Source organism: Vibrio sp. KMM 9700 (assembly GCF_058545285.1).
Map to the genome: position 1 here is coordinate 692,059 of NZ_CM178590.1, position 57,671 is coordinate 749,729.

General features: G+C 39.5%; 51 protein-coding genes (2 of these 51 only partly in view). 30 read left to right on the forward strand and 21 right to left on the reverse strand.

Annotation, left to right across the window (positions count from 1 at the left end):
- The 4 genes in view from AC2VOY_RS14285 to AC2VOY_RS14300 are tightly spaced (at most 54 nt apart) and all read right to left on the reverse strand, a layout consistent with a single transcriptional unit that may run on beyond the window.
- Positions 1 to 511 carry the 5' portion of an ABC transporter permease gene (locus AC2VOY_RS14285; RefSeq protein WP_491833245.1) on the reverse strand. It extends 440 nt beyond the left edge of the window, so 511 of the gene's 951 nt are visible here — the first part of the coding sequence; the start codon lies at positions 509 to 511; the stop codon falls past the left edge of the window.
- Positions 508 to 1,506 (reverse strand): ABC transporter permease, encoded by a 999-nt coding sequence (locus AC2VOY_RS14290; RefSeq protein WP_491833246.1) that lies wholly within the window; start codon positions 1,504 to 1,506, stop codon positions 508 to 510. Before AC2VOY_RS14290 ends, AC2VOY_RS14285 begins: the two co-directional genes overlap by 4 nt.
- Complete coding sequence (locus tag AC2VOY_RS14295) at positions 1,499 to 2,992, reverse strand: sugar ABC transporter ATP-binding protein (RefSeq protein ID WP_491834145.1); 1,494 nt, start codon at positions 2,990 to 2,992, stop codon at positions 1,499 to 1,501. The genes AC2VOY_RS14290 and AC2VOY_RS14295 overlap by 8 nt, the downstream gene beginning before the upstream one ends.
- Before the next feature lie 54 nt (positions 2,993 to 3,046).
- Complete coding sequence (locus AC2VOY_RS14300; RefSeq protein WP_491833247.1) at positions 3,047 to 4,021, reverse strand: autoinducer 2 ABC transporter substrate-binding protein; 975 nt, start codon at positions 4,019 to 4,021, stop codon at positions 3,047 to 3,049.
- 580 nt (positions 4,022 to 4,601) lie between these two features.
- On the opposite strand from AC2VOY_RS14300, the gene AC2VOY_RS14305 reads away from it, so the two are divergent.
- The 6 genes from AC2VOY_RS14305 to AC2VOY_RS14330 all read left to right on the forward strand — a co-directional run bounded on the left by AC2VOY_RS14305 (position 4,602) and on the right by AC2VOY_RS14330 (position 10,801).
- On the forward strand, positions 4,602 to 5,270 hold the full coding sequence (locus AC2VOY_RS14305) for a GntR family transcriptional regulator (RefSeq protein WP_491833248.1): 669 nt from the start codon (positions 4,602 to 4,604) through the stop codon (positions 5,268 to 5,270).
- Between the two features lie 194 nt (positions 5,271 to 5,464).
- Positions 5,465 to 6,496, forward strand: coding sequence for a TRAP transporter substrate-binding protein (locus AC2VOY_RS14310; protein WP_491833249.1), 1,032 nt, complete (start codon positions 5,465 to 5,467; stop codon positions 6,494 to 6,496).
- 36 nt (positions 6,497 to 6,532) lie between these two features.
- Positions 6,533 to 7,153 (forward strand): TRAP transporter small permease subunit, encoded by a 621-nt coding sequence (locus AC2VOY_RS14315; RefSeq protein WP_491833250.1) that lies wholly within the window; start codon positions 6,533 to 6,535, stop codon positions 7,151 to 7,153.
- Positions 7,150 to 8,439, forward strand: coding sequence for a TRAP transporter large permease (locus AC2VOY_RS14320; protein ID WP_491833251.1), 1,290 nt, complete (start codon positions 7,150 to 7,152; stop codon positions 8,437 to 8,439). The genes AC2VOY_RS14315 and AC2VOY_RS14320 overlap by 4 nt, the downstream gene beginning before the upstream one ends.
- Positions 8,418 to 9,821 carry an amidase gene (locus AC2VOY_RS14325; RefSeq protein ID WP_491833252.1) on the forward strand — a complete coding sequence of 468 codons (1,404 nt, stop codon included), beginning with the start codon at positions 8,418 to 8,420 and terminating at the stop codon, positions 9,819 to 9,821. Before AC2VOY_RS14320 ends, AC2VOY_RS14325 begins: the two co-directional genes overlap by 22 nt.
- 56 nt (positions 9,822 to 9,877) lie before the next feature.
- Positions 9,878 to 10,801: a bile acid:sodium symporter gene (locus tag AC2VOY_RS14330; RefSeq protein ID WP_491833253.1), complete on the forward strand. Its 924-nt coding sequence runs from the start codon at positions 9,878 to 9,880 to the stop codon at positions 10,799 to 10,801.
- 90 nt (positions 10,802 to 10,891) lie between these two features.
- On the opposite strand, the gene AC2VOY_RS14335 is transcribed toward AC2VOY_RS14330, so the two are convergent.
- The 4 genes from AC2VOY_RS14335 to AC2VOY_RS14350 form a co-directional block, all read right to left on the reverse strand.
- Complete coding sequence (locus AC2VOY_RS14335; protein WP_491833254.1) at positions 10,892 to 11,668, reverse strand: fumarylacetoacetate hydrolase family protein; 777 nt, start codon at positions 11,666 to 11,668, stop codon at positions 10,892 to 10,894.
- Complete coding sequence (hydA, locus tag AC2VOY_RS14340) at positions 11,661 to 13,121, reverse strand: dihydropyrimidinase (RefSeq protein WP_491833255.1); 1,461 nt, start codon at positions 13,119 to 13,121, stop codon at positions 11,661 to 11,663. Before hydA ends, AC2VOY_RS14335 begins: the two co-directional genes overlap by 8 nt.
- Entirely contained in the window at positions 13,118 to 13,867 is a 750-nt protein-coding gene (locus AC2VOY_RS14345; protein ID WP_491833256.1) for a maleate cis-trans isomerase family protein, read from the reverse strand. Before AC2VOY_RS14345 ends, hydA begins: the two co-directional genes overlap by 4 nt.
- A 140-nt stretch (positions 13,868 to 14,007) precedes the next feature.
- Positions 14,008 to 14,694: a GntR family transcriptional regulator gene (locus AC2VOY_RS14350; RefSeq protein WP_491833257.1), complete on the reverse strand. Its 687-nt coding sequence runs from the start codon at positions 14,692 to 14,694 to the stop codon at positions 14,008 to 14,010.
- Positions 14,695 to 14,996: 302 nt separating this feature from the next.
- On the opposite strand from AC2VOY_RS14350, the gene AC2VOY_RS14355 reads away from it, so the two are divergent.
- Genes AC2VOY_RS14355 through AC2VOY_RS14365 form a run of 3 tightly spaced genes read left to right on the forward strand, consistent with a single transcriptional unit; the run spans position 14,997 to position 17,914 of the window.
- Positions 14,997 to 16,031, forward strand: coding sequence for a TRAP transporter substrate-binding protein (locus AC2VOY_RS14355; protein ID WP_491833258.1), 1,035 nt, complete (start codon positions 14,997 to 14,999; stop codon positions 16,029 to 16,031).
- Positions 16,032 to 16,049: 18 nt separating this feature from the next.
- Positions 16,050 to 16,628, forward strand: coding sequence for a TRAP transporter small permease subunit (locus AC2VOY_RS14360; protein WP_491833259.1), 579 nt, complete (start codon positions 16,050 to 16,052; stop codon positions 16,626 to 16,628).
- 2 nt (positions 16,629 to 16,630) lie between these two features.
- The gene (locus AC2VOY_RS14365; protein WP_491833260.1) at positions 16,631 to 17,914 is read left to right on the forward strand and encodes a TRAP transporter large permease; all 1,284 of its coding nucleotides are present in this window, start codon (positions 16,631 to 16,633) and stop codon (positions 17,912 to 17,914) included.
- Between the two features lie 91 nt (positions 17,915 to 18,005).
- On the opposite strand, the gene AC2VOY_RS14370 is transcribed toward AC2VOY_RS14365, so the two are convergent.
- Both AC2VOY_RS14370 and AC2VOY_RS14375 read right to left on the reverse strand, forming a co-directional pair.
- Entirely contained in the window at positions 18,006 to 18,893 is an 888-nt protein-coding gene (locus AC2VOY_RS14370; RefSeq protein WP_491833261.1) for an aspartoacylase, read from the reverse strand.
- 53 nt (positions 18,894 to 18,946) lie between these two features.
- The gene (locus AC2VOY_RS14375; protein WP_491833262.1) at positions 18,947 to 20,392 is read right to left on the reverse strand and encodes a YfcC family protein; all 1,446 of its coding nucleotides are present in this window, start codon (positions 20,390 to 20,392) and stop codon (positions 18,947 to 18,949) included.
- Between the two features lie 138 nt (positions 20,393 to 20,530).
- On the opposite strand from AC2VOY_RS14375, the gene AC2VOY_RS14380 reads away from it, so the two are divergent.
- The gene (locus AC2VOY_RS14380) at positions 20,531 to 21,433 is read left to right on the forward strand and encodes a LysR family transcriptional regulator (RefSeq protein WP_491833263.1); all 903 of its coding nucleotides are present in this window, start codon (positions 20,531 to 20,533) and stop codon (positions 21,431 to 21,433) included.
- 67 nt (positions 21,434 to 21,500) lie between these two features.
- On the opposite strand, the gene AC2VOY_RS14385 is transcribed toward AC2VOY_RS14380, so the two are convergent.
- On the reverse strand, positions 21,501 to 22,259 hold the full coding sequence (locus AC2VOY_RS14385; RefSeq protein WP_491833264.1) for a DeoR family transcriptional regulator: 759 nt from the start codon (positions 22,257 to 22,259) through the stop codon (positions 21,501 to 21,503).
- A gap of 318 nt (positions 22,260 to 22,577) precedes the next feature.
- Between AC2VOY_RS14385 and ltnD the strand changes: the two genes are divergently transcribed.
- From ltnD to AC2VOY_RS14455, 14 genes are all read left to right on the forward strand, one after another.
- Positions 22,578 to 23,486, forward strand: a complete 909-nt coding sequence (gene ltnD / locus AC2VOY_RS14390; RefSeq protein WP_491834146.1) for an L-threonate dehydrogenase — start codon at positions 22,578 to 22,580, stop codon at positions 23,484 to 23,486.
- 23 nt (positions 23,487 to 23,509) lie between these two features.
- Positions 23,510 to 24,766 carry a 3-oxo-tetronate kinase gene (gene otnK / locus AC2VOY_RS14395; RefSeq protein ID WP_491834147.1) on the forward strand — a complete coding sequence of 419 codons (1,257 nt, stop codon included), beginning with the start codon at positions 23,510 to 23,512 and terminating at the stop codon, positions 24,764 to 24,766.
- Positions 24,767 to 24,776: 10 nt separating this feature from the next.
- Complete coding sequence (gene otnC, locus AC2VOY_RS14400; RefSeq protein WP_491833265.1) at positions 24,777 to 25,424, forward strand: 3-oxo-tetronate 4-phosphate decarboxylase; 648 nt, start codon at positions 24,777 to 24,779, stop codon at positions 25,422 to 25,424.
- Positions 25,424 to 26,200 (forward strand): 2-oxo-tetronate isomerase, encoded by a 777-nt coding sequence (gene otnI, locus AC2VOY_RS14405; RefSeq protein ID WP_491833266.1) that lies wholly within the window; start codon positions 25,424 to 25,426, stop codon positions 26,198 to 26,200. The genes otnC and otnI overlap by 1 nt, the downstream gene beginning before the upstream one ends.
- 168 nt (positions 26,201 to 26,368) lie before the next feature.
- Positions 26,369 to 27,823 (forward strand): GntP family permease, encoded by a 1,455-nt coding sequence (locus tag AC2VOY_RS14410; RefSeq protein ID WP_491833267.1) that lies wholly within the window; start codon positions 26,369 to 26,371, stop codon positions 27,821 to 27,823.
- Between the two features lie 313 nt (positions 27,824 to 28,136).
- A complete protein-coding gene (locus AC2VOY_RS14415) occupies positions 28,137 to 28,745 on the forward strand; it encodes a TetR family transcriptional regulator C-terminal domain-containing protein (RefSeq protein ID WP_491833268.1) in 609 nt (202 codons plus the stop codon).
- Positions 28,746 to 28,876: 131 nt separating this feature from the next.
- Positions 28,877 to 29,803, forward strand: coding sequence for a PDR/VanB family oxidoreductase (locus AC2VOY_RS14420; RefSeq protein WP_491833269.1), 927 nt, complete (start codon positions 28,877 to 28,879; stop codon positions 29,801 to 29,803).
- Between the two features lie 2 nt (positions 29,804 to 29,805).
- The gene (locus AC2VOY_RS14425; protein ID WP_491833270.1) at positions 29,806 to 31,011 is read left to right on the forward strand and encodes an amidohydrolase family protein; all 1,206 of its coding nucleotides are present in this window, start codon (positions 29,806 to 29,808) and stop codon (positions 31,009 to 31,011) included.
- Positions 31,012 to 31,036: 25 nt separating this feature from the next.
- On the forward strand, positions 31,037 to 31,498 hold the full coding sequence (locus AC2VOY_RS14430) for a RidA family protein (RefSeq protein ID WP_491833271.1): 462 nt from the start codon (positions 31,037 to 31,039) through the stop codon (positions 31,496 to 31,498).
- Between the two features lie 24 nt (positions 31,499 to 31,522).
- Entirely contained in the window at positions 31,523 to 32,371 is an 849-nt protein-coding gene (locus AC2VOY_RS14435; protein ID WP_491833272.1) for a creatininase family protein, read from the forward strand.
- 42 nt (positions 32,372 to 32,413) lie between these two features.
- A complete protein-coding gene (locus tag AC2VOY_RS14440) occupies positions 32,414 to 33,403 on the forward strand; it encodes an ABC transporter substrate-binding protein (RefSeq protein ID WP_491833273.1) in 990 nt (329 codons plus the stop codon).
- Positions 33,400 to 34,239 carry an ABC transporter ATP-binding protein gene (locus AC2VOY_RS14445; protein ID WP_491833274.1) on the forward strand — a complete coding sequence of 280 codons (840 nt, stop codon included), beginning with the start codon at positions 33,400 to 33,402 and terminating at the stop codon, positions 34,237 to 34,239. Before AC2VOY_RS14440 ends, AC2VOY_RS14445 begins: the two co-directional genes overlap by 4 nt.
- Complete coding sequence (locus tag AC2VOY_RS14450) at positions 34,236 to 34,814, forward strand: ABC transporter permease (protein ID WP_491833275.1); 579 nt, start codon at positions 34,236 to 34,238, stop codon at positions 34,812 to 34,814. The genes AC2VOY_RS14445 and AC2VOY_RS14450 overlap by 4 nt, the downstream gene beginning before the upstream one ends.
- 262 nt (positions 34,815 to 35,076) lie before the next feature.
- Positions 35,077 to 36,429, forward strand: a complete 1,353-nt coding sequence (locus tag AC2VOY_RS14455; protein ID WP_491833276.1) for an FAD-binding oxidoreductase — start codon at positions 35,077 to 35,079, stop codon at positions 36,427 to 36,429.
- A gap of 159 nt (positions 36,430 to 36,588) precedes the next feature.
- Here AC2VOY_RS14455 and AC2VOY_RS14460 read toward each other — a convergent pair whose 3' ends face one another.
- From AC2VOY_RS14460 to AC2VOY_RS14470, 3 genes are all read right to left on the reverse strand, one after another.
- On the reverse strand, positions 36,589 to 37,617 hold the full coding sequence (locus AC2VOY_RS14460) for a methionine synthase (RefSeq protein ID WP_491834148.1): 1,029 nt from the start codon (positions 37,615 to 37,617) through the stop codon (positions 36,589 to 36,591).
- Positions 37,618 to 37,640: 23 nt separating this feature from the next.
- Positions 37,641 to 38,618, reverse strand: a complete 978-nt coding sequence (locus tag AC2VOY_RS14465; RefSeq protein WP_491833277.1) for a DUF1852 domain-containing protein — start codon at positions 38,616 to 38,618, stop codon at positions 37,641 to 37,643.
- A 215-nt stretch (positions 38,619 to 38,833) separates the two neighbouring features.
- Positions 38,834 to 40,348: an EAL domain-containing protein gene (locus tag AC2VOY_RS14470; protein ID WP_491833278.1), complete on the reverse strand. Its 1,515-nt coding sequence runs from the start codon at positions 40,346 to 40,348 to the stop codon at positions 38,834 to 38,836.
- 434 nt (positions 40,349 to 40,782) lie between these two features.
- Here AC2VOY_RS14470 and AC2VOY_RS14475 point away from each other — a divergent pair, with 434 nt between their 5' ends.
- Entirely contained in the window at positions 40,783 to 41,577 is a 795-nt protein-coding gene (locus tag AC2VOY_RS14475; protein ID WP_491833279.1) for a phosphatase PAP2 family protein, read from the forward strand.
- Positions 41,578 to 41,635: 58 nt separating this feature from the next.
- Here AC2VOY_RS14475 and AC2VOY_RS14480 read toward each other — a convergent pair whose 3' ends face one another.
- Entirely contained in the window at positions 41,636 to 42,895 is a 1,260-nt protein-coding gene (locus tag AC2VOY_RS14480) for a sensor domain-containing diguanylate cyclase (RefSeq protein ID WP_491833280.1), read from the reverse strand.
- 365 nt (positions 42,896 to 43,260) lie between these two features.
- Between AC2VOY_RS14480 and AC2VOY_RS14485 the strand changes: the two genes are divergently transcribed.
- On the forward strand, positions 43,261 to 44,865 hold the full coding sequence (locus AC2VOY_RS14485) for an ABC-F family ATPase (protein WP_491833281.1): 1,605 nt from the start codon (positions 43,261 to 43,263) through the stop codon (positions 44,863 to 44,865).
- A gap of 78 nt (positions 44,866 to 44,943) precedes the next feature.
- On the opposite strand, the gene AC2VOY_RS14490 is transcribed toward AC2VOY_RS14485, so the two are convergent.
- Positions 44,944 to 45,942, reverse strand: coding sequence for a 2-hydroxyacid dehydrogenase (locus AC2VOY_RS14490; RefSeq protein WP_491833282.1), 999 nt, complete (start codon positions 45,940 to 45,942; stop codon positions 44,944 to 44,946).
- 112 nt (positions 45,943 to 46,054) lie between these two features.
- Entirely contained in the window at positions 46,055 to 46,975 is a 921-nt protein-coding gene (yddG, locus tag AC2VOY_RS14495) for an aromatic amino acid DMT transporter YddG (protein ID WP_491833283.1), read from the reverse strand.
- A 335-nt stretch (positions 46,976 to 47,310) separates the two neighbouring features.
- Between yddG and AC2VOY_RS14500 the strand changes: the two genes are divergently transcribed.
- Both AC2VOY_RS14500 and AC2VOY_RS14505 read left to right on the forward strand, forming a co-directional pair.
- Positions 47,311 to 48,345 carry a polysaccharide lyase family 7 protein gene (locus AC2VOY_RS14500; protein ID WP_491833284.1) on the forward strand — a complete coding sequence of 345 codons (1,035 nt, stop codon included), beginning with the start codon at positions 47,311 to 47,313 and terminating at the stop codon, positions 48,343 to 48,345.
- A gap of 238 nt (positions 48,346 to 48,583) precedes the next feature.
- Positions 48,584 to 48,787, forward strand: coding sequence for a hypothetical protein (locus AC2VOY_RS14505; RefSeq protein WP_491833285.1), 204 nt, complete (start codon positions 48,584 to 48,586; stop codon positions 48,785 to 48,787).
- A 113-nt stretch (positions 48,788 to 48,900) separates the two neighbouring features.
- Here the strand turns inward: AC2VOY_RS14505 and AC2VOY_RS14510 are convergent, their stop codons facing one another.
- From AC2VOY_RS14510 to AC2VOY_RS14525, 4 genes are all read right to left on the reverse strand, one after another.
- Complete coding sequence (locus tag AC2VOY_RS14510; protein ID WP_491833286.1) at positions 48,901 to 50,523, reverse strand: peptide ABC transporter substrate-binding protein; 1,623 nt, start codon at positions 50,521 to 50,523, stop codon at positions 48,901 to 48,903.
- Positions 50,524 to 50,651: 128 nt separating this feature from the next.
- Positions 50,652 to 51,590, reverse strand: coding sequence for a bile acid:sodium symporter family protein (locus AC2VOY_RS14515; RefSeq protein WP_491833287.1), 939 nt, complete (start codon positions 51,588 to 51,590; stop codon positions 50,652 to 50,654).
- Positions 51,591 to 51,795: 205 nt separating this feature from the next.
- Positions 51,796 to 52,518 (reverse strand): oligogalacturonate-specific porin KdgM family protein, encoded by a 723-nt coding sequence (locus AC2VOY_RS14520; RefSeq protein ID WP_491833288.1) that lies wholly within the window; start codon positions 52,516 to 52,518, stop codon positions 51,796 to 51,798.
- A 565-nt stretch (positions 52,519 to 53,083) separates the two neighbouring features.
- A complete protein-coding gene (locus AC2VOY_RS14525) occupies positions 53,084 to 55,141 on the reverse strand; it encodes a PhoX family protein (protein ID WP_491833289.1) in 2,058 nt (685 codons plus the stop codon).
- Positions 55,142 to 55,543: 402 nt separating this feature from the next.
- On the opposite strand from AC2VOY_RS14525, the gene urtA reads away from it, so the two are divergent.
- Positions 55,544 to 56,806, forward strand: a complete 1,263-nt coding sequence (gene urtA, locus AC2VOY_RS14530) for an urea ABC transporter substrate-binding protein (protein WP_491834149.1) — start codon at positions 55,544 to 55,546, stop codon at positions 56,804 to 56,806.
- Positions 56,807 to 56,814: 8 nt separating this feature from the next.
- Positions 56,815 to 57,671: the 5' portion of an urea ABC transporter permease subunit UrtB gene (gene urtB, locus AC2VOY_RS14535; RefSeq protein ID WP_491833290.1), read on the forward strand. 811 nt of this gene lie beyond the right edge of the window; the window shows 857 of its 1,668 coding nt (coding positions 1-857); the start codon lies at positions 56,815 to 56,817; its stop codon lies off the right edge, out of view.

A 57,671-nucleotide genomic window follows, 5' to 3' on the forward strand; every position in this document is an offset into this window, starting at 1 on the left:
TAGGAATTGGGATCCCTAAAAATGAGCCACTACCAACTATCAGTAATGCGTCTGGAAACCCTGATATAACACTGCCGCCAGAGATTAATACATTTAAGCCATTCATGAGGGTCATGGTACCTAGGGTCGCTAAAATAGGAGATACGCCAATATATGCAATTAAGCTCCCATTAATGATTCCAATGCAGATCGCCGCAGCTAATCCAGCAACTAAAGCTAAGATTAAAACCATAGGGTTGGTTGGGGATATGGTTAGGATGCTGGCCATGATAAGGCCGCAAGCATTGGTCGTCGCGATAATTGAAAGGTTAATGCCGCCAGTTAGCATACACATGGCCATAGCAAAGGCAAAGAGTCCAAGTAGTGGCATTTGGGAGGCCATCGATTGCCAATTTTCAATAGAAAAAAAAGAAGTGCCAACGCTACTACCCATTACAATAAAAATACCGAGTAAGATTGCTAATAGATATAGAATATTTTTATCTAAGGATGATTTAAGTCTCAGTTTCATATGCGTTTCCCTCCTTGTACTGCCTGTTTTCTTTCATTGATTGCCGTCAGGCTGATACTCACTACAATGATGAAGCCTGTGACGACTGTGTGCCAATAAGAAGGTACGCTTAAAAGTGTTAATCCATTTTTGATAATAGCTAATAAAATGACCCCTAAAATGACGCCTAGCAGGGTGCCTTTTCCGCCTGTCATGCTTGCGCCGCCTAAAACTACCGCGGCTAAAACGGTTAATTCAAACCCCATCAAAGCATTTGGTGCCACAGATTGCGTAATTTGAGTTTGAACGACTGATGCGACGCCTGCTAGTGCGCCCATATATCCGTAGGCAAATAAGTTTATTCCGAGCAAGCTGATCCCAATTCTACTTGCTGCATCTGAATTTCCTCCGACAGCATAAATTTGTCGACCTAAACGTGTTTTATTCATTAGAAATGAGGTGAAAATAATCGCAGCAGTTAAGACTAAAATAGGTAGTGTAAGCCCATAGTCATAGCCGTCATTTGCGGTAAAGCTAAATAGTTCAATACCAGTCATAAACCATTCTGGAAAACCATATAGCCAATTGCCATCTGTAACGTAAATTAATAATCCAAAGAATATATTGAGAGTCGATATTGTGATGATGATAGATGGCACTTTTAAGCGGTAGACTAGTAACGCATTAATTAGGCCAAGCAGGGTACCGACGATAGCTGCTATAGCAAAAGCGATGAAAAAATTTCCACCGATATTAAGTAAGTAGGTTGCAGTGACATATTGTGCAATAGAAGCTGTGGCTGGAAATGATATATCAATGCCACCCGAAATTAACACGACAAACAATCCGCAAGCCATAATCCCTAATAAAGCGGAGCTGGTGGTCATGTCAAATATATTACCAAGGGTCAAAAATTCTTCAGATATACTGATTAAGGCCAAAACAATGATTGTAATAATGATGAATAAATAAAATTCATGTCGCTTGCTGAGCGATTGCAAAGATAACTTATGCATTAACAGCCTCCATGATTTCTTGCTCTGTTGAATCAAAAGGCAGAAACTCATGGGTTAAACGCCCATCTTTCATAACCATGATACGGTGACTATTGTGGTAAACTTCTGGGATCTCATCACTGATTAAAATAATAGCCATTCCTTGCTTGGCTAGCTCTTGGACTATTTTATAAATGGCTTCCTTATTGCCAACATCAACACCTACAGTTGGTGAGTCAAGGATCAATATTTCCGGATTTGCGGCTATCCATTTTGCAATCGATATACGTTGTGCATTGCCGCCAGATAAACTCGTAACGGGTAAGAGAGGATCTGCGACTTTAATGGATAATGATCCGATGAGTTCGCTGACGAGCGCTGCAGCTTTGGGGTGGTTAAATAAGCCTGACTTTTTCTTGAGCTTGTTGAGAACGGTTGAAATTATATTATCGCGTATGGGCTGCGCCATGACTAAGCCTGTTGTCATGCGATCTTCAGATACATAACCAATCCCATGCTTTATCGCATCTTGGTTAGAATTAAATTTAACTTTTTGACCTTTAATGTAGATTTCACCAGAATCTGGTTGAGTCATGCCAAACAAGGCTAAACATAACTCTGTTCGGCCAGAACCTAATAGACCGGTAATGGAAAGAATCTCTCCTGCTCGTACGGCGAAAGAGATATCATGAAATTGCGCTTCTTTTTGGAGTGCTTTGACCGCTAGTTTAACTTCGCTCTGCGTTGTTTGTAACGGGAGAGGTTCAAAGGTGAACCTTTGTCCTGTCATTAAATAAGCAAGCTCGTCACTATCTACCTCATCGACAGCGTAGGTGCCGACAGTTTCGCCATCACGAATGACTGTGATCCTATCTGAAATTTCCATAACTTCATCTAGCTTATGGCTAACAAATACCACTGTGACACCTCTAGATTTTAGATCCGCAACCACATTGATGAGTTGATTAACCTCTGTTCGAGTCAACGAAGCTGTAGGTTCGTCCATGATCATTAGCTTTGCGTTTGAAGCAATCGCGCGGCAAATTGCGACTAATTGGCAAGCAGCAATAGATAAATCTTCAACATTTTTGTCAAGTGGCAAAGAGACGCCAACAATATTCATGGCATCTAAAGCCATTTGGCGCATTTTCTTTTTGTTTACCAATCCTTTAGTCCAATTTATGTGATCATGGATGGCTATGTTTTCTGCCACACTTAGGTTTGGAAACAAGGAGAGATCTTGGTATATAACTTGTATGCCATGTTCAATCGATTGTTGTGGTGTTAAACGAGAATAGGATTGTGTGCCAAGTTCAATAATTGCACCTGGTTCTGGAGCATGGACACCTGAAATTACTTTAAATAATGTGCTTTTTCCACAACCATTTTTTCCCGCAAGACAATGAACCTCACCTTTATTAAAAGTAAGGTTTATATTTGAGAGTGCTTTCACCGAGCCAAAATGTTTTGAAATGTGCTTTAAGGTTATAAAAGGGACATGAGACATAGGAATTTCCCCTAAAATGAAGGGCAGCATTGCACTGCCCATGCGAATAAAGAATTAAAAGCCTAAAGAACTAGCGTTCGTTTTATCAACTTCTAATATACGGTTGAATTTGATAACTCGATTTTCTTTATCGACATCAGCTTCGCCTAAGTCTTTGACTGTCATACCTTGTGTGATTTCTTTGCCATCAAGCATTTCCTTGGCTATAGCAACCATTGCATAACCGGCATCTGCTGGGTTCCATAAGAAACCTTTATCAATATCACCGGTTGCTAGATAAGGCGCTGCTTGACTTGGCATCATGATCCCAACGACACTGACCTTATCTTTGGCACGCTTTTTCTTGATCGCCTGCCCAGCGCCAATCCCGCCAAGTGAACCATAAGAAATTATGCCTTTCATATCAGAATGTGCTTTCATCAGATCATTTGTCGCGGCGTAAGACTTTTCAATACTTTCAGCAACAGGCATACGAGAGGTGACTTCATACATTTTAGGGTAGGCTTGTTTTTGGTAGTCGATGGCTAAATTTGCCCAGTTATTGTGTAAAGGTACGGTTAATGAGCCGACATAAATAGCATAACCGCCTTCTTGGTTCATATTTTTGGCTAATTCATCCATAGTCGTACGGGCGTATGATTGGTTATCAATCGTTTCAACATCCCAATCTGCGCCATGGTTTTCTGGCGCCTCATGTGTGATGACGATGATACCTTTTTCTCGTGCTTTTTTGAAAACAGGTTCAAGTACTGTCACATCATTTGGAACGACAGTAATTGCATCGACACCTTTTGCGATTAGATCTTCAATAATTTTTACTTGCTGAGCGGGATCTGGTGTTGAGGGGCCTAATTGTCTTGCATTGACATTTAAGTCACTTGCTGCCTGTTCGATGCCTTTGTTCATTTGGTTAAACCAAGGAATACCTGAGACCTTTACAACATTTACAATTTCATAATCTTTTGCTTGAGCACTCGTTGTAGCCAAAACGAGGGAAGCGATTGCTGCGCTTAGAAAGAGTTTTTTCATGATTATAATCCTTCATTCGTTATCTAGAGTAGGGGGCTGACGAGTAAAGCTTAGGAAAGTATTCAAGAACGAAATAGATAGTCAAAATAATTTTGCGAGCGATGCACACTATTGTTAATTTATAGTTAATTTTATGTTGAGTTAATGTGTGGCTTACTAGTGATTTGAATCTTTATTTCAGGTTCAGATATAGGTCATAGATATGATTTAACATGCCGTTAACATTTCTTGAGCTGGGGGGTTAAGTATTATGTAGTGAGCATCTTGATATCTATCAATCCATGAAAAAAGAGGATAGAAGATGATTGTTTTTACGAGGCCAATCGCAAATCTACTTAAAAAATATGATTCTAGATAAATAATTTAAAAATAGAATGTGATGTATTTCATGTTTTGTTGTTGCTAAATTACATTATTGATAATTGATTAAATGCTCTTTATACGTATATTTAGAAATTTTTGTGGTACAAAGGGCTACAAAATTAGGTTTTTGCTGTAATTTAAATGGGGGTATTTATATTTCAAGTTTGATACTCACAAAAAATCTAATGGTTTATGAAATAAATAGGAGGATTTGCTTATGGATTTATCGACTTCACCCAAACGGTCGTTAAAGAGACAACCTTTGCATATAGAAGTTGCGGCTATGGTGCGTGATATGATTATGGATGGTTCACTGAAACAAGGTGAACATATAAAAGAATTAGAACTTTGTGAACAATTATCTGTTAGTCGCACCCCGTTAAGAGAAGCATTAAAGTCACTTCATGTCGAAGGGTTAGTTACGATTGAAACTAATAGGGGATCTTGGGTAACCAAGTTAACAGGCAAAGAGTACTTTGAAACTTTTGAAATTATTAGCAGTTTAGAGCGTAAAGCTGTTGAACTTGTTGTGAAGAATGCAACAGATTCACAGTTATCAGCTTTGAAAGAAATGCATGATCAGATGCAAAATCAGTTTGATAATAAAAATAAGGAAGCTTATTTTGCTTTAAACCAATCAATACATAAAAATATTATTTATTTATCAGGCAACGAAAAGCTAGAGAAATTACATCAACAGTTGATAAATCTAGTTACTTTTGGACGATATAAAGCTATTGACTCAGAAAATCGTTGGATGGAATCAATGCAAGAGCATCAGGCGCTTATTTCTGCCATTCTTGTAAGGGATGCTGAACAAGCAGGGAAGATCTTATCTGAACATGTCATGCATACTGGGTATACATTGCAAAAACAATTTTCATAAACAGGTTAGACATCCCTACATGGTGCAATTTAGCACTAACTCGGTGCATAAATAAAGGATATCGCTCACTAAATTACGGAAATTCTCTATATTCTGTAGGTTTTGATTCTTGGCATGATTCATGCTTTCTATATAAATATAATTATATATACATAATTATAATGGATGATAAACCTACAAAATGGAGTTTTAATATGAAGAAAATTATTAGCTTGAGTTCAGTATTAGCCGCTTTGCTTGTAACAAATTCAGCGTTAGCAGAAGAGAAACTTAACTTAAGGGTGATGGGACAGCCAATGTCTGTTGGCTTGATCCAGAAAAATGTAGAGCAACCATTTTTTGAATCCTTAGCACAAGAATCTGGGCTGCCGATTACTGTGAATTATAAGCCGTCAGACACAACAGGGATTAAAGATACAGAGCAGTTGAGAGTCTTAAAGTCTGGAATGTTTGACCTTATATCGCTACGTTTATCCCAAGTCTCACGAGATGAGCCAACTATCTTAGGTTTAGATCTTGTCGGCCTTAACCCTACTTATGATATTGGACGTGAGAACGTTAATAAATACCAACCTATTGTTGATAAGCGACTACAAGAGCGCTTCAATACCAAACTTCTAGGTATTTGGCCATTTGGTCCTCAGATCATGTTTTGTAACAAAGACATTCATGGTTTAGATGATGCGAAAGGCTTGAAAATTCGAGTGTACGATCAAAATCTCGCAAAATTTGTTGAATCAATTGGTGGTGTACCTGTACCAATTGGTTTTGGCGATGTACATCAAAGTTTGGCATTAGGTGTTGTGGATTGTGCCGTGACTGGGTCGAGTTCAGCAAACTCCGCGGGTTGGACTGAGGTGACAACCCATATGTTACCAATTGGGTTTCAACTTGGCTTAAATGGTTATGGAATTAACTTAGATACTTGGAATAAATTATCGGATGAGCAACAACAAACGCTACAGAGTTCATTTGATAAATTGGTCGCTAAAATCTGGGATTATTCAGAAGAGCTATATGAAGATTCTTTAAATTGTAATGTTGGTAAAGAGCCGTGCACAACTGTTAAATCGTATAACTTAACGGGAGTGGCGGTAACTGATAAAGATTTAAAAACGGTTTCAGATACAGTCAAAACAGTATCATTCCCTGCTTGGGCTGAAATGTGTGATAAAACAAACCCAACTTGCTCGGATGATTGGTTACGCGTAATGGGTATGAAGTAACACTAATATCATAGCTAATTGAAAAGGATTTCACTTATGAAAAAATTAGATGATTTTGTTACTTTTTTGTTTGGTGCTTTATTTTTAATACTCTCATTATTAATAGTCGTTGAAACCATGTTGAGAAAGTTAGCAAATACCTCACTTCAAGGGATTGATGAAATTAGTGGGTATGTACTGGCAGTGGGGGCAACTCTTGCCTTCACTTCTGCTTTATTTCATAAAAGTCATATGCGCATAGATTTACTGTACTCAAAATACCCCAAGTGGTTAAAGACTACGGTTAATATGTTTTCCATATTGAGTTTGTGTCTGTTTTCAGGTTTTTTAGCATACGTTAATTATTTAGTCCTGCTTGAAACGCAATCATACGGAAGTACATCAGCCACAGCATGGGCTACTCCGTTAATATGGCCGCAATCCGTTTGGTTTTTTGTAACGCTTATTTTTAGCATTGTTGCTTTAATTTTTACCCTTAAAGCAATTGTTCTCATTGGAAAAGGCGAGTATGACACTTTTAACCTTGTCTTTGGTCCTAAGAAGGTAAAAGATGAGATAGATGAGGAGCTAGATAGCTTTAACCAAAGAAAGGCGCTGAATAAAAAACAAGACACAAGTGTAACGCGAGAATCAATCAAACTCGGAGATAACCTATGACTATGACAATTGCGGTCTTGGCATTTCTTTTAATGTTAATCCTTATGATTATGGGTCTACCGATTGCAATTGTAATGGCTATAGTGGGTGCGATTGGTGGCTTTTTAACATTCGGTAGTTATTTTATTTCAGCGACAGGTGCTGTCGTGTGGAGCGTCTTAAATAGTGCAGTCCTTACAGCCATTCCACTTTTTGTATTGTTAGGTGAATTACTTTTACGTAGCGGGATTGCAGATCGGATGTATATAGCTGTTTCTGCTTGGATTGGTCATTTACCAGGAGGGCTATTACATTCAAATATTGGAACATCTGCTTTATTTGCTGCTACATCAGGATCATCAGTTGCAACTGCGGCAACTGTTGGGACTGTTGCGCTGCCTGCGTTACAAGAGCGCAATTATTCAATGAAAAAATCATTAGGTTCTTTAGCAGCAGGAGGAACATTAGGTATTCTTATTCCACCTAGTGTTAATTTGCTTATCTATGGTTCATTGACGAATAATTCAATTGGTCAGCTCTTCCTTGCAGGATTCGTCCCTGGGATGCTTTTAACATTAAGTTTTATTATTTATATTGCCATTTCAAATAGAAATGAATGCTCGACTCAAAGTGTTAAAAAGACTTTTTCAGAAAAAGTTAGACTTTCTCGTTACTTAATACCACCCTTTATTATATTTGGAATGATTATGGGAGGGATTTATTCTGGGTTGGCGACAGCTACTGAGTCGGCTGCGTTAGGCGTTATAACAGCACTCTTCTTTGTTTATCGTGAAAATAAACTATCTAAAGAATTTTTGATGGCATGTTTTCGACAGACAAGTCAAATATCTGGAATGATTTTATTAATTATTACAGCAGCTTTTATTTTAAATTTAACAATCAGCTTAACTGGTGTGGTTGATGATCTCACTCATTTTGTGACTTCATTAGGTTTATCATCGCTTAGTTTCTTATTTGTTTTAATCATTTTTTATCTGATTTTAGGGATGTTTATGGACGTGCTTTCGATGCAAGTTCTGACTATTCCAATTACTTATCCAGTTATTGTCGCTCTGGGTATTGATCCTATTTGGTATGGGGTTTTTATTGTTGTAATGTGTGAAGTTGCCTTAATTACTCCCCCTGTAGGAATGAACTTATTTGTTGTGCATAGTGTGAGAAGTGATCATGGTGATATTCGAGATGTGATGTATGGTGCAATTCCATATGTGCTAATTATGATGTTGTTTGTGGTGTTTATTATCACGATGCCGGAGGTTGTTTTATGGTTACCAATGAATATGTGATCACAAATAAGCCATTCTGGAAAATGGCATTAAATGAGATATCAAGTGGCTATGAGAAAGGATCTTTTACACCTATGGATGTATGTAAAAGTATTCTTCATCATATAGAGGAGAATAATGAACTATTAAACGCTTATGTTTATTTAAATCCAAACCTATTAAAAGAAGCCGAAGAAAGCTTAAAGCGTTGGAAAATAAATCAACCGTTAAGTCCATTCGATGGTGTTCCAATTGGTGTTAAGGACAATATAAATGTTGAGGGAATGCCAACAAGTTGGGGCAATGCTACGTTAGTTAATCATTATCCTTTAGAAAGTGAGTACTCCGTTAAGCAGTGTACAAATGCTGGGATGATTATTCTTGGCAAGACGAATGTACCAGAATTTGCTTCACAAGGAACGACCAGTAATCCGACTTTTGGGACAACTAGAAACCCTTGGGATGATGATTTAACCCCAGGAGGTTCATCCGGTGGGATGGTCTCTGCAATTGCAAGTGGAATGGCACCATGCGGACTAGGTACAGACGGTGGTGGCTCTATTCGTAGACCTGCAGCACATACAGGTCTATATGGCATGAAACCAACATCAAGTCTGATTAGTCGAAAAGGTGGTTTGCCGAGATTTATGTTTGACTTTGAAGTGGTAGGTCCGATCGCTCGTTCGCTTAAAGATGTTTCAACACTGTTGTCAATTTTGACAAATAAGACCTATAGCGTAAATAACCCATTGGAACAGAAACTTAAGGTTCTCGTCGTGTCCAAGTTAGGTGAACATCCGGTTGAAGATGGAATTGTTAAATCCTGTACGTGTATTGGAGAAAAACTTAAATGTCTTGGACATGAAGTTGATTATGCTAGCTTACCTATAGATTTTCAGTTATTTGAAAATAATTGGCCTATTTTGTCACAGTTAAGTATTGCATATATATTTGATACCTTTCCCGAGTGTGAGCATACGGCGCAAAAACACTTTCAAGAATTAGCCCTTAAAAGTACAAATTTAAGTGCCATTGATATCATGAAGTTCTGGGCAGATACTTTATCATTTCGGGAGCAGGTCTATGATCTATTTGAAACTTATGATGCTGTTGTCATGCCTTCAATTGCTACTTATGCATGGCCTATTTCTAAACTATATCCACAGCAAATAAACCAACAACCAGTTGAAGAAAGAGGGCATGCTGTTTATACCGGTTGGGTAAATATGGCTGGTATCCCTTCACTTAATATCCCAGTGGCGAGAAATAAGCCAGAAAATTTAATCGGTATTCAATTGATTGCTAACCGTTTTCAGGAACAGTTGATAATTGATTTAGCAAGTCAATTAGCAACATTGAGTGATAGTTATATTTGGCCGTCACGGTATATAAATGATAAATAAGAAGTATATTATACTATTTTTATTAGATAATTGAGGTATTTATTATTATTTGGTTATTGCCTATAGGTTTAGTTCTAACAATAGGAATATCTATTTTAATACCAACACCAGGTGCATATTTAGAAGCGTTAGGAATGTTACCTTGGTTTGTTGCTGGGATATTCTTTATCAATGGAATTCAAACTAAGATAGATGATTTTAAATTAAAGAGTGATTACAAGAAAATATTTGTATTCTCTTTGTTTATCAATTTAATCGTTGCACCAATGATTGGTTGGATTTGTTATCATAATCTAGATTTATCAAAGGATCTTCTTTTCGGGCTTGCAGTGATGAGCGCTGTCCCGCCAACACTATCATCATGTATTGTATTAACAAGGTTAACTGGCGGAAGTGTTCACTGGGCTTTATTTTTAACCTTAATACTTAATTTTATTGGTATTTTAACAATGCCGATAACACTGGGTATTATTCTGGATTCGCAAGTAGGTGTAGATCGTATAGAATTGCTTTTAAAGTTAGTAGTCATGATTTTGCTACCCTTTATTATAGGGTTGATATATAAGATATTAGGACTCAGCACGTTACCTAAAATATACATGGATCATTTACCTACAGTATTTGTGATTGCTGGTGCATGGCTTACGCTTTCATCAAATAGTCAGGAATTAGCTGCAATTAAATTACTTGATATACTAACCATTATCGTTTTAAGCATATGCATATACATTTTATTACTTTGTTTGATATCTATAGGCGTTTATGTATTAAAGATTAACAACAGTGATAAACTTGCTATATTATTTACTGCAAGTCAAAAAACAATGCCTATTGCAGTAACAGTTATTATCAGTATTAATCCTGCCTTTGGTGTTGCGGTTGTAACATGTATTCTTTATCACATAACACAAATGCTTGTGGCTTCTATTTTAGCTTCGAGGATCTTGCGAATTAATAAACGGAAAATTGTCAATTTATAAATATAAGATTAACAGTCAAGTAGTTATTACTTGACTGTTAATCTTATATATCTAGGTAATGTTTGTTAGTGTCGCTACATCGGACTAAATTTAATTTAAGTTAACGGATAGGTTAGCGAAGGGGGAAAGAGATGCTTTGAAAGTTTTATTTTTTGAAAGTAATTGAATGCCGGCCCAAGTACCTGTGGCGATAATTGTTCCTTCACCTAATGGTTGATTGTAGAGAGCTTGGCTTAAATTAGCTAACCAAGGGATAGCATTGAGTGGATGCCCTTGAGGATGCTTTAGAGTACCGGAAGTGACACTGTGGTTCTCTAAATATATATCAGGTGAAATCTTACTGAGCTTCTCATCCCAAGATGTTATTGGTGAATCAATCAAAATGATTTTTCTATTCATCTGATTATCTGCAAGTTTAAATAATGGTGGTAGTTGCTCCCAAGATTCTGCTCTTTGATCACATACCTCAATGGCTATATAAGTTTTATCAATTGCCGCCAAGACTTCTTCGCGTGTCGCTCCAGTTGTGATTGATGTCTTTAGTTTCACTGCTAATTCTAATTCTAAGCCTGTTAAAGTGCATTGATCCTTTTCAAATAAGGTTATTGGTTCATTGCTAGGATAAATCATTAAGTCTGATAAGCTCACTGCTGCTGCAGAAGATGAACCAATAGTACCACCTAATTTCCATAGCATAGGCCCTTGCTCATCAAACCATGCTAATTCATCGGCAACCATTTTTTGAATTTGATAAGCTTCATGTGCAGTTTTGGGGGTTAAAAGCGAGGCTTGCTTTAAGGTGATAGGGCTTAAAGTTGTTCTCGAATTAATGAGTTGCTTGACTAATTCTTTGTTCTTTTTATTCATGATGAGCCGACTCTCTTTTAAAAGGCAATGAATGGACTTTTGGTTTTGCAGGCTCAGGCTTATCACACGCAAGAAATTTTCCATGTTTGGAATGACCTTGAAATTGACGATCTTTCCAGATTACCTCGCCTCGGCTGAGTGTGATACTTGGCCAAGCTGTTACTTTGATTCCTTCATAAGGAGTATAATCAACAGCATGATGTAAATTTTCATTCTTAATCACATGCGAAGTTTGAGTATCCCAAATAATTAAGTCTGCATCGGAACCAATAGCTATTGAACCCTTGCGCGGGTATAAACCATACATTTTAGCTACGTTGGTTGAGGTTAAATTGACAAATTGTTGAATGGTTATTTTTCCACTTAAAACGCCATGGGAAAAAAGCAGAGGTAACCTTGTTTCAACACCAGGGATCCCATTTGCAACTTTATCAAAACTAGGTTTTTCTCCGTGAGCCTGTTTACCTTTTGGGTCTGCAAACCGAAAAGGGGCATGATCTGATGAAAAAATTGAGAATGTATCGGCTTGCAATCCGTCCCATATAAAGCGTTGATTTTCAGGATCGCGTGGCGGTGGGCTACAAATACATTTAGTGGCTTCAAAATCGTCTTCATCGCCTAAGTCATCGGTTGAAAGGAACAAATATTGTGGACAAGTTTCAGCATAAATTTTTAAGCCATTATTTTGAGCCCAACGAATTTGTTTCACTGCTTCTCTACCTGAAACATGTACGATCAACATCGGCACATCAACTAACTCGGCAAAGGTGATAGCGCGATGAGTAGCTTCTCGTTCAACTAACATAGGTCGAGACTGTGCATGATATTTTGGCGCAGTATGTCCAGCATCTAACAAACGCTCAGTTAACCATGCAATGCAATCGGCATTTTCGGCATGAACCATGACTAATGCACCGTGTTCACGCGCTACCGCCAATGTATTGATGATTTCACGATCAGATAGTTTCATATCTTCGTAAGTCATATAAATTTTAAATGAAGTGTAACCTTGCTGAATAAGCTCAGGAAGCTCATATTTTAAAACCTTTTCGTTGGCATCGGTTATTATCATATGGAATGCATAGTCAATACATGAATTACCTGTTGCACGCTTATGATAATCATCAAGTGCACTTTTTAAACTATGTCCACGCTGCTGAACAGCGAATGGAATAACAGTTGTCGTACCACCACACGCTGCAGAACGTGGACCAGAAATAAAATCATCGGCCATTTCTACTCCATCTTTTGGTGGTTCGGCAAAATGGCAGTGACCGTCGATACCACCAGGCGTGACCCATGCACCTTGAGCGTCGATTTCTTGTTTAGCATTTGAAAGGCTTTGCCCTAATGACACGATAACCCCGTCGATAATACCAATATCAGCCGTGAAGTTATCTGCTGCGGTCGCACAATTTGCATTTCGAATAATTAAATCATATGTATGTTTCATTTTACCTCCTGGAAGAATTGTCCCCAGCCTGTAATGTTTGTGCAGTCAACATCTAACTCATTGAGCATTTTCCAAATAACTGTTGAGGTGCTATCAATGATGGGGATACCTACTTCGTCTTCCCATTTGGCAACGAGGTCAGCTGAGCGCAAATTGGTGCAATAGAGTAAAATTGCATCAGGAGAAAGCTTCGCAACTTCTTGGACAGACTTTTTGAGTGTTGAAGTCGCTACTTCAGAGAATGCAAAATTGTTGCTAATGTCTAAGTGACTTTCTGATACTGTCTCGATACCCATTAATTTATAGTTTTCTATGATACGGTTTTGGATATCTGTGGTATATGGGGAAACGATTGCAATTCGTTTAATACCAAGTTTTAGAAGAACTTCATTTAAAGCTAAAATTGATGATGTTGCTTTGATTCCTGTTTCTTTTTCTATAGCGTTACATAGCTCTCTATCATGTTCAAAACCTAACCAGCCAGCAGCAGTTCCAGACCAGCCAATCATATTTACATGTGCATCAGATAAAAGCTTTGCCGCATCTATAATGGGTTTAATATCAAATTGTTCAATTTCTCTGGAGTCAAGGCTAATTCGGGTAACTTTAAAACGAGAAAAGTGTGCAGATGCATGAGGGACTTGGCTTAATAAGGCCGAAGTTAGAGGCTCTAAGGCAGTGTTTGATGATGGCGTTAATATCCCCAGTAATAATCTGGAATGTGAGTTAGTACTTAATGTAGACATAAATAATCCTACTGAAATTAGATTGATGAAATATAAATTGCCGACAAAGTTGTTAGCAATTTATATTTTACAAAAGCAATATTTATGCCAAGTATTGTGTGATAGATATACATGAAGAAATATTGTGGGTTAAGAAGCTATTAACCTAATATCTTATCCCAGTTAATATCATTAGTGTGTTTCCCTTTATTTAGATTTAGTGCTGCTTCTATATGAGATAAATGATGTGTTATTAAATGTATAGCCTCATTTTCATTCTTTGACTCAATAGCCATAACAATTTTTTCATGTTCATCTTCTGGGCATGTCGTTGAATTTGGCGCATCATATAATAGAATGATTAGACATGTCAGTGGGCAAAGTTTTGCCATGATATCTTCTATAAATCGGTTGCCAGACATTTGAGCGAGTAACATATGAAAGTCACCTGTAAGACGGATCAAATGTCTTCTATCATGTCGCGCCCTAGCTTGATTTTCTTCATTGATGTGTTTCTTTAAGTTATTGATATCATTTCTTTTTATGTTTCTCACGAGCTTTTTTATAATTTCAGGTTCAAGTAGTTTTCTTAGCTCAAATATTTCCTTGGCTTCTTCTATAGTTGGGCTACTAATATACGCACCTCTATTCGGAAAATGCTGAATCAACCCATTTTCAGCTAAAATTAGTAATGCCTGACTGACCTTCGAACGAGATACATTGAACGCCTCTGCCATTCTTGATTCAGATAGTTTACTACCAGGTGCAAGACGGTGTTCCATGATAGCATTTACTATTTTATCGGCGATAAACTCAGGTTGTAATTTAGTCGATTTTGATAATTCCATCTTAAATCTCGCTTTCAATTAAATAAAATGTGAATCCATTTTTATTAGTAATACCTTATTTTATCCTTTTTATCTAATACTATTTAATATTAAAGCTTGCCTCTTTTTAGTGCGTTTCATATTAGTTTTGCACCATATTTACTCCTTGTTTTAGTGTGTGAATAATGATTGTGCATCATAAAAAGAGTAAATATGGGGGCTTGTAATAGTTGGCACACAATCTGCATTAATTAAATTGTCAGCAATATTGCACTAAATATTGTGAGTAATTTTTTAGAGTTGATTAAATAAAGGAAGGAAATATGAAAGGGATCAAGACACTTGTTACATTAGGTATATTAAGTGTATTTTCGGTTAATGCATTTGCTGAAGATATTCAATGGAAAGTCTTAGGTCAACCTATTGCAGGTGGGACGATACAAAAAGATAAGGAACAACCTTTTTTTGAAACTCTTAGTGATCGCACTGGCTTATCGATTTTAGTAGATTATAAACCTGTTGATACTACAGGGATTAAAGATTCTGAAGAATTACGAATGCTTAAATCTGGATTATTTGATGTTATTTCAATCCGAGGATCGGCAAACTCTAGAGATGAACCTGTTTTGCTAGGTTTAGATTTAGTTGGTTTAAATACTGATTATACAACAGCTAGAAAAGTAGTGGATGCATATTCCCCAGACGTAGATCGACAACTTCAAACTAGATTTAACACTAAACTGCTAGGTGTGTGGCCGTTTGGCCCTCAAATTTTATTTTGTAAATCTCCGATTAGTGAGTTTTCTGATATTGAAGGAAAAAAAGTGCGAGTAAATGACCAAAGTCTAGCTAACTTTATTAAGTCAGTAGGTGGTGTTCCTGTCCCTTTATCTTTTCCTGATGTTCAGCAGTCATTATCTCTAGGTGTTGTCGATTGTGCTGTAACAGGGCCAAGCTCTGCAAATTCGGCAGGGTGGCCTGAGGTGGCAAAATATCAAATGCCGCTTGCTATGGGGATGGCAATGAATGCCTATGGAATATCCTTAAAAGCATGGAACAAACTAGATGAAGCACAACAAAAAATAGTTGAATCAGAGTTTGCTCAATTAACAAATGAAATCTGGGAGTACTCAGAAGCTCTTTATAAAGATGCATTGAGTTGCAATATTGGTGATGCGTGTAAATATGGCAAGAAATATGATATGACGCAAATAGAACCTTCAGATGATGATCTTAAATTAGTTCATAAAGCTCTCATGGAAACATCATTTCCGGCATGGGCTGAAATATGCGACAGATCTAGTGAAAATTGTTCAAGTAATTGGAAGTCCTCAGTTGTAACCGTAATTAATGAGTAAAATCATAAGGGGTAGGCTATGTCGTCAAAAATTGAAGCAGTATTGGCGACCATCTTCGGGGTAATATTTATTGCCCTGTCGATTCTGGTTGCTATGGAAGTTATTTTTAGAAAAGTCTTTAATATTGCTCTTGAAGGTTCATTTGAGTTGAGCGGTTATGCTCTAGCTATAGGGGCAACATTGTCTTTTAGTATTGCTCTATTTGGGCGTAATCATATTCGTATTGATGTATTACATGAACGCTTATCGTTGCGCACACGTGCAATATTAAATGTATTATCCGCATCTTTAATTGCCATATTTGCTATTTTGCTCAGTTATTTATCTTGGGGCGTTGTGAGAGATACTATTGAATACCAAGCTACATCTCAAACACCATGGGCCACACCTTTAATTTATCCTCAAAGTTTTTGGTATTTAGGACAGTTCATTTTCATGCTACTGGCTATATTTTTTGCACTGAAATCTTTGTGGTGGCTGTTGGGCAAACGTTGGTCTGCAATAGACCTTCATTACCAGCCTAAAAGTATTAAGCAAGAAGTAAGTGATGAGATAAAAAGTGCCAGCTTACGCTCTGAATTCATAAAGGATGACTGATAATGGTTATAGCGACATTTATAGCATTTGTACTCATGTTAGCAATGATGATGATGGGATTACCTATTGCAGTGACAATGGCTTTTATTGGCATTGTTGGGGGGTTATTAGCATATGGTGAGCCATTTATTAATTCAATTTCTCCAGTAGTATGGGGGGTACAGAATAATGAATTACTGACATCAATACCTTTATTTGTCTTATTAGGTGAATTATTACTCAGAGCAGGTATTGCTGACGGGATGTATAAGGCTTTGACTAATTGGTTAGAACGTTTACCTGGCGGATTATTGCACTCAAATATAGGTACATGTGCATTATTTGCAGCAACCTCGGGCTCATCAGTTGCGACAGCGGCAACGGTAGGGACAGTTGCTCTTCCGTCTTTAAATAAAGAAGGTTATCAGCACTCTCGATCTTTAGGTTCATTGGCTGCTGGAGGAGCATTAGGTATTCTTATTCCACCTAGTGTTAACTTGATTATTTATGGCTCATTTACAAATACCTCTATCAGCAGTTTATTCTTAGCAGGTATTATTCCTGGTATCTTAATGGCATTGCTCTTTATGTTTTATATTGCGGTGAGTAGTGTACTAAACAAAAGTGATCCTAAAAGAGTTGCTCCTGTGGATTGGGCTGTACGTTTGAAGCAATCAATGAATTTGCTCCCACCTTTATTGATATTTGGCATTGTCATGGGAAGTATATATTCTGGCGTCGCGACTGCAACTGAAGCGGCCTCACTAGGCCTTGTCTCTACTTTATTACTTGCTGGCATAAAGCGTCGTCTAACGAAAGAAGTGTTATTAGTTAGCTTTATTCAGACAGCTAGAGTCAGTGGCATGATCTTATTGATAATGACAGCGGCCTTTATTCTAAACCTTACGATTAGTTTAACTGGTGTCGCTGAATCTATGTCTGCTTGGGTAGCGAGTCTAGGTTTATCAGCAACTGGCTTTTTATTAGTACTTATGGTTTTTTACATCTTATTAGGCATGTTTATGGATGTACTTTCAATGCAAGTTGCTACCATTCCAATTGTATATCCAATGGCTGTTGCATTAGGAATTGATCCTGTATGGTTTGGCATTTTTATCGTCATTATGTGTGAGCTGGGTCTAATTACTCCACCAGTTGGAATGAATTTATTTGTTGTACAAGGCATAAGACCGGATGAAGGAGATATTTCAGATGTGATGAAAGGTATCATTCCTTATGTGATGATGATGATTTCTTTGGTGATCTTCTTAGTTTTTTTCCCCAGTGTTGTGACTGTTTTAGTTTGATACTATCTAAAGTAGTATTTGTCCCCCTCTATGAGACACTTTTTGTTTTGATAGAGGGGGGATTAAATTGAAATGATTAATAAATAATATATTAATAATCACTCACAATAATTTTCTTTGACAAAGTCATTGCGCTTGCACTTTTCCTATAGGCAGCTTCATTAATAAATAGCGGATAAACGGTATAGTCGCCATCCCATGTGATCGCATGGCCGTCAAAAGTTTCCATGATTTTATCGCCAGGCTCGATCGGGCAGAAGTCATGTTGATCTAATTCTTTAGCAACGATACCATTACGTTCACCTGCGTCATTCAGTGGTAATGTTAATTGACCACTGAGTTGAAAGGCTTCAAATGAGCGAGGTAAATCCAATTCTTTATCTTGGTTATACAAATCAACAAAATCTAAGACAAATCTTGTCATTTTTTCCATTAGATCTAATGTTTCGTGCTGCAAGACTGAATTTGGTTGTGCACCAACTTCAATCGTAATACCTTGTCGAGCAATGGTAATTAGAAAGCTTCTTTCCTCTTCTGGAATACTATCTTGAAAAAAGATATTTGCCTCAGGCATTCTACTTTTCACAAAAGCTGCCATTTTTAAGTTGAATTCATCTTTTTTCAATAGCATTAAACACGCGCCCATATTGGAAGTTGTGTTATGTAAATCTATAATAAAATCATAAGGTGAGTTACCTTTGGGGCCTAATTCTTGATTTAATTTTTTAGCCAGAAGTTCTTCATACCCAATCTTTTGTGTATTCTCTAAATCGGCAAGGTTGAACTCTCGATTAAGGTCAGATTCAATATAACGTACGCTTTGGTTACATGCTCGTGGGTTAGAGATTTTAGTCGTTATACTGAGTGAACCCCAATGATTTAGCTTTTGTAATTGCTCCCACTTCTTGATCAAATAGATACCTGAAAGCTCATTCCCATGAGTACCACCAACTAAAGCTATATTTTTAAATTTTTCCATAATATTACTCCTAAGATACGGCGTAATATGACGTTACGCCGTATTATTGATGGTTAAGACCAGTTTGTATATTGAGCGATAATTAAGCAAATCCAGCTGATGACATACACCATCACAATCACAGGAAAGATAGTTTTTACCCACTGCGAATAACCCACTTTTGCTAATGCTAGCATCGCAAGTGTACCGCCAGACGTTGGAATAATTAAGTTCGTGATCCCGTCACCAACTTGGAAGGCTAAAATCATTACTTGACGACTAATATCCATTAAATCTGCTAATGGGATTAAAATTGGCATGGTTACGAGAGCTTGGCCAGAACCACTTGGTATAAATAAGTTAATAACACCTTGAATGATACTGATAGTTACCGCGATTAATGGCTCTGGTACATAGTTAAGCAATAAGTTGAAGGTGTGAACGATCGTATAGATAATTTGACCATCTTCTAAAACAACTTTGATAGAGGTTGCAAGACCTATGACTAATGCACCTGCGGTGACGCTTGAAGCCCCTTCAATCATGTATTTGACATAATCATTGGCGTTAATTCGACAGATAGCGGCAATGATTATTGAAAGTAGAAGAAAAACGGCTGTAATTTCTTTGATATACCAACTGCGACCGAGCTGGCCTGTACCCGCTAAATAAGAGCAGCCTGCAATGACTAAAATACCAAGTAAAAAGACTAACATGACAGCTTTATCTTGACTCGACATTGAGTAGCTGTTGAGTTTAGTGGTTAGTTTCTCAGGATCGCTTGAATCTTCACGTGAGTGCGGCGCAACATATTTTGTAATATACCAAGCGAGCAGCGATAAGCAGCTAAAAGTAAGAATACAGCGCAAAAGGGCACCGGAGAAAATTGGGAGTTCGGCTATATTTTGAGAAACACCAACGGTATATGGATTAATTGGTGACAAGGCAAAACCGACACCTATTCCTCCGACTGAAATACATGCACCAACTAGGTTTTTATATCCAAGAGCACTAGAGACAAGCAAGGCGACCGGCACCAAGGCGATATTATTTTCAAATCCGACTGAAATCCCAAACAGGCCGTATAGGTAAGTTGATAACCATATTAACAAGTTACCACGCTTTAAGCCTATTTGTTTAACTGAACTGCCGACAAAATTCTCAAGAGCATTCGAGCGGTACATGATATTAAATAACCCGCCTGCAATAAATACAATAAAGAGATATTGGCCTGATAAAACTAAGCCTTGAGGAATGGCGACGAAAATATCAAAAAGTTTATTAATAACACCAAATAGGCCAAGAGAATCTGTGCTAGTGCTTAAATAATGAAAACTATCAGCGATAACTCTTTGACGACCATCAATTGTTTCTGTGTCATAAGCACCTTTGGGTACAATCCAAGTTAAAGCGCTAGCAACCAATAGAATGTAGAAAATTAAAACCATTGGATCGGGAAGTTTTTCATACCAAGGTTTTGGTGGCTTATGTAATTTAGTTTGAGTGTGTTGTGTGTTCACTGTGTTCTCCTTTTCGTGAGCAAAGTAACCTTCCATTTACTTCGGTTTTATTATTTGCTTAAAATGTCCCATATCTATACCATTTATACAATGGCTATTTTTGCATAGCATTATTTGTAAATACTATGAGGTGATTGGGTGCAATATAAACAGCTTCAAGCGCTACTCTCTGTTATTCAAACAGGATCCTTTACGAAAGCGGCTGATGAATTAGGTATTTCTCAACCATCAGTCAGTCGATTAATTGCTGACTTGCAAGAAAATGTCGGCTTTGAGTTGTTTGTTAAGGAAAAAGGGCGAGTCAGGCCAACTCCTGAAGGTGTTGCATTTTATGATGAGGTTAAAAATATATTTCATGGCATTAACCACTTAGAAGTCACCGCAGAGCACATAAGAAATTCATCTAATGCGCGTTTGATCATAGGCGCGACGCCGGCACTGGCAACCAAAATTGTCGCCATGGTAATTAAAGACTTTATACATCACTATCCAAAAGTTGAGATTACATTACTCTCAGATAGTGTGAATGAACTGATGCAAGGGCTTCGTCATGGCAAGTATGACCTGATCATGACCAACCAAGTGAAGTATGATTTTGGCTTTGTCGAAGAGCACTTAATGACTATGGATTGGGTATGTGTGCTGCCAGCGAAGCATAAGCTAACTCACAAAGAGGTGATCACACCCGAGGACTTAAATGGTGAAAGCTTACTGAAATTAGTTGATGAAGATGGCATTGAATGGAACAAGCATAAAAAGCTTTTGGAAGATTATAACATCGATGTGACACTCCAGTTTGCAACACAACGCTCTTTATCTGGCTATGGCTTAGTCGCGAATGAATTATGTATCGCATTATTAGATCCCTATACCGCAGAGTTGTGGCCAGAGGATTGTATTGTGACAAGGCCATTTCAGCCTAGATTGCAATACAATTACAGTATGTATTATGCATCAGATCGCACACGGACAGAGCTTTCAAAGATCTTTTCAGAGTGTGCGCAAGAAAGTATTCAGAGATTAACAAAAAATATGGATTGATAGTTTCCAATAAAAAAGAGGCTGCCACACCCCGTGTCGCGGCCTCTAATCGCAACAAAACCTACCCCTACTCCAAACACACATGAATCCCTTTATCGGTTAACTCCTGCACAACTGTCTCGGGCAAATCCTTGTCACTAATCACACCATCTAGTTGATCAATATCTAACGCATGAAAACTGGCGATGCGACCATATTTTGTGGCATCAGACACAAGGTAGGTGACTTGCGCCGTTTGAACGATCGCTTGTTTGACTAGCACCTTATTTTCATTCGGAGTCGACAGTCCTTTCAAACTCCAAGAAGATGTAGAAATAAAGGCAATATCAATATTCATCCCTTCTAAAAATTGCGCTACTTTTGTGCCAACCGTCGAATGATTGTCACGGTCGATTTTACCCCCGGTATGGTAGAGCTCACAACGACTATTGGCCATCAGGAAAGCTGCAATAGAAAGATCATTGGTGATGACTAAAAGGTCATCTCTTTGCGTCAGTTGGTGAGCCACTTCTAAGGTTGTTGTGCCGGCATCCAAATACACAGTCATCCCTGTTTCGATAAGACTTGCCGCAATTTTTCCGATATGTGCTTTTTCTTGTGCTTGCTGCTCGACTTTGGCGTCATGCGAGAGCTCGGAATGGAGTGCTTGAACAAGCTGAACGCCACCAGAGACAGAAATCACCTTGCCCATGGATTCAAGTTTGAGGATATCGCGGCGAACCGTCATATGCGATACGCCTAGGTGATCGGTTAGATCTGAAATACTTAACACACCTTTTTGAGATAACAGGCTCAGAATCGTTCGTTGTCGTTCAGCAGGAATCATAATCTCACTCTTTGGTTATGGTTTTCTTCATCTTAACAAGAATTCATTGCTTTGTGAATATATGTGAATTTATGTTGCATTTTTGCAAGGTCGCTCACTTCTAGCTCGTAAAACGGCTATTTCTTTCTTTATATAAGCCATAAATGAGCCATTTCAGCCTGAATTGGCCCTGATCTTCACAATCAAAATGCATAAAGCATGTGAAGTTTTGTGAAAAGTGTGACTTGAACCCAAGAATTATCTCAAGCGTTAACATATAATCACATCATCAAACATATTTTAACAAATCATCTTTTAAATATAAGAGGCATTATGGCGATGAATAAAGTGCAATCTGTTGGTGTTATCGGCCTTGGTTCTATGGGAATGGGCGCTGCGAAATCTTGCATCCGCGCAGGGCTGGATGTGTATGGTTTTGATCTCAATCCACAAGCTTTAGAGGCGCTTGGTTCATTTGGGGCGAAGAAAGTATCAACCAATGCGGTTGAATATGCGAGTGAACTAGATGCGGTATTAATTCTTGTGGTCAATGCGGCGCAAGTTAACACTGTGCTGTTTCGTTCTGGTTTAGCCGCAGCGCTGAAGCCAGAAACGCCGGTGATGGTCTCTGCAACAATTTCTGCTGAAGATGCAAAACAAATTGAAGTGCAATTAAACCAATACAATTTAGTTATGTTGGATGCACCTGTTTCAGGCGGCGCGGTGAAGGCCGAAGCCGGTGAGATGACGATTATGGCATCTGGTGCGCAATCGACATTTGATGCGCTGGAACCTGTTTTAAATGCCACCGCTGCCAAGGTGTATAACATTGGCGAGGCGATTGGGTTAGGCGCAACGGTGAAAATTATCCATCAGTTGCTTGCAGGTGTACATATTGCTGCTGGTGCGGAGGCGATGGCGCTTGCTGCGCGTGCAAATATTCCATTGGATCTTATGTATGACGTTGTCACAAATGCGGCGGGTAATTCATGGATGTTTGAAAATCGCATGAAGCATGTGGTGGATGGTGATTATTCGCCAAAGTCTATGGTGGATATTTTTGTGAAGGATCTCAATTTAGTCTCCGACACGGCTAAAGATCTTAAATTCCCTCTGCCTTTATCTAGCGCAGCATTAAATATGTTTGTGAGTGCCAGCAATGCAGGCTATGGGCAAGAAGATGATAGCGCAGTAATTAAAATTTTTGATGGTATCGAGTTACCAGGTGTGGATCTACCGAAGAAATAAGCGCATTGAGACGGAGTATGACTATGTTATTAGGTGTTATTGCAGATGATTTTACCGGCGCAACGGATATTGCTGGTTTCTTGGTTGAAAACGGTATGCGTACAGTGCAACTCAATGGCGTGCCGACACAAGCGATGGCGATTGATGCCGATGCCGTGGTGATCAGCCTGAAATCTCGCTCGTGCCCGGTTGATGAAGCCATCCAAAGTTCGCTTGATGCGTTACGTTGGCTGAAGAAGGAAGGCTGTCAGCAATTTTATTTTAAATACTGTTCAACATTTGACAGTACCAGAGATGGCAATATTGGTCCGGTCACCGATGCTTTATTAAATGAATTAGAAGAAGACTTTACGATTGTTTGCCCAGCGTTGCCGGTGAATGGACGCACCGTTTATAACGGCCATTTATTTGTTTTTGAAGATCTTTTAAGTGATTCAGGGATGCGCAATCATCCTGTGACACCGATGACCGACTCAAGTCTTATCCGCATGATGAATGCGCAAGCAAAAGGGGAAACCGGCTTAGTCAACTTCCAAACCATTGAACAGGGCGCAGATGCGGTCAGCGAAGCCTTTAAAGCCAACAAGCTACAGGGCAAACGTTATGTCGCAGTTGATGCCTTTAACCAAACACATTTATCGATTTTAGGCAAAGCGGCAAAAGGCCTGAAGCTGGTGACTGGCGGCTCAGGACTTGCCGCAGGCATCGCGCAAAACTGGGAAGAGCAACTTGCTGATCAAAGCCTTGCAAAGCAGGCGGGTTACCCGATTAAAGCCTCAAGTGTGATTTTTTCTGGCTCATGCTCTGTGATGACCAATCAACAAGTGGCAACTTATAAACAAATTGCACCGCATCAAGCCATCGATGTGAAAGCTTGTTTAACGGATGAGCATTATGTCAATCAAATACTTGATTGGGTGCTCTCTCATATCGAAGCTGAGTATGCGCCATTGGTTTATGCCACAGCAGATGCGGCGCAATTAAAAGCGATTCAAGATGAATACGGCGCACAAGCTTCAAGCCATGCTGTAGAAGCATTTTTTAGCCAATTAGCGGTGAAATTAAAACAGCAGGGAGTGAAGAACTTTATAGTTGCTGGCGGCGAAACCTCAGGAGTGGTGACACAGAGTTTAGGCGTGAAAGGTTTCCATATTGGCCCTCAAATTGCGCCAGGCGTGCCATGGGTGAAATCAATCGACGGCGATCTTTCTTTGGCCTTGAAGTCAGGTAATTTCGGCGATCAAAACTTTTTTGCCACAGCGCAGACATTCTACGCATAAAGGGGCGGATATGAGCAATAAATTAATGACAGAGCAAGAACTTAGAGAGCAAATGGTGACACTCGCACGTTCGATGTTTGAGCGTGGTTATGCCACTGGTGGCGCAGGGAATTTATCCCTCAAGCTTCCTTGTGGCAACTTTTTAGCTACGCCAACGGGGTCATCATTTGGCCGCCTAGTCGCTGATGAGCTTTCGGTTGTAGATATCCAAGGGCAACATCTTTCTGGCAAAAAGCCATCCAAAGAAGTCGCATTTCATCTCGCAATTTATCGTAATAACCCAGCGTGTAATGCCATTGTGCATCTGCATTCGACGTATCTAACCGCCTTATCATGTCTTGAAGGTCTTGATCCGACGAACGCAATAAAAGCTTTCACGCCCTATTATGTGATGCGCATTGGCGAGTTGCCGGTGATCCCATATCTAAGACCTGGAGATCCGCAAATTGCAGAAGAGCTTGCAAAACGCGCCGCAGATTATCGCGCCTTTTTATTGGGCAATCACGGGCCTGTCATCACAGGCACAGATTTTGAAGATGCGGTTGATAATGCTGAGGAGCTTGAAGAAACGGCTAAACTCGCATTTTTATTAAAGGGTAGCAACATCAGATATTTAACGGATGCAGAAGTTGAAGATTTAAAAGGGAGAGGAAAATAATGGCTAAATTTGCAGCAAACTTAACCATGTTATTTACAGAACTGCCTTTCTTAGAGCGCTTTGAAAAGGCACATCAAGCGGGTTTTAAATCGGTTGAATATCTTTTTCCATATGCTTATGAAGCCCAAGTGCTTGCCGATAAATTGCAACAATTTGGCTTTGAGCAGGCGCTCTTCAATATGCCGCCAGGAGATTGGGAAGCCGGCGAGCGTGGCTTTGCTGCAATTCCAGGGCGTGAGGAAGAATTTAAGCAAAGTGTAGAAACTGCGCTCATGTATGCCAAGGCATTGAATTGTAAAAAGGTACATGCAATGTCTGGGATTGTTGATAGTGCATTTACGCGCGAGCAACATGTGGCGACATTTATTTCCAACATTCGTTACGCGGCAGATAAATTTGCTGAGCACGGAATAGATGTTTTGATTGAGCCGCTTAATACACGTGATGTGCCGAATTATTTCATTGCGCATCAATATGAAGCCGTTGAATTGATAAAGCAGGTGGAAAGGCCAAATGTGAAGCTCCAGCTTGACCTTTATCATGCTCAAATTATGGATGGCGATTTGACTCATCTCATTCAAGATCTTGCCGCTTATACCGGGCATATCCAGATTGCCTCTGTCCCTGACAGGCATGAACCATCAGAAGGTGAGTTAAATTATCCGCATTTATTCAAAGTTTTAGATACTTCTGGCTATCAAGGCTGGATTGGCTGTGAATATAACCCAAAACATTCGACTGAGGAGGGGTTGGAGTGGGTGACGCCTTATTTATAACAGGCGAGAGGGCTTTGGAGTGAGCCTTGAGATAAGTCGTTTATGCAAATAAACACTCTGCTCGACACTATATTTTAATAATAACGAATTGAATAACAAAGTGAATTGGGCTCACAAGCTGGGTCCAACACACTTCCCTACAGGTAAAGAAACAAAAAGGAAGCGACAATGGATGGAGCATTGATAGGCATTGTGATCGGTATTTTGGCAATGATGGGTATGATAATAAAAACAAGGATCCCCGTTGCGTTGGCCATGATTATCGCAAGTATTATTATGGGCCTCTTTGCAGGCATGGCGCCAACAGAGTTAGTGGATGCAATTAAATCCGGCTTTGGCGGAGTGCTCGGCGGCATTGGTTTAATTATTGCCTTTGGCGTGATTATGGGGGCGTGTTTTGAACGCTCTGGCGCTGCGGTGCGTATGGCGAAAACCTTCGTCAAAATTTGTGGCAAGGGCCGCGAAGACTTAGCCCTTGGTTTTACTGGGGTACTGGTGGCTATTCCTGTATTTTGTGATTCTGCATACATCATTTTACATTCACTCGTTCGCGCAATTTCACGAGACACAGGTAAATCAGCCGTAGGCCTTGGGGTTACTTTGGCGCTTGGTCTTTTGATCACCCATGCTTTGGTACCGCCTACGCCAGGACCTGTGGCCGTCGCAGGTATTTTAGGCGTCGATCTTGGTCAATACATGCTTTGGGGTTTGATTGTTTCTGTGCCAATGATGATGTTATCGCTGATTTATATTCGCCGTATTGGGAATGAATATTACCGCGTGCCCAATGCAGATACATGGATCACAAATCAAGCCGATTGGGCAAACTTAGAGAAAGTTGCTGCAACCGATGACAAAGAGTTACCAAGTAATTTTCTATCATTTGGTCCGATTTTAATCCCAATTGCGCTCATTTTATTGCACACATTAATTGGTCAAGGGGATGATACATTTCATTCAGTTATTGCTTTAATTGGCAACCCTGTGGTAGCTGTCGGGATAGGCGTATTGATGGCGCTTTATGGCCTCACTCGTAAAATTGAGCGTAAAGATATGGTTGGCTCGATGGATGATGCCTTGTCGACAACAGGTTTGATTTTAGTGGTCACAGGTTGTGGCGGCGCAATGGGCGCAGTGTTGAAAGCATCTGGCGCAGGGCCTGCGGTAGCCGATGCGATTGCAAGTAGTGGGATCCCTGCATTGCTTGTGCCACTCGCGATTTCTTCAATGCTACGCTTGATTCAAGGCTCAGCAACGGCTGCGATGATGGTCGCTGCAACCATGACACTGCCACTTGTGGATACGTTAAATTTAGACCCTGTGTTTGTTGCTTTGGCGTGCGCGGTTGGTCCTGTCGGTTTCTCGCACTTAAATGACTCATACTTTCATATCATTAACCGAACTTTAGGTATTACTGAGTTAACGGATCAACTTAAAGTATGGACGGTTTCATCTATGGTGGCATGGGGTATTGGGGCGTCAATTGTGATGGTTTTAAACTTAATCTTTGGCAAAGGTGGCACCTTAATCGATCCTATCGTGCCGCTTGTTGTTCTGGCTGCCGTGTTTGTCTGGATTAAATCTAAAGAAAAAACAGAGGCACAAGGTGTGACGACAAATTAGATTCAATAAACTGTAAAAATATAAAGCCCCAAGTTTGGGGCTTTTTTTGTTTGCTTGTTTTTATTTGTGATATGATTTTTAATATTAAGTATCATATTCTAAATATTTTAATATTTTTGATTAGTTAATTTTTTATATTTGAATTTTACCATTATTAAATTGTGGTTAACAATCATTAAATAATGAATAAAAGATATTAACCATACAAAATATGGTATTTATAATTGTGCATATTATGCACATATATAGTGCGTTGCATATATTTGCACCAAATTAAACCTTGAGAGATAACACTATGACTAAGAGTATTCTAATGAAAAGTAATCGAGAAAAAATAAAAGAAAAAATTTTACAGTCTGCGATAGTAGAATTTAGTTTACATGGGTTTAATGGTGCTTCTACTCAAGGAATTGCTGAGCGCGCTGGATTAAAAAAGTCTCAGTTACATTATTATATTGAAAATAAACAAAGCCTTTATTTTCAAGTTCTTGATGAAATATTTGAATCATGGGACGTATTGTTTGAGTATGATGTTAACAGCTCTGATACACCTCAAATAACTCTAACGGAATACATTAAACAAAAGTTTGAGTTTGCGGTTAACTACCCTGAGTTATCACGTGTATTTACTATGGAAGTAATGGGGGGAGGGAAGTATTTAGATGAGTATTGGGAACAAATTATGGGTTCAGCTTTAGTAAAGGCTGATATTATTAATGATTGGGTTAAAGATAATAAAATCAGGCAATTAGATGGAAGGCTTTTGTTAATGAATATTTGGGCACTAACACAATATTACGCTGATTATGCCTTACAAGCAGAGCATTTATTAGGTAAGCCTGTTGTAGACCCTGAACAAAAAAAGGAAATTAGTGATGAACTTGTTGAGTTTATATTACGCGGGTGTGGTTTAACTAATTGATTTATAATTAATTATTTTTAATTATAATCTAACCATAAGATCTGCTGATTAAGATATTCATATCTTCTTTGAAAGACTGGCATTGTTTATGCATTAATTTGACCAATCGGACAAACTTATTGGTTGATACTATGCAGAATAACAAAATCGAACTTGTAGTTCATGACAAAGCCATTTTAACTAATGATGTAGTACTTCTTACACTAATATCAAAAAGTGGGAAGATGCTACCTAGATTCGAAGCTGGCTCACATATAGAAATTGAACTTCAAAACGGCATTACACGCGCATATTCGCTTTGTAGCGATCCTTGTAACGTTTCTTACTATCAAGTTGCGGTTAAGCGAGAACGAAATAGTCGTGGTGGGTCATCATTCATACATTCTCACCTAAAAATAGGTGATCTTTTATTATCAACACTACCAAAAAACTATTTTCCTTTACGTGAAAAATCAGATCATGTCGTGTTAATCGCGGGAGGAATCGGAATAACACCCTTATTGAGTATGGCTTATACATTAAGCAAGCAAGCTGTTCCATTTAGCATTTTATTTTTTTCTTCTCGTTATAGCAGCCCACTATTTGAGTCTGAATTTACAAAGTTAGGTGGAGAAGTACACTTCTTTAATCAAGGAAAAAATAATATTTGTTTAGAGGGAATACTACCAGAAGGCAAACTTATAGACTTTTATTGTTGTGGTCCAGAATCTTTTATGGAACTAATGAAAACCTTGACTCATGCTGATGATCAACATTGGTCTCAAGAATGCTTCAATGCAAATAGTGTCGCTATTGATCAATCTGTCACTTTAAATCTCTCAGTAAGTAATAAAACAATCTCTCATAAACCTGGTGATAGTTTTTTAGAAACCTTACGTCACGCAGGAATCAGTGTGGATACAGTGTGTGAGCAAGGTGTTTGTGGTAGTTGTATTGTTGCTTGGAAAGATGGAGAACCTCTTCATAATGATAGTTGCTTAACGCCTGAGGAACGTGACGAATATGTTGCATTATGTTGTGCAGGTTGCCGTTCAAACTCTATTACTTTGGAGATTTAATTGTGGCGTATTGGTTGAATAATATTCAGATCCCCAGTTGGCTATCTAATATAAAAGATTCTGATCGAGTATCTATTTCAATAGAAAACGGCTCAATTGTAAAAGTTGTGAAAGCTACCGAAGCAAACTTTGAGCGTGAAGATTCAATTTGGGAAGGTAATGGAAGGTTAGCTATCTCAGGGTTATGTGATATTCATACCCACTTAGATAAGACGTATACTCGTTCACGGCTAGGGAATATTGGTCCTGGTTTATTAAATGCTATCCATGCAATGAATAAAGATAAGACAAATTGGAATGAAGTGGATCTGTTTGAAAGGATAAATAAAGCGCTTCAATCAGCATATTATAATGGTGTTTCATATATTAGAACTCATATAGATTGGTTTGATTTATGTACTCCTACTGCATGGTTAGTTTTAGATGAAATCATTTTAAATTGGGAAAAAAAACTACTCATAGAAAGAGTCGCCTTAGCTCCTTTAACTGTCTTTGAAGATGAAAGTAGAAGTATAGATTTAGCAGAAAAAATAAGTAAAAGTAACAATAGTTTGTTAGGGGCATTTATACATTCGAGCAATTATAGTCGCACAGCTATGGAAAACTTATTTAAGGTGGCAAATAAGTTTAAATTAGACTTAGACCTTCATATTAATGAGGAAATAGGCAGCGCAGATGGTCTTCTCTGGATTAGTGATTATTTAAATAAAAATGAATTCTTAGGTGAAATAACATGTGGCCATGCGTGTGGTCTCCAAAGTTTAGATAAAAAAGTGGCTAAAAATATTTTAAAAGTTTTTTCTAAACATAAAGTTAACTTAGTGGCTTTACCTACAACCAATTTATTATTACAAGATGCTGAAAAAGATGTTACGCCTACTCATAGGGGGGTTACTCTTGTTAAAGAAGCTGTAGCAGAAAATGTAAGCGTGATGTTTTCTAGTGATAACGTTGCTGATGCATTTTGCCCATATGGTGACTATAACCCGATTGAAATATTAAAATTAGCATGTATTACAGCTCAACTAGAGGAACCATTTCACAAATGGAGCCAATCAATCTGTACATTAAAACCTTCTCAAGATTTAAATAAATCAATTTTAATAGGACAGCCAGCTGATTTCATTATATTTGACCACTCTAATTTACATATATGGCCGGAATATAAGGCTGTTACTGTTATGCGATATGGGCAATGGCTAAGTTAAGCAAAATATAAAAAGGAGAATAGGTATGGAAACTAATCAGTCTGATGGAGCACCATTAGCACAATATCAAGCATATCGAAGAATGGGAGATTTTATTTTTTTTTCAGGTGTGATTGCTGTTAACCCTCAAAAAAAGAAAATAATTAATGGTTTTGATGATATTTCATCGGAAATTGCAGAAACACTTGGGCAGACAGGGGAGTTTTCCACAGACCTAAAAAAAGGGCCGATTTTGTCTCAAAGTTGGTTCGTATTGAATGCAATAAGAGAAATGATAGAAGAACAAGGAGGCCAAATGAGTGATGTATTTAAGCTAGTTCAATATTTTAAATCATTAGATGACTTCCCTTATTACAGTGAGGTACGTAAACAATTTTTTTCTGAACAATTACCTGTATCAACAGTTGTAGAAGTAAGTGAAATGTTACCCACTGAAGATATATTAATTGAAGTCGAAGCAACAGCTTATCTGCCATTAAATCATTAATTTTAAATGTAAAAAGGATTAAATATGTTACATGGATATATACCACCTAAGCGTTTCTTACCTTATTTAACTTGGACTGATATCGATGCAATCGAGGACAAAGAGAATACTGTGATCGTTTTACCTGTAGGTGCGATTGAGCAGCACGGCCCACACCTCCCTTGCTCGGTCGATGCAACTGTTTCTGCTGGTGTAGTCGGTAAGGCTTTAAGTCTTCTCCCTGAAGATATTCCAGCATATGGTTTGCCGCCTGTGGTTTATGGCAAATCCGATGAGCATTTACATTTTCCTGGAACGGTTACGTTAACAGGTGAAATTCTACTCCACACAATCATTGAGATTGGCGAGTCCATTTATCGTTCTGGTTTTAAAAAATTAATTATGGTTAATGCTCATGGCGGTCAACCTCAACCATTGGAAATGGCTGCAAGAGAATTACGTTTACGCCATGGAGATTATATGGTTATCCCTCGCTCAGCATGGAGTGTAAAACATGACGATTCAAGTTTTACTGAACAAGAAAAACAATTATCCATGCATGCAGGTCATGGAGAAACAGCCATTATGCTCGCACTTCTAGGTGATTATGTCCATATGGATAGAACCGAAACGCATTATCCAGAACCTTTTCCTTGTCCAACATTAACAACTGGCCGACCTGCCGCCGCATGGGCAAGTTTTGACTTTGGTCCCACTGGTGTTATCGGTGATCCAACGAAAGCAACATTAGAACTTGGAGAACAACTTCTGAATCAATTGGGTAGTCAATGGGCAAAAGCTATCATGGAAATTTATGAGGCGCAATGGGTGAAACGGTCAGAGCCTACTTGGGGGAAAGCACATTTTAATGGTCACATTCAAGTTAATAACTAAGTTTTCTAAATAATTAGCTCACTTAATCAAAAAGGAATCAACATGGAAGTTAATAATACATTTAAGCATTCATTTATCGCACTCTTAGTTATAGGAGCTTTCTCTCCAAGTGTTTATGCACAAGAAGAGTCATTTACTTTTATAACCAACTGGTATGCACAAGCTGAACATGGTGGATATTATCAAGCAAAAGAAGAAGGTTTCTATAAGGAACAGGGGTTGGATGTCAGTATAAAAATGGGGGGGCCACAGGTCAATAATACTCAGCTATTAGTGGCAGGAAAAGCAGATTGTATCATTACAGATGATATTGGTGTCATGATGTCACAAAAGCGAGGGCTTCCAATTAAGATAGTTGCGACAAGCTTCCAATATGATCCAACTGTCATTATTACCCATGACGACATTAATTCATTAGCCGAGTTGAAAGATAAAAAGGTTCTGATTTCTACCGCTGCACATTCAAGTTGGTGGCCGTGGGCGAAAAAGAAATTTGGTTTTAATGACTCAATGGCACGTTCTTATACATTTAATATTCAACCATTTGTCATGGATAACTCTGTCTCACAGCAAGGCTTTATGACTTCAGAGCCTTTTGCTCTGGAAAAAGCTGGTGTAGCTTTTAATGTCTACTCTATCGGTAAAGAAGGTTATCCGCCTTATGGGAATTCAATTGCATGTCATCAGAATGTGATTGAAGAGCATCCAGAAAAAATCAAAGCTTTTTTACAGGCGTCAATGCAAGGTTGGAAAAACTATCTTACTGATCCTACCCAAGGCAATAAAGCAATTAAACAAGATAATCCGAGTATGACGGATGATCAAATGGCATATTCAATACAGAAATTACGTGAATCTGGAATTATTACAGGAGGCGATGCAGCTGACAAAGGTATAGGCATCATCACACCGGAACGAATGAAAAAAACATGGCAGATGGCTGTTGAAAATGACTTATTCTCTGCTGAGGATGTTGATTTAACAAAAGTCTATACCACAACGTTTATGGATGATTTGAAGGTGATGCCATGAGTTTAGCAATAAAAAATACAAAAAATAATAAAGATGTTTACATTTCAATTGTTGATGAACCTATGCCCGCAATACAGATGCTTTCAACTGAAAAGGTTTATGATAATGGGACGAGAGCTTTATTACCTGTTGATTTACAAGTTAAACAAGGCGAGTTCGTAACACTTCTTGGACCTTCAGGGTGCGGTAAAAGTACACTGTTAAAAATGGTAGCAGGTTTGGAAGAACCATCTGATGGTCGATTATTATTATGGCGAAAGCCGGTTGATAAGTTAGCTAGTCAAAATAGATCGTTATCTTTTGTTTTTCAAGAAGCATCTTTAATGATGTGGACGACAGTGCGAAAAAATGTTCGTTTAGCTTTGGATCTTGATGGTATTAAAGGTGTTGAGGCGGATAGACTCGTAGATCAAGCATTAGAGTTAGTTGGATTATCCAAGTTTGCAGACTCTCTACCAAAAGAGCTATCAGGAGGAATGCAGATGCGTGTTTCAATAGCTAGGGGTTTGGTTGTAAACCCAGATCTGCTACTTATGGACGAGCCCTTTGGTGCTTTAGATGAAATTACACGCTTTAAGTTGGATAGTGAGCTTTTACATTTATGGCGAAAAAATGGACTGACAGTGGTTTTTGTGACGCATTCCATCCATGAAGCAGTGTTTTTATCTCAACGGGTTGTTGTGATGGCTGCTCGTCCTGGGAGAATCATCGATGAAATAGTAATAGATGAACCATTTCCAAGAACCGAAGATTTTCGCTTAAGTCCTGAATTCTCAAAATATTCCATGATATTACATAGATTGCTGACCAAAGCTTCTATTGAGGAGGATGCATGAGCAATAGAATACATCAGTTTACGCGCCCTTTAATTCAGAATAAGCAATTTAAAAGAATCGCTTTCCCAACACTTGTGATGATTGTTTTACTTGCAGTATGGCAGTTAACGATTCAGGTTACTGGCACACCTGAATACATTCTACCGTCACCATCTAAAACATTTCAAACTCTATTTGATGATTGGGCGATTTTGGCTCCTTCTTTAATGTATACATTAAAAATAACGTTTTTGTCTTTTTTACTTGCGATAGTGATAGGTGTAATAGTTGCTTTTTTCTTTGTGCAAAGTCGAGTGATCGAAACAGCATTTTTTCCTTATGCGGTTTTATTGCAAGTCACACCAATTGTGGCAATCGCCCCTTTAATTATTATTTGGGTAGATAATACAACTCTTGCATTAGTCGTGTGCTCTACCTTGGTGGCAGTTTTCCCAATTATTTCAAATACAACTTTAGGTCTTAGAAGTGTTTCACCGAACTTATTGAATTACTTTAAGTTACGAAATGCATCAAGGTTGCAAGTTTTGCTTCGTTTGCGTATCCCATCATCAATGCCTTATTTTTTGCGGCATTAAAAATTGCATGTGGTTTATCGCTAGTTGGTGCGGTAGTTGCTGAATTTGTTGCAGGTACAGGTGGAGCAAATACGGGTTTAGCGTACCAAATTTTACAAGCGGGATATCAACTTAATATTCCGCGTATGTTTGCTGCGCTTACTTTAATTTCTTTTACAGGTGTAGCTCTATTTATTGCGATGTCCATGTTAACTAAGATTTTTATTGGTCATTGGCATGAGAGTGAAGTTCATTAATACAAACGGATAGTGAGGGAATATATATGGATATTAAACAAGGTTGTAATCAAATTAAGGAACAGTTACAGGGTTTAGAGTGGCTAGTGACACCAATTCATGTGAAACGCTTATCAAAAGATTTCCATTGGTTTAGTCCAGTATTGTCTGATCAACTTGCAGGTAAAGTTGCAGATATGATTGTTAAACCTAAGGATATCAACGAACTAAAATGTCTTGTAGAGAAATGTGTTGAATATAATGTTCCTATCACAATTCGTGGTGGCGGCACTGGAAATTATGGGCAATCGGTACCGTTAATGGGCGGTGTTGTTGTCGATATGACAAATTTTTCTAAATTTCTAAAATTTGAAAATGGTATTGCAACAGTTGAACCTGGCATTAAGATCTCTGATGTAGAATCCAACATTGCACAATTTGGGTATGAAATGAGATGCATGCCTTCAACATACAAAATGGCTACAATGGGCGGCTTCTTTTCAGGAGGTTTTGGTGGCATCGGGTCAATAAATTATGGACCTGTTGCGGCAAAAGGAACAATCCTTAAAATTAAAGTACTCACGATCGAAACTGAACCAAAGGTGTTGGAATTTACGGGTCCAGACTTAATGAATTATCATCATACTTATGGAACAAATGGTATTATTGTAGAAATCGATCTTGCTGTTGCGCCTAAAAGGAACTGGGATGAATATATACTTTCTTTTCCTTCTTTAGAAGATGCGTATTCATTAGCTTATACCTTAGCTTATAGTTCAGGTATTGATAAACGCAATGTAGCTTTATTTAGTTACGATGGAGCCAAGAATTTACTACATGGTGATACAGTAAAAGCAGGTGAATATGTTGTAATTACTATTGCTGCTGAAAATGCTCGAATCCCATTGAAAGAGCTACTTACTGAGCATAATGGACGAATATCTTGGTTCCAAGACTTCTCAATGAAAACAGATGATTCCGAAACAATGGTTGAAAACTGTTGGAATCATTCAACATTACATGCTTTAAAATATAATAAATCACTCACTTACTTACAGGCGCACTATGACGTAGATTGCGCATTAGAGCAATTAAAAGAAATAGAATCGAGCTTGTCTAATGAAGTTTCGATTCATATAGAGTTTATTTCTACAGCCGATAAACAACCTATGATAGCGGGTTTACCTCTAATTCAATACACGACTAATGAAAGGTTAGATGAGCTTATTCAAATGCATAAACAAGTAGGGATTGGTATCAATAATCCTCATGTATATACTCTTGAAGATGGAAAGCACGGCGGCTTGTTGAGTGAGTCTATTTTAGATAGTAAGCGCTCGAATGATCCAAAAGAATTGCTGAACAAAGGTAAAATGCGAACTCTTTCTGGTGCAGCTTAAAAGGTATAGAGGTTGTAACATATTTTGTGTAACTACCTCTGGTATTATGAGATTTTCTGAACCAGCTTCAATTCAAAACATAAAACTATTCATTGCTAGAAGCCAGTTTCGAATCGACATTGTCGACTTCTTACTGGCTTCTTTAATTCTAAGTTAAAATCAGACACCTAACTCATCACGTACAATCTGTGCGCCGGCGCTCAATGCTTGCAGCTTCTTCGATGACACTTCACGTGAAAGGGGCGCCATGCCGCAGTTGGTGCAAGGATAAAGCTTATCCGCATCGACATATTTCAAGGCCTTACGCAAGGTTTCGGCAACTTCTTCTGGCGTTTCAATGTCGTTGCTTGCCACATCAATTGCGCCAACCATGACTTTCTTGCCGCGGATCAATTCTAACAATTCAATTGGTACATGTGAGTTATGACACTCAAGTGAGATGATATCTATATTTGATTGCTGCAATTTAGGGAAAACAGCTTCATATTGACGCCATTCTGTGCCCAATGTCTTTTTCCAATCTGTATTCGCTTTGATGCCATAGCCGTAGCAAATATGCACTGCGGTTTCACATTTTAGTCCTTCGATAGCACGCTCTAAACAAGCGATGCCCCAGTCATTCACATCATCAAAAAAGACGTTAAACGCTGGCTCATCAAATTGAATAATATCCACGCCAGCCGCTTCAAGCTCTTTCGCTTCTTCATTTAATATCTTAGCAAATTCCCACGCAAGTTTTTCTCGGCTGCCGTAATGATCATCATATAAAGTATCGATCATCGTCATCGGCCCAGGCAGAGCCCATTTGATTGGTTGCTTGGTTTGTTGGCGCAGAAATTTTGCATCTTCAACAAACACAGGTTGCTTACGGCTAACAGGGCCAGTGACCACAGGCACACTTGCTTCATAGCGGTTACGGATTGTCACTGTCTTGCGGTTTTCAAAATCAACGCCATTTAAGTGCTCAATAAATGTGGTCACAAAGTGCTGTCTGGTTTGTTCGCCATCACTCACAATGTCCACGCCCGCATGAGATTGCTCTTGCAGCGCCACGCGCAGTGCATCGTGTTTGCCAAACTTTAGCGCTTCGCCTTCTAGTTTCCAATCAGACCAAAGTTTTTCAGGTTCAGCCAGCCAAGAAGGTTTTGGCAAACTGCCTGCTGTTGAAGTGGGTAAAAGTGTTTTCATCATCAAATCTCTTCTTATATTCATTAGGCGGCAAAATTTTTAAAGCATTGCTCAAGGTGTGATTGATAAGGGGTAATAAAATGTTCTTGGGCAAATTTACCTTGCTCAATCGCCAGTCGGCTACGCTCTTCTCTGTCATACACCACTTGCGTTAGGGAGTGGTTCGAGTCTTTTAAGCTTGGTTGATAGCACTCGCCTGCCACAGCATTGGCATTATAAATCTCTGGACGATAAATCTTTTGGAAGGTTTCCATGGTGCTAATCGTGCTGATCAGTTCAAGGTTTGAATAATCGGCCAGTAAATCTCCAAAGAAGAAAAATGCAAGCGGGGCGCGGCATGCTGGTGGCATGAAATAACGCACCTGTAAGCCCATTTTGTGGAAATATTGCTCGGTTAATGACGACTCATTTGGCAGATATTCAACCCCAAGGATTGGGTGCTCGTTTGTGGTGCGTTGATAGACTTTATTTTCTGAAACGCTCAGGCAAATCACAGGGCGCTTGTTAAAATGATTGCTATAAATCTCTGAGTTTACAAAAGATTTAAAGATATTACCGTGCAGCTCACCAAAGTCGGCAGGGATCCTAAACTGTTTTTGGCCTTGGTTATGTTCAGGCAAAAGAATGCTAAAGTCATAATCTCTGACATAAGATGAGAAGTTATTGCCGACGATCCCTTCATGGCGCTGATTGGTGTGATGATCAAAAATATTGGTCTTTAACACTTCGATGCAAGGAAATGACTCATGGCTCGTTTGTAGCTGCATATCGACAGAAATAATATCAAGCTCAACTGAGTAACGATCACTTTTTGGGTTATCCCAACGGGCGAATGAGTTGAAGCGATTATTTATCATATTCAAAGTGTTACGCAGGTTTTGCTGACGGCTTTGACCGCGTGCTAAGTTCGCAAAGTTGGTGGTAGCGCGTGTGCTTTGCGCCGGCTTGTAGTTTTCATCAAAACGTATGCTTTTTATGCTAAAAGAAAATTCATTGCTCATATCGGTGCGTGTCCCTATATCCGAAAAAGATTATATGCTTAAGTTATAACCTTTTAAGCGCTGCTTGGATATTTAGTTTATTTGCAAGTGAATATGAAGAAAATTCAAGTTTAAAACATAATAAAAGAAGGGAAATAAAGTAAAAAGAAAAATAGCAGCAAACCTAAAATATAAGCCTGCTGCTATTTTATAATAAAAGATGCGCTTCGTTAGATTTAAGCGGCTTTATTTTGATGTTGAATAAAGGCGCTAAAACATTGTGGTTTATGGTACAAATAACCTTGTAATAAGTTTATCCCATTGGTAATGAGGTACTGTGCCTGTTCTTTATTTTCCACACCTTCGGCAACCGTTTTAAGCTTTAATCGCTCAGAGAGATCGATAATATTTGCGATTAAGTTACAACCTAATGGTGAACTTTCAATATGATCAATAAAGCTTTTATCTATTTTTATAATACCGACATTAAAGCTGTGTATATTTTCCAAGCTTGAATAACCGGTGCCAAAATCGTCCAAGGCAAGGGTGATCCCAAGTGAATTTAATGCATGGATGGTTTTTAGGTTTTCTTGGTTATTACTAATGATTTGGCGCTCAGTGATTTCAAGAACCAAAGTTATATGTTTCAGCTTAGGGTTTGCTAAAAATAACTGACATTTAGCGATTAAATCGTCACGATGTTCTTTCGCGAGCTGTTTTGCACTGATATTAATACTTAAATAAAAGTCTTGTTTGATATTATCAATAGAGTTGATGCAGGTTTGATAAAGATCATCAAAAAGCTGTAGCGTCATCGGCACGATTAAGCCACTTTCTTCAGCAATATCAATGAAGTGATACGGAGAAAGGACATTTGAGCGATACTTCCAGCGCATTAGTATCTCGCCGCCAACGATTTGACCTTGATGATCACTTATCGTCTGAATATATGGGATGATATCTTTTTTCTTAATCGAGCGCTTCAAGGCGTACTTAATCACATTATAGTGATGAAATTTTGCATAATAATAGGTCGCTAAAGAAGCTATGCCAATTAAAAATAGCAGGGTGAGGTTATTGTGAAGCGCATTGTTAACTATGTTGGCATAATTGAGTTTCGCACTCACAGAAAAAGCATGTTCGGTTGAGTTCTCGACGATATCATCTTGATCTTTTTGAATAAAGTTAACTTTGTTACCACTGACCCATGCCGAATTGGTTGATAAATAAAAAGTGGAATTATCCTCAAGCAAGTTAAAGATGCCAGAAAAACTAAAATAATGTAGCGTCACGGCAATAGTCGTATTATCAATGACGTCTTTTATTAACAATAAAGGCTTACCTGGCGATAAGAAAATTGAATTGACCAAAGATATTTCATTTTTATCAACTAATGAGCGTGACTTTCCTATAATCGGATTGAAATTCGAACAGGTCACCACATCATTCTTTAACATGTTAATGGTTTGGATATTTGGATTTTCCACCAAAATTTTTGAGATCTGTGCCTGCGTTTCAGCGCAAGTTTTATCATGAAATGGTTTGATTACTTGCAGGGCTTTTTCTGCATTCGTGATTTCTTCATTTAATACTTTCGTTGCTATGGATATGCGCAGCTGATTTGTATCATATGCTGCCTTGATAGCATCCACAATGACTAAACCAGTACCCACAATAAATATAGTTATAAATAGTAGTACGCAATGGATGATTTTAGCGCGTAAAAAAGGGTTAAAATTACGAGAGTTCACATGTATTGACCTTTATTTATTATGGTTTATCCCATATAAAACATATCTGATGAATTAAATAAGTACGAGTTTAATTTCTTTGTAAATGTATGGGCAAATTAATTCATAATATTTATGTGGTTAGTCAGGTTCAAATAAAAATATCATTTATATTATGAGTGATCAATTAGTATTTTACATAATATTTACATTAAATATCCTTTGTTTTATTGCTTGAATATTCAGTTGAAGTTTTAAAAATTACTTTACTTGACGACTATTAGTTAAATAAATATGGTTTTCATAGCGTTTTCTACCTATGAATATAATGTAATGATATCTGTGTATTTATATTTGTCATACATATATCAGTTTTTTAAAATTTAACTAATGATTCCAATCAGTCCTCAGCTTATGTAAAATACCAATTATGATTCAATACGTTAGAAGCTATTATGACAAATGATGTGAAAATTTATAAGAAAGTGTTCTTGGTTTGGCTGCTTTTATTACTGCCGCCATTGGCGATCTTTTTACTCAAACAAAGTGTTTTTCCTTGGATCGATTTAAGCTCATCTTGGTCATATATCTTGTATGCAATCACCATGACAGGCACCTCGCCTTATTTTGTTTCAACCATTTTGTTTATTTTTGGCCTGAGTTATTTTTGCGTTCCAAAGCAAGTTTGGCTGAGGCTTGTGCTTGCGACTGTGGTTAGTCTAAGTCTCAGTACCAGCTTAAATGTGCTGCTTAAGCAATATTTTAAAGAGCCAAGGCCGAACATGGTATTTTTGTCTGAACTAGAAAATCTACCGCTTAATTTGGATAGCTTTTATGATCTCAATCGTCAAGAGCGAGCAGAAATGATGGATCAAACCATGCAAGCCTACTCAGATTCAACGCCTTTAGAGCGAGATTCGGTGGATCTTGCGCATCAAAATAAACAGATTTTTGAATTGCTACAAGATCATTGGCGCCATGAAGTGGGTTATTCATTTCCCTCTGGTCATACGATTTTTTCAGCAACCTTAGTCATCACGGCAAGTTATTATTTATTACTTTGTGGGGCGCGGCTGCTGCTTGGCGGGATGCTTGTTTGGGGCATCGCAATGGGAGTGAGCCGAATGTTACTCGGCATGCATTGGCCGCAAGATGTGCTGGCATCAACGGCTTTAAGCATTTTATTTAGCTTGCTGGGAATTGTCGTGAGTAACTATTATTATGCGCGAAAGGGCGACTCACGCGCATAATATTTTGTTTAAGCGCGGCCAGAATCGATTTGAAACCGCGTTTAACTTGAAACCAAGCTTAATACTGAACTTGGTTTTTCCCTGATTTCTTTGCAATATATAAATGTTTGTCGGCTTTTTGGATAAAGTCATCCATCATATTGCGCTCTTCCTCAAGTGATGGCTGCTTCGGAAAACAATCTTGATGATCGCAATGCGCCATGCCGATGCTGAGGGTACACTGAACCTTGTGATCTTGCGTATAACAAAACTCCTGAGCACAGCGTAGACGGATCTCTTGAGCAATCTTTAAGGCATCGCTATGGCATAAATCGGGTAAGAAAATAACGAATTCTTCACCGCCCCAACGTCCGACAACGCCATTATCCAAGACAACATCTTGACACAACTGCGCCACACAGCGGATCACTGCATCTCCGGCGATATGCCCATAGGTATCATTTACTTGTTTAAAGTTATCAATATCCACAATTAAACAAGTCAGGGCCTTTGAGTCATTGGTGCGAGTAAAAAACCACTCATAAATCGCACTGCGGTTCCATAACCCTGTTAAGGCGTCATGGTGCGCTTTATATTCCAATTCTTTTTCAAGTTCGATTTTGTCTGTGACATCATTTAAAACGGTTTGAATCGCAGGCTCGCCATCCCATTCGATTAAATTATCATATAAGTTCAAAAAACGCGTGTTGCCATGAAAGCTATGACTTTCGACAACCACATGGGTACCTTTAATTTTTCCTGAGAGAATATCTTGGGTGCGGGTGATGGCTGTTTGTTTGTCTTGCTCTGGAACTAAATCAAGCAGGTTGACATGGTTGAGGACATGCTCGATGGATGGCGCTTGCATTAAATCAACCCAAGCTTGGTTGACTAATAAAGGCTTAAAATCACGATGAACGACAATGCCTTGCAGGGAAGAGAGGATTAAGTTTTTATACTCTTGCTCTTTTTGTTTAATCTGCTGGTGGGCTTGCTCTACAATTGAAAAATCAATTAAGGTGACTTGAATCGCCGGTTTGCCTTCCCACTCAATCACATGGTCAATCGTGAAGGCGGTAAATTTACGGCCATGTCGATCGGTATTGATAAAGGTTTTGCCGCGCGGGCTGACAGTGCCATTTACTTGCTGGTAATAATTGTCATGCACTTCTTGATGATGCCTGGGATCTATCAGGTCTAAAAAAGAATCGATATGAGACATGAGATCTTGAGCGGATTCATAACCAAAAATATTGGCATAAGTATCATCAACATAAACAATTTTTAAATCCTGGATGACCACAAGCCCATAACTTGAATCAATACTTACATTTGGCATATAGACACTTCACTATTCCAATTTTGATGCTTTGAGTCTTGCGCTTATCGCGTGATTTTACCGCGCTTACAAGGTTTATTCTTATATGATTTCGGCTCATATTATCATTAAGATAACAATTAGGTAACAAAATTATAAGCCCGAAAAAAGTGCGGAATTAGTCGTTTTTGGAAAGGTTTGTATAACAAATGGTAATTTTATGGACCTTTTATTCTAAGCTGACATGCAAAGATAGGTGGCTACCACGCATAGATAACTATCAATTCTTATACAAAGTCTGTATACTTCGCCGCCTATTAAGCGCAGGACTTCATTTCTAACGACCTCATTTCGCTTTCCATTTGTTATTACACTAAGGGTATTCCTTGATTTCGACAGCAAACATCACCATGCAATTTGGCGCCGAGCCGCTATTTGAAAACATTTCAGCAAAATTTGGTAACGGCAATCGTTACGGACTTATCGGGGCGAATGGCTGCGGTAAATCGACCTTTATGAAGATCTTAAGCGGGGCGCTTACCCCAAGCTCAGGCAATGTGTCGATAACTCCAGGCCAAAAACTCGGTGTGCTAAGTCAAGATCAATTCGCCTTTGAAGAATTCAATGTGATTGATGTGGTGATCATGGGCGATCGTAAATTGTGGGAAGTTAAACAAGAGCGCGAGCGCATTTATTCTTTGCCTGAAATGAGCGAAGAAGACGGGATGAAAGTAGCAGACTTGGAAAGCGAATTTGCTGAAATGGATGGCTATACCGCAGAAAGTCGCGCCGGTGATATCTTAATTAAAGCGGGCATCGAAGAAGAATTTCACTTTGACTTGATGCAACAGGTTGCGCCGGGTTGGAAATTACGCGTCTTGCTTGCGCAGGCACTTTTTGCCAACCCTGATATTTTGCTCCTCGATGAGCCAACCAACAACTTGGATATTCATACCATTAACTGGCTCGCAGAAGAGCTGAATCAACGAAAGTGCACCATGATCATCATCTCGCATGACCGTCACTTTTTAAATTCTGTGTGTACGCATATGGCAGATATTGATTATGGTGAATTGCGTATTTATCCGGGCAACTATGAATACTTTTTAGAAGCATCTGCCTTGATCCGTGAGCAATTGTTGTCAAGCAATGCGAAAAAAGAAGCGGAAATTAATGAGTTGCAAGACTTTGTGAACCGCTTTGGCGCGAATGCATCAAAAGCCAAACAAGCCAGCTCTCGCGCTAAGAAAATGGATAAAATTAAGCTTGATGAAGTGAAATCAAGCAGTCGCATCAGCCCATCGATTGATTTTGGCGAAGGTAAAAAACTCCACCGTTTAGCGTTAGAGTTGCAAGATCTGGGTCACGCCTTTGATGATGAGCTTTTGTTTGAAAACGGCAACTTATTATTAGAAGCAGGCACACGTCTGGCGGTAATCGGCGAAAACGGCGTGGGTAAAACGACCTTATTACGCTGCTTAGTCAAAGAGTTAGCGCAAAAAGATGGTATTGTGAAGTGGTCGGAAAATGCCTCGATTGGCTATTGCCCGCAAGATAGCACGGCAGATTTTGATAATGATCTGACTATCTTTGATTGGATCTCACAATGGCGCACAGTTAAGCATGATGATTTAATGGTGCGCGGCATTTTAGGACGTTTACTCTTCACCGCAGATGATGCCAATAAAAAAGCTCGCAACTGCTCAGGTGGTGAGAAAAACCGCTTATTATTTGGCAAGTTAATGATGCAAGATGTCAATGTGCTGGTGATGGATGAGCCAACCAACCACATGGATATGGAAGCCATTGAAGCGTTAAACGATGCGCTCAAAGTCTATACTGGCACATTAATTTTTGTCAGCCATGACCGTGAATTTGTGTCATCACTGGCGACTGCGATTATTGATATTAAAGATAAGCAGTTGGTGAACTTCCAAGGCACTTATGATGAGTATCTAGATCATCTAAAGAAGATTGCTGCTGTTGCATAATTTAAAATGATTGAATAAAAAACCAACCTTGCTGCAAACAGGTTGGTTTTTTTATATTCAATTTTTACTTTTGAAGGTTTATTGCGCGTGAATTAACTCATTGCCGCTTGTTTCGGCTTTGGCAAACTTATCTATATTGCTCAAGGTTGTTTGCGCAATATTGGTTAAGGCTTCGATGGTTAAAAACGCCTGATGGCCGGTAAATAACACGTTATGACAAGCCGACATGCGGCGGAACACATCATCGGCAATGATTTCATTGGAGTTATCTTGGAAGAATAAATCCTTTTCATTATCATATACATCCAATGCCAGTGAGCCAATCTTGCCTGTTTTTAAGGCGTCAATCGCATCTTGTGAGTCTAACAAACCGCCGCGACTGGTGTTGATGATCATCACCCCATCTTTCATCTTGGCGAACGACTCAGCGCATAATAATTTTTGATTATCTTGAGTTAACGGGCAATGCAAGGTGATCACATCTGCGCGTTGATAAATCTCATCTAACTCAACATAGGTGGCGCCAATTTCAATCGCGATATCACTCGGGTAGGGATCATAGCATAGGATGTTCATGCCTAAGCCTTTGAGAATACGCATGGTTGCCAATCCAATTTTGCCAGAACCAATCACGCCAACGGTTTTGCCATGAAAGTTAAAACCAGTTAAACCCTCAAGTGAAAAGTTTGCATCACGGGTGCGTTGATAGGCCTTATGCAGACGGCGATTTAAACACATCATTAGCCCAACGGCATGTTCGGCAATCGCTTCAGGAGAATAGGCTGGCACGCGCACCACTTGTAGCGACAATTCTTTTGCTGCCTCCAAATCCACACGATCAAAACCTGCGCAGCGCATCGCAATTAACTTTGTGCCTTGCGCGGCGAGTTTCTCAAGCACTGGGCGAGATAAATCATCGTTCACAAAGGCGCAAACCACTTGCGAACCCTCTGCTAGTGACGCTGTTTTAAGGTCGAGGCTAAAGTTGAAGAAATGGCATTCAAATCCATATTGCGCATTTACTTGCTTAAAGGTGGACTCATCGTAAGATTTTGAACTGTACACTGAAATTTTCATGTGTGCTCCTTTTAGTTTCAATTACGCCTACCTTAACCTTTGTGAATCATAGCAAGCAAGTGATAATTATGCCTAACCTATAAATTGCATGAATACCAATAAAATTAAGTGCTTATCCTTGTATATTGACCTTTTTATTGTGTGGTTTTTCTTTTGTGACAAGGTAACAAGCAAGGGAGCCGAAAGTCACTAAACAAACCCCTTGCCAAAAGCTTGGCGTGAGGGCGACAGTTAAATAAATAGATGAAAAGATAGTTGAAAATACAGGTGTAAAATAAGAAAGAGTACCCAATAGCATCAGATTGCCGCCAATAATGGCTTGATTCCATAAAGCATAACCAGTCCCCATCACTACCCCTGCAATGAGTAGGACATTCACAGAGCTTAGGCTAAAGCTTAAACTCGGCTCATCACTTATAAAATATTTTACCCATAAAGAGAGGGCGGTTGCGGCAAAAAACAGCGTGATGGCATTTTTTCCTTGGCTTAGTGATTGGGTCAAAAAGCAATAAATCGCCCATAAGAAAGCAGCAGAGAAGGCGAGCGCATAGCTCAGCGGATTTTGGGTCATGTTTTCAACAAGGACAGGGATTGAAATGCCGCGATCGCCTGAGATGCACCAGGCCACGCCAATAAAGGTCACAAGCACGCACGGGTAAACCAAAGGGCTAATTTTACGTTGGCCAAATAATGCACTCAGTAAGATAGTCAGCGCAGGCCAGAGATAGTTGATCACAGCCATTTCCATGGTTTGCTGCCTGTTGCTTGCCATCCCAAGCGAAAGCGCAAGGCAAACTTCATAGCTAACAAACAAAAGAGTGCCAATGATGAGATAGCGCACAGGGAAGGTTTTGAGTCTTGGCACTCCCATCACAAGGAGCAAAAATATTGCGCTAATACTATACATCATGGCTGCGCCGCCAATCGGACTAAAGCGCTCGGCAATGTCTCGAATCAGCGCGACCACGCTACTCCAAAGTAAAATCGCGATAATTCCAAAAAGCGTATATTTGTGCGTTTGCCAGTTTTTCATATTCTTTTATGCATCAATCCGTGAATGAAAACTTAAAGCTATCAGTTCAAACTGCGATACACAATTTGTATATTCAAAAAAAGTTTACAATATTTAAAAAAATATAATAATTTTAATAAGTTAAATAAATAGCTAAGCCATTATATTGCAAATAAAGTTTTTCCAAAGTGGAGAAAAAGTGAGATTAAAAAGGTGAAAATTGCGTAAAAGCACAAAAAAATACGGGAAAAAATAGTAGAAATTCTACCTCTATCGCAAAATGAAAAGCAGTTTTAATTCTTCATACAATATTATGATAACTTAATTGACGATGAATAAGAACGGAGACTTATAAAATGAAACCTGCTTATCTTGGCGCAATTGTTGCGTTAACTTTATCAAGCGCTGCATTGGCTAACCCAGTCAACCCAGCCACTGATCCAAATGTAACCATGACGCCAGTGATCCAGTCACTTTCAAAAGCACTTGATGCCAACAAGGCACCATCTGAGAATTTTGATTTAACTAAATGGAAAATCAACTTACCTTATCCAGATGACAAGCCTGAGCGCAAGGGCAAAACGATGGAGCTTTCAAAAGAGCAGCTTAATCAAAAACCTGCGTTCTCACATCCACTTTGGTTCTTTACCAACCCACAAACTGGCGCAATGGTTTTCCGCTCGCCAAATGATGCGGTGACGACGCCAAATAGTAAAAATACACGTTCAGAGCTGCGCGCTATGCTTGGCGATGACTACGAAGATCCAGCAAACAACTTTGCCATTGCTGCCAATGAAAAGGCAAGTGAATATGGCGCAGTCGGCGGTCGCTTAAGTGCAACGCTTTCTGTTGATTGGGTGAGCACAAGTGGTAATGATTCTAAATCTGGCGCATATGCTGTGATTGTTGGTCAAATCCACGGCTCAAACAACGAGCCATTGAAAATTGTTTATCGCAAACTGCCAAACCATGAGTTCGGTTCATTGTCTTGGAACTATGAAACGAATCCTGCTGAAAAAGCGGATCGTAAAGATATCAAACATGACATCTTTGGAAAGAACAAATTACGCAGCAGTGACGCTGATCCAAAAGATGGGATCCGTTTAGGTGAAGTTTTCTCTTATGACATCAATGTTGATGGCAATGTGATGCACCTCACCTTTAAGAAAAACCTAGGCCAAGCGGATGAAGTCACTAAGACTTACGATTTGGACCTAAGCAAGCCATATCCAAACGAAGCAAAAGATCAAAGCTATGCGCAAGATTGGATGTATTTCAAAGCGGGTCTATATAACCAATGTAACACTGGCTCATCTGGCTGTTCGAATGACGGCTTAGAAAAAGGTGATTACGCACAAGCAAGTTTCTATAAACTAACGCTTGATCAATAATTATTAACCTCCTAGTTAATTCACTAAATTCCTAGAAAGTAGAGTGGACTTGGGTCTGTGTCAAAGCAGACCCCTTTTTGTTTTTATCCCCGCTATACTAGCTTAGGTATGCAAGTTTCAAGCCCACGTCTTTGCTTTACAATGTTATTTTTATGTTACCCATGTAAAAAAGACTGGTAAATTATGCTGAAATAGCTTACAAATATAAATGTCATTTAGTGAACAAAAGGACTGGACAATGAAAGATAGTGATTACGTAAACTTCTCAGAAGATCATGAGCTTAACTATGTATTGAAAAAGTGCGGAAAGCGTGAAACCAAGGAAAACCGTGCAATCTTGTGCGAGATGGGTAAAGAGCTAAAAGCCAAGACAGAAAAGCGCGTACTTAAAGGTGAAGATTTCCACGAGTATGTGGTAAAAGAAGGCAAACGCCTCGAATAATGGCCTTAAGTTGATAAGCGAAAGAATTAAAAAACTGCACCTCAATTTGGGTGCAGTTTTTGTTTATGGCTATAAAAGTGCGAATAAATAAACAAAACTTTTTGCAAAGTAGTTTAGTTGGCTTTGATAAAATACAGATCTTTGGCGTATATATTGCCTTTCGGGTTGTTTTGAGGAAAACCCTTTAATGTTGGGCGTACCAAGCGAGTGTGTTTGTAATAATATAAAGGGATCACAGGCGCAGCGTCGACTAATCGCTTCTCTGCTTGGTTAAATAACTGATAACGTTTGGTTTTGTCAGAAGTAAGGCTCGCTTCTTGAAGTAGTTTGTCAAACTTAGGATCGCAATACCCACTTTCATTTTCTACATGGTTACAGTTAAACCCTTGTAAAATGGATGATGGCTCTGGGTAATCGCCAAAACGCCAAGAACGTGCGACTTCAAAATCCCCTAATGACTTCGCTGACACATAGACTTGCCATTCCATATTTTGCAGATGTACTTTTACACCTAGACTTTTCCACATCGATGCCAGCGCGAGGGCAATTTTCTTATGATTTTCGCTGGTGTTATAAGTTAAGGTAAACTCAAGTGGGTTTTGCTCGCTAAAGCCGGCTTTTTCAAGTAAAGCTTTGGCTGTTTGTTGGCATGCTTTGATGTCCTGCTTGGCATAATCTGGCTGCGCCATTGTGTAATCTGCAATGATCCCAGGCACAGGGGAGTAGGCTGCAATTTCACCTTGTCCAGTTACTTTTTCTACCAAAATATCGCGATCGACAGCCATTGTCAGCGCTTGACGGACACTTTGATTATCAAATGGCGGCTTTTTCAGATTAAATGAATATAAATAGGTGCCAAGTAAAGGCAGTCCCTTGATCTGAGAAGGATCTTTTTGCATCAAGCTTTGATATTGCTCTAATTGAATACGGTTGGTCATATCAATTTCACCGGCTTGATAACGCGCCAGTTCTGCGCTTTGCGATGCGAGACCCAAGTAGGTCACTTTTTCAATCACAGTGTGTTGATTATCCCAGTAATGCGGGTTTCGCTTTACCTCTACATATTCATTTGGCACCCATTCTACGAGGGTGTAAGCGCCATTGCTGACGATATGCTCAGGGCGCGTCCATTTTTCGCCATATTTGCTCACAACGGCCTGCGGGATAGGGAAAAAAGTTTTTACGCTTAAAAGGCTTAAGAAATACGGCGTGGGTTTGCTTAGCGTAATTTCAAGTTTTGTGTCACTGGTTGCCTTGATACCTAAATTCGATGGAGCTTGTGCGCCTTCAATGATGGCATCGGCATTTGCAATGTTTGCGGTTTGAAAGTAGTGGCTAGTATTGTTGCCAGTATTGGGATTAATCGCGCGCTGCCATGCAAAGACAAAATCACTAGCAAGCACTTGCGAGCCATCAGACCATTTTAAATTAGGTTTTAATTCAAAGGTATATGTCAGGCCATCGGCTGAGACTTGCCAAGATTGGGCTTGCCCTGGAATGATTTCACCCTGCACATTTTCGATAACTAAGCCTTCAAACATGTCGTTGACTATAATGTCGCCGGGCATACCTGAGTTGACGAAGTTTGGGTCAAGGGTGCTTGGTTCAGCGCCATTACCGCGTACAAAGCTTTGATCTTCAGCTAATTGCGTTCCTGTTGGCACTTGCGCGGCAAAGGCAGGCGAGAGTCCAGCGGCAATAAGTGCGATAAGAGGGGTGATTGAAAGGTTTTTCATTTTTATGTCCTATAAAAGATATCCGTATTTAAAAATCAATCGATTAGGACATTAATGTAGCATTTTTATGCCACTTGAAGGAAAAAAAGACCACTGCATCAAAATAATCATGCAGTGGTCTTTGAGGTTTAAAGACTTGTGTTTGAAGCCAACTTAGACGGCTCACTAGATTTCGACCAGAAACCTGCGAGGATGGAGCCGCTAATATTATGCCAAACCGAGAAAATGGTGCCGGCAATGGCAGCGGTTGGAGCAAAGAATTTCATAGCTAACGCAGTGGCTAAGCCTGAGTTTTGCAGGCCGACTTCAAAGGCAATGGTGCGGCAGACTCTTTCTTCAAAGCCAAGCTTTTTGGGGATCCAATAACCAGCAGTTAAACCAATGGAATTATGTAAGACAACCGCCAAGGCGACCATAGGCCCGACTTCAACTAATTTACCGGCATTCAATGCCACAACAATGGCAATAATCAATACGATTGCTGCCATCGATACGAGTGGCAAAACAGGTTCAACTTTTGCAATATAGCGAGAGAATACGGCGTTTAAACAAGCGCCAATAAATACAGGAACAAGCACAACTTTGACTAGGCTGACGATCATCCCTGCAACTGGGATATCGATCGCTTTGCCTGCTAGCGCTTCGACTAAAAGTGGCGTCAACAATACGCCAAGCAGGGTGCTGATAGCTGTCATGGTTATTGATAGCGCCACATCACCTTTAGCAAGAAAGCACATGACATTGCTGCTGGTGCCGCCTGCAACGCAGCCCACTAAAATCAAGCCAACGGTTAGGTCTGTATCAAAATTTAAAAGGGTTGCAATCACTAAGGCGACAATAGGCATGACAGAAAATTGCAATATGATCCCAAGGAATACTGCTTTGCTATTTTTACCTAGATTCAAAAAATCCGAAGGTTTTAGTGTGAGCCCCATGGCTAGCATAATGATGGTTAAAAGCGGCACAATTGATGATTTTAGATCAACAAAGAGTGTGGGCTGAAAAAATGCGAGCGCAGCAAATATGATTGCCCAAAGTGGGAATAAGTTAGTAATCATCCTGATCATAAGTTAATTATCCATTAAAAGTAGAAGGTTTATCTGTGTTAAAATTTGGTTACATATGAGGATATAATAAATAACATTGTTTAACTTAAGTCGCAATGGCTAGAAAGGGTGAATCGGATTTTAAATCAAAACTCCCCCTGCAAGACAGGGGAAGCAGGAGGAGTTTGTAGCAAAAGGGTAGGGCTACAAAATTTTCTAGTTTGGATTAATAGGTATAAGTCACGCCAATACGGATACGTGGGCGCCAATCATCTTTATCATTGTTACCCGCAGCGGTTTTATCTTCAGGGGTTACGCCAAACTCCATGAATGGAGACCAAGCGCTCTCGAAGCCTTTATAGGCAACTTTGGCATTAATTTCAGAAATTCCATGATCATCTCCATCACGCACTTCTTGGCCTTCTTGTTTGAAAGTGTAATCTGTACTTAGGCCTAAACCCCAGTCTTCAATCCCGTTATAATTGGCTGCTAAAGTAATACGGTTATAGTGTGAGTTTGCCTTATCTATAGAACTTTTATAATTTTCATAGTGATAACGGTAGCGCGCAGAGGTTGAGAAGTCACTCGTGACCTTATAACCTAAAGTTAAGTTTCCTTGATAACCAATTTTGTCATCGTTCACTTCAACTTTAAATTGTGGTGTTAAGTTAAACGTTTCATTGAGGTTCCAACGATAACTTATATTTGCTTGGCTACCATTGCCTGAGATATCTCCCCAGGCATCTTCATTATTACTTTTATACTTGGTTTCGACTTCAAAACCGATCCCATTTTTAAATCTATGACTGACTGCAATACGATCAGCATGCGCATTGTCATGCTTGCCCCATTCTGGCTTCCATTCGTGACGTAGATTCACCGTCGTTGCCAGAGCTGTTGTAGAAAAAAGCGCAGCGCTTACTAATGAGAGTGTAAAGACCTTTTTCATATATATTCCTTTTATTTTGTATTTATCTGTAGGGATAAACTAACTTCGAGATAAAGATAGAAGGTTAATTAAATTAGATCTATATATGAAATATTGTTTTAAAAAATTAGATAAAGTTTTTCGATCTGTATCTTGTTTTTCTTAAGTGTATTTGTATGACATGATTCATTTTATTTTGAATAAGTCAGGGACTTTTTGATAATAGTCTCTTACTATTTAAGATAATTAATATCAATAACTTATAATCGAATGAGATTCAATGGTAAATGATTTCTTATATTTAATACTTAAGGGTTGATAAATTAATCTCACTTATAATAAGGTTATATAAGTTTATGATTCAAAAGTTTAGAGTGATAGTGCTATGGAAATAATATTAAATATAAGAGTAGGATGATGCAGGATGAGGAATGCTGTATGAGGTGCTTTGATATGTATTTAATATAGTTTTATTAGCTCAAAATAATAAAAAAGCAGCCTACCTGCCAAAAATCCTGTCTTTGGCCTAGGCACAGCTGCTTTAAGTTTATATATTATTTAAGTTGAGGGCAGCGCCGAAGAGGGGTTAAACGCCCACTTCACCACCATCAATTTTACTAAAGACGATGGTTGCCGCACGTGGCCTGATTTGCATGCCTGCTGGCGTTTGTTCGGCGGCGTCATCAGAGTAAGGCCAGTTGTCTGGATGCTGAATGTTGGCAAAAATCGCTTTATAATCAGGCGAGAGTGCAACACCTGTGACTTCACAGCCATTTGGCCCGACAAAGAAGCGTTTTAGTTCTGCTTGATTACTTGCATCCACCACTTGCGGATTATTATTCTCATCTACCAATTTGGATGGAACAATTGCCAACATTTGATCATTAGTATCTTCTGTGACTTCGCTGGCACCATTATCGGTTTGCACCCACAAAATGCCGCGGCCATCAAAAGCTAAGCCATCAGGGCTGGCAAACTGGTTTAAATCGGTTAAGCCGGAGCGGTTGGTGTCGGCGTTTCCATCATCTGGCGCGCCAAATAAGAAGATATCCCATGTAAAATCAGTGACGCTGTCACCTTCGTCCCAACGGATAATATGTCCAAATGCATTATCCAAACGCGGGTTCGCAGGGTTGGGTTCGGTGCGATTTGTGTTATTGGTTAAGGTCAAATACACAGTGCCTGTGATCGGGTCAACCGTACACCATTCTGGGCGATCCATTGGCGTTGCGCCGACAAGATCTGCCGCCCCAGGAGTATTGAGAATAATCGCTTCAAGGTTTGCAAAGTGATCGGCCAAAGTGCCGCCATCTGCGGTGGTTGCATCAAGTGTGAGTGGCAACCAAGTGCCAACACCATCTTCACTAAATTTCGCCACATATAAGGTGCCTTGGTCTAAATATTTACTCCCGATAGCTAAGCGATCCGCTGTGCTGCTGGCATCCAGTGCATCTGCTTCATCCCAATTGGTATCTGAAACATATTTATATAGGTACTCAAAGCGAGAATCATGCCCTGTATAAAAGGTTAATGGCTTGCCTGCTTCAAGCTTACCAAAGGTGCAGTTTTCGTGACGAATACGTCCCATTGCCGTACGTTTAACTGGCAGGCTTTGCGCAGAATAAGGGTCAATTTCAACTAGATAACCAAAGGCATTGGCTTCATTGCGATAATCTTGCGCAGCGGTTGCGCCACTAGCAGTAATATCAAAGCGCGCAAATTCATCTTCAAGCTCACCATCCATGCCTGCAAATTCTTCCCAGCCATAACGGGTGCCACTCGTTGAGATCCCAAGACGTGTATTCGCTTCACTCATGCTGCCGGTGTCGACAAAATAGCCCGGCCAGTTTTCTTCACAAGTGATATAAGTGCCCCAAGGGGTATAACCATTGCCGCAGTTGTTAATGGTGCCGCGCGCTTTGGTGCCATCTGGGGTAAATTTTGTCACCAGTAAGTCGCTGCCAGAAAGTGGACCTGCCATGGTGTGCAGGCTATCTGCTGTAATGCGGCGGTTGTGCACATCATCTTCAACAACAGACCAAACGCCTTGGCTGTCTTTTTTGATTCGCACGACGGTGACGCCATGGGCATAGACTTCTTTACGTACATCATCCAGACTTTGTCGACCCGTTTCAGGATGCAGGGCATCAGTGTCTAAATATTCATGGTTAATACATAAAAGCCCATCATCTGTCGCATCGCCCAATGGGAAGAAGTGCATCCCATCATGGTGCTGACCGACGCTGTTGAGCTGATCGGTGGCCGTATTGGTGCCATCATCTTTCCAAGGCGCAGCTTGGGTATTGAGCGGGGTTCCCCATGGCGCCAAGACTTGCGCGCGATAGCCTTCTGGGATCACCGCAGCGTCGATTTTTGAGCCCGGAACGGATTCAAAGCCTAGTGACACAGAGCTTGTTGGAGTTTCTATCTCTGGTGAGGTGAGATCCGAATTACTGCTTGTGGATGAGTCTGAGCTATCACTGCCACATGCGGTGATCCCCAAACTGGTAAAAGCGGTTAACGCAGCAAAGCCAGAGCCACGTTTAATGAAGCCGCGACGTGATAAGTGCTTCGCTAAGACGCTCGCAAAGGCTTCATTATTGCTTGGGTTGTAACGAGTTGGATCAAAGGTTTCCTTGCTCATTTTTGCTTTCCTTTCATTATTATAGTCGAACAACGTGAAAGCAATCTAACGGCTCAAGGTTAAACAAATGTTAACAAGTTATGTAATTTTTATGTCATGTTTTGTGATGGTCATATGCGCGTCATATCCTGCATAGGTTTAGCTAGATTGAACCTTTTTAGTGAGTTGCATTGATTTGGGGAAAAATGTGCACCTTCGCGATGAAATTGCATCATTTTTGTGCACTGGCGTTTAACTGATTTTGCATAAGTATTCGTTAACCATAAGTTATCACTGTGGTTAACAACTTGGCACATCTTTTGCTTTGTCAATCAGGTAAGGAAATTTTTGATATACCGTTCAAATGACAAAGGAATGAATATGAAACTAGCTAAATTTAAATCAGCGTCTAGTCACACTAAAATGCTTAAAATGAGCCTACTTAGCGTCGTGCTTGGTGTGTCGAGCATGCAGGCATTGGCAGCAGATACGATCAAAGTCGGCGTCTTGCACTCACTTTCTGGCACCATGGCTATCAGTGAAAGTACGCTAAAAGACACCATCTTGATGCTTGTCGATGAGCAAAATAAGAAGGGCGGTGTATTAGGCAAGCAATTGGAAGCAGTTGTGGTTGACCCAGCATCAAACTGGCCAATGTATGCGGAAAAAGCACGTGAGTTGATTGAAAAAGACAAAGTTGCCGTAACGTTTGGTGGTTGGACCTCGGTTTCGCGTAAGTCAATGCTCCCTGTGTTTGAAGAAGATAACGCTATTTTGTTCTACCCTGTGCAGTATGAAGGCCAAGAGTCTTCGAAAAATATCTTCTACACAGGCGCTGCGCCAAACCAACAAGCGATCCCTGCTGTGGACTATTTAATTGATGAGCTTGGCGTGAAACGTTTTGTGCTAGAAGGGACGGACTATGTTTATCCGCGTACCACTAACAAGATCCTTGAAGCTTACTTGCTTTCAAAAGGCGTTGCCAAAGAAGACATCTTAATTAACTACACTCCTTTTAGTCACTCTGACTGGCAATCAATTGTTTCTAACATCAAGAAATTTGGTTCAGAAGGCAAGAAAACCGCTGTGGTTTCAACCATTAACGGTGACGCAAACGTTCCATTTTATAAAGAGTTAGCTGCGCAAGGCGTGAGCGCTGAAGACATTCCTGTGATTGCATTCTCTGTCGGTGAGCAAGAGCTTTCTGGCATGGATACAACCAACCTTGTCGGCCACCTTGCCGCGTGGAACTACTTCATGAGCGTTGATACCGAGGCTAATGACGAGTTTATCGGCAAATGGCAGCAGTACATCAAGTCTGATTCTCGCGTGACCAATGACCCAATGGAAGCAAGTTATATTGGCTTTAATTTATGGGTGAAAGCGGTCGAAAAAGCAGGCACAACAGATAGCGAAAAAGTCCAGCAAGCACTTCTTGGTCTTAGCGTGCCAAACCTAACGGGCGGCACTGCGACTATGGGTAACAACCACCACATCACAAAACCAGTATTAATTGGTGAAATCCAAGATGACGGTCAATTTGAAGTGGTTTGGGAAACTGATGGCGAAGTAGCAGGTGATGCATGGTCAGATTACCTAGACAGCTCAAAAGATTTAGTTGCTGATTGGAGTGAAGGTATCAAGTGTAGTAACTATGATACAAAAACTAAAGCTTGTTTAAACTAAGGACCATCATGCGCAACACTACTCTTCATATTATATGCTTGAGTCTGTGCCTACTTTGTTTAAGCATCAAACCTGCATTTGCCGATGATAGCGCGGCAAATGCAGGCGCGAGTTTTTCAACTCAGGCAGAGATAAGCCACGCTCTAATGAGTAAGAAATCTTCTGTAAAAGAAGACACTATTCAATTTTTATCTTCAAATGAGCAAAATACGCTCTCTTTAGAAGAAAGTGTCAAGTTATTAAATGCTTGGCTAGCTGGGGATTTATATTTAGAAAAAGAAACACAGCAATTATATTTGATTGAAAGCATGAAAACTGGCGCCACTGCGACACAATTATTTGATGCAAGCCAAACCCTTGAGATTAAAAATCGTCGTGACTTTACGAAGGTGCGCAGTACCAATAAATTGCGTAGCCAAATGAAAACGGCGCTCGCGAATATGCAGTTAAGCTCAGATGATGTCGCATTGCGTTTAAATGCAATCCAAGAACTGACGGGCAACTTAGATGACACGACTCGCGCTGCACTGGTGGATCGTCAAGCCAAAGAGAGCGATGCTGACGTCCTAACCGCGATTGAGTTTGCATTGGCGGTTGATGATGCCAGCCAAACCAAAGCGATTGCTCTTGATACACGTCTTGCTGCGATTGAGACCCTTTCAAGCGCAAAAACGCCACTGGTTTATTCCACTTTAACTCAAATTTTAAACCAAGAGTTTGGCGAGGATACAAAAGCTGTCCATCAAGCGGCGCAAAAAGGTTTAACCTCTTATGAGCAAAGCCAAAAAGTTGCGGCAGGGGTGGAGACGCTATTCTTCGGTTTAAGCCTTGGCTCCGTCTTAGTTTTAGCCGGCATCGGCCTTGC

Excerpts from the sequence above, each read along its gene's own strand:
- AC2VOY_RS14355 (WP_491833258.1), top strand. The coding sequence starts at position 14,997 with ATGAAAGGGATCAAGACACTTGTTACATTAGGTATATTAAGTGTATTT.
- AC2VOY_RS14435 (WP_491833272.1), top strand. The coding sequence starts at position 31,523 with ATGTTACATGGATATATACCACCTAAGCGTTTCTTACCTTATTTAACT.
- AC2VOY_RS14345 (WP_491833256.1), bottom strand. The coding sequence starts at position 13,867 with ATGTCTACATTAAGTACTAACTCACATTCCAGATTATTACTGGGGATA.
- AC2VOY_RS14515 (WP_491833287.1), bottom strand. The coding sequence starts at position 51,590 with ATGATCAGGATGATTACTAACTTATTCCCACTTTGGGCAATCATATTT.
- AC2VOY_RS14420 (WP_491833269.1), top strand. The coding sequence starts at position 28,877 with ATGCAGAATAACAAAATCGAACTTGTAGTTCATGACAAAGCCATTTTA.
- AC2VOY_RS14465 (WP_491833277.1), bottom strand. The coding sequence starts at position 38,618 with ATGAGCAATGAATTTTCTTTTAGCATAAAAAGCATACGTTTTGATGAA.
- AC2VOY_RS14325 (WP_491833252.1), top strand. The coding sequence starts at position 8,418 with ATGGTTACCAATGAATATGTGATCACAAATAAGCCATTCTGGAAAATG.
- AC2VOY_RS14365 (WP_491833260.1), top strand. The coding sequence starts at position 16,631 with ATGGTTATAGCGACATTTATAGCATTTGTACTCATGTTAGCAATGATG.
- ltnD (WP_491834146.1), top strand. The coding sequence starts at position 22,578 with ATGAATAAAGTGCAATCTGTTGGTGTTATCGGCCTTGGTTCTATGGGA.
- AC2VOY_RS14475 (WP_491833279.1), top strand. The coding sequence starts at position 40,783 with ATGACAAATGATGTGAAAATTTATAAGAAAGTGTTCTTGGTTTGGCTG.
- AC2VOY_RS14305 (WP_491833248.1), top strand. The coding sequence starts at position 4,602 with ATGGATTTATCGACTTCACCCAAACGGTCGTTAAAGAGACAACCTTTG.
- AC2VOY_RS14410 (WP_491833267.1), top strand. The coding sequence starts at position 26,369 with ATGGATGGAGCATTGATAGGCATTGTGATCGGTATTTTGGCAATGATG.
- AC2VOY_RS14505 (WP_491833285.1), top strand. The coding sequence starts at position 48,584 with ATGAAAGATAGTGATTACGTAAACTTCTCAGAAGATCATGAGCTTAAC.
- AC2VOY_RS14290 (WP_491833246.1), bottom strand. The coding sequence starts at position 1,506 with ATGCATAAGTTATCTTTGCAATCGCTCAGCAAGCGACATGAATTTTAT.
- AC2VOY_RS14385 (WP_491833264.1), bottom strand. The coding sequence starts at position 22,259 with ATGATTCCTGCTGAACGACAACGAACGATTCTGAGCCTGTTATCTCAA.
- AC2VOY_RS14445 (WP_491833274.1), top strand. The coding sequence starts at position 33,400 with ATGAGTTTAGCAATAAAAAATACAAAAAATAATAAAGATGTTTACATT.
- AC2VOY_RS14310 (WP_491833249.1), top strand. The coding sequence starts at position 5,465 with ATGAAGAAAATTATTAGCTTGAGTTCAGTATTAGCCGCTTTGCTTGTA.
- otnI (WP_491833266.1), top strand. The coding sequence starts at position 25,424 with ATGGCTAAATTTGCAGCAAACTTAACCATGTTATTTACAGAACTGCCT.
- AC2VOY_RS14360 (WP_491833259.1), top strand. The coding sequence starts at position 16,050 with ATGTCGTCAAAAATTGAAGCAGTATTGGCGACCATCTTCGGGGTAATA.
- AC2VOY_RS14490 (WP_491833282.1), bottom strand. The coding sequence starts at position 45,942 with ATGAAAATTTCAGTGTACAGTTCAAAATCTTACGATGAGTCCACCTTT.
- AC2VOY_RS14440 (WP_491833273.1), top strand. The coding sequence starts at position 32,414 with ATGGAAGTTAATAATACATTTAAGCATTCATTTATCGCACTCTTAGTT.
- AC2VOY_RS14295 (WP_491834145.1), bottom strand. The coding sequence starts at position 2,992 with ATGTCTCATGTCCCTTTTATAACCTTAAAGCACATTTCAAAACATTTT.
- AC2VOY_RS14525 (WP_491833289.1), bottom strand. The coding sequence starts at position 55,141 with ATGAGCAAGGAAACCTTTGATCCAACTCGTTACAACCCAAGCAATAAT.
- urtA (WP_491834149.1), top strand. The coding sequence starts at position 55,544 with ATGCTTAAAATGAGCCTACTTAGCGTCGTGCTTGGTGTGTCGAGCATG.
- AC2VOY_RS14480 (WP_491833280.1), bottom strand. The coding sequence starts at position 42,895 with ATGCCAAATGTAAGTATTGATTCAAGTTATGGGCTTGTGGTCATCCAG.
- AC2VOY_RS14300 (WP_491833247.1), bottom strand. The coding sequence starts at position 4,021 with ATGAAAAAACTCTTTCTAAGCGCAGCAATCGCTTCCCTCGTTTTGGCT.
- AC2VOY_RS14350 (WP_491833257.1), bottom strand. The coding sequence starts at position 14,694 with ATGGAATTATCAAAATCGACTAAATTACAACCTGAGTTTATCGCCGAT.
- AC2VOY_RS14520 (WP_491833288.1), bottom strand. The coding sequence starts at position 52,518 with ATGAAAAAGGTCTTTACACTCTCATTAGTAAGCGCTGCGCTTTTTTCT.
- AC2VOY_RS14460 (WP_491834148.1), bottom strand. The coding sequence starts at position 37,617 with ATGAAAACACTTTTACCCACTTCAACAGCAGGCAGTTTGCCAAAACCT.
- AC2VOY_RS14450 (WP_491833275.1), top strand. The coding sequence starts at position 34,236 with ATGAGCAATAGAATACATCAGTTTACGCGCCCTTTAATTCAGAATAAG.
- hydA (WP_491833255.1), bottom strand. The coding sequence starts at position 13,121 with ATGAAACATACATATGATTTAATTATTCGAAATGCAAATTGTGCGACC.
- otnC (WP_491833265.1), top strand. The coding sequence starts at position 24,777 with ATGAGCAATAAATTAATGACAGAGCAAGAACTTAGAGAGCAAATGGTG.
- AC2VOY_RS14510 (WP_491833286.1), bottom strand. The coding sequence starts at position 50,523 with ATGAAAAACCTTTCAATCACCCCTCTTATCGCACTTATTGCCGCTGGA.
- AC2VOY_RS14500 (WP_491833284.1), top strand. The coding sequence starts at position 47,311 with ATGAAACCTGCTTATCTTGGCGCAATTGTTGCGTTAACTTTATCAAGC.
- AC2VOY_RS14430 (WP_491833271.1), top strand. The coding sequence starts at position 31,037 with ATGGAAACTAATCAGTCTGATGGAGCACCATTAGCACAATATCAAGCA.
- AC2VOY_RS14370 (WP_491833261.1), bottom strand. The coding sequence starts at position 18,893 with ATGGAAAAATTTAAAAATATAGCTTTAGTTGGTGGTACTCATGGGAAT.
- AC2VOY_RS14415 (WP_491833268.1), top strand. The coding sequence starts at position 28,137 with ATGAAAAGTAATCGAGAAAAAATAAAAGAAAAAATTTTACAGTCTGCG.
- AC2VOY_RS14455 (WP_491833276.1), top strand. The coding sequence starts at position 35,077 with ATGGATATTAAACAAGGTTGTAATCAAATTAAGGAACAGTTACAGGGT.
- yddG (WP_491833283.1), bottom strand. The coding sequence starts at position 46,975 with ATGAAAAACTGGCAAACGCACAAATATACGCTTTTTGGAATTATCGCG.
- AC2VOY_RS14320 (WP_491833251.1), top strand. The coding sequence starts at position 7,150 with ATGACTATGACAATTGCGGTCTTGGCATTTCTTTTAATGTTAATCCTT.
- AC2VOY_RS14315 (WP_491833250.1), top strand. The coding sequence starts at position 6,533 with ATGAAAAAATTAGATGATTTTGTTACTTTTTTGTTTGGTGCTTTATTT.
- AC2VOY_RS14335 (WP_491833254.1), bottom strand. The coding sequence starts at position 11,668 with ATGAATAAAAAGAACAAAGAATTAGTCAAGCAACTCATTAATTCGAGA.
- otnK (WP_491834147.1), top strand. The coding sequence starts at position 23,510 with ATGTTATTAGGTGTTATTGCAGATGATTTTACCGGCGCAACGGATATT.